The organism is Pseudomonas syringae, from assembly GCF_001698815.1.
GTDB lineage: Bacteria > Pseudomonadota > Gammaproteobacteria > Pseudomonadales > Pseudomonadaceae > Aquipseudomonas > Aquipseudomonas syringae_A.
In genome coordinates this window covers 115344-171807 of sequence record NZ_LGSI01000043.1, presented here as the reverse complement: position 1 = coordinate 171807, position 56464 = coordinate 115344, and the positions used below count along the sequence as shown (strand labels likewise).

Below are 56464 nucleotides of genomic sequence, written 5' to 3'. Positions count from 1 at the left end.
ATCCGCCTGGAGAATTTCCGCCGTGCCGTACGCCGCCAGCTGCTCATGTTGAGCTTCGGACCACAGGCGATAACACACGCCCGGTTCCAGCCGCCCCGCGCGACCGGCGCGCTGCGTGGCGCTGGCGCGGGAAATTCGCTGAGTGTCCAGACGGGTCATGCCGCTACCGGGATCGAAACGCGGCACCCGCGCCAATCCAGCATCGATCACCACCCGCACGCCATCAATGGTCAGGCTGGTTTCGGCGATGTTGGTCGCCAGCACCACCTTGCGGATGCCTTTGGGCGCAGGCTCGATGGCGGCGCGCTGGGCATTGAGGTCCAGCTCGCCGTGCAACGGGCAGAGCAGAATATCGGCCCGCGTGCCCAATGCTTCGGCCAGTTGCTGGTTGACCCGACGAATCTCGGCCTGCCCCGGCAAAAACACCAGCACGCTGCCGGTTTCGTCGTTAAGGGCATCCAGAACCGTCTGCACCACGCGCGGCTCGATGAATTCCCCCGACTGAAACGGCCGACTCCAGCGCATCTGCACGGGAAACATGCGCCCGTCGCTGCGCACCACCGGAGCATCGTCGAGCAGGCTGGACAAGCGCTCGCCCTCCAGCGTGGCCGACATCAGCAGGATCTTCAGCGGCTGATCGTCGCGAAACAGTTCGCGGCCATTGAGGCTCAAGGCCAAGGCCAGATCGGCATCGAGGCTGCGTTCGTGGAATTCATCGAAGATCAGCAGGCCAACGCCTTCCAGCGCCGGATCGTCCTGCAAGCGCCGGGTCAGAATGCCTTCAGTGACGACTTCGATACGTGTCTTGGGGCCGACCCGGCTTTCCAGGCGGATGCGATAGCCGACGGTTTCGCCGACCTTTTCGCCCAACTCACTGGCCAGCCGTTCAGCCGCCGCCCGCGCCGCCAGACGTCGTGGTTCGAGCATGAGAATGGTTTGCCCGGCGAGCCAGGTTTCTTCCAGCAGCGCCAACGGCACCCGCGTGGTTTTACCGGCACCCGGCGGCGCTTCGAGCACCGCTTCGTTACGCGCCGCCAAAGCCAGGCGCAAATCAGGTAAAACGGCATCGATGGGCAAGGAAATCATGGCAGCTCCAGAACAGGCGGCTGATTATACGTGCATTCACAACACTAACTTCCCGTTGGAGCGAGGCTTGCCCGCGAATCATTCACCTCGGCTTGCCAGACCCTCCGCGTTATCGTTCTTCGCGGGCAAGCCTCGCTCCAACGGATACCAGCCCCCCAAGATGAAGCAATAGTCATAGCCCTGTTGTCTTTGCCTTGTATAGTTGCCACTTCACTTCATGGAGATTGTCATGCGCATTCCTTCTCGTTTCATCGGCGGCGCTGTAGTCGCGGCTCTGCTTACTCAACTCACTGCGTGTGGCAGCATTTTCTATCCTGATCGGCGCGGCCAGATCGATGGCAAAATCGATCCGGCGATTGCCGTGCTCGATGCCGTCGGCCTGTTGTTCTACATCATTCCCGGCTTGATCGCCTTCGCCGTGGACTTCGCCAGCGGCGCGATTTACTACGCCCCAGGCGAGCACGCGCAGATCGACCCGCAGAAGCTGAAACCGGCGATCAACGCTGACGGCAGCGTCGACAACCTCAAGCTGCAAGCCATCATCGAAACCGAGCTGGGCCGCACCCTGCCGCTGAATGACCCGCGCCTGATCCAGCATCGCGGCAGCGTGCAGCAGTTGGCGACACTTGGCCTGGTGCCTTCGGCCTGAATATGATTTTGAAGGAAGCACCATGAGCACCAGCGTTGAACATGCCCGCCTGATGCGGCTGGCAACCCGTGCCTCGCTGGCCGTTGCCAGCATCCTGATTATTACCAAGGCGGTTGCCTGGTGGCTGAGTGGTTCGGTCAGTCTTCTGGCGGGCCTGACCGACTCAGCACTTGATGGCGCGGCGTCGTTTCTCAACTTGCTCGCGGTGCATTACGCCCTGCGTCCGGCCGACGATGATCACCGCTATGGTCACGGCAAGGCCGAGGCGCTGTCGGGCATGGCCCAGGCGCTGTTCATTGCCGTCAGCGCCTGCCTGATTGCCTACCAGGCCGTGGACCGCATTCAGCATCCGCAGGAACTCGGCGCGCCGGGGCTGGGCATCGCCGTCATGCTGCTGTCGATTGGCCTGACTCTGGCGCTGTTGATGGTGCAACACAAGGCCATCAAGGAAACCGGTTCGGCGGCGATTCGTGCTGACTCGCTGCACTACCGTTCCGACTTGTTCCTGAACTTCAGCATCCTCGTCGCGCTGGTGCTGGCGTGGTATGGCTGGGCGCAGCTGGATGCGTATTTCGGCCTGGGGATTGCGGTGTACATCCTCTGGAGCGCCTTTCAGATCGCGCGGGAAACCGTGGCGGTGCTGATGGACGAGGAATTGCCGGTGGATGTCAGCGCGCACATGCTCGAACTGGCCTGTGACGTACCGGGTGTATTGGGCGCTCATGATCTGCGCACGCGGATCTCCGGCAACCACTGGTTTGTGCAGCTGCATCTGGAATTGCCGGGAAGTTTGAGCCTGTCAGCGGCGCATACGATTTCCGATCAGGCCGCCGATGCTATCCATAACGAATACCCGAAGGCCGAAGTGCTGGTGCACGCCGACCCGCAGGAAGTGGTGCAGCCAGCACCCGTCTGATCAGTTGATGGCGTAGCCGCGATCCATGAGGCACGCCACCATCGAGCGGCGGTACACCTGAATCATCGCCGGTGCAGGCTGATAGCCCGGGTTGGCCGGATCGAAGCTGCTTTGCTCCACGGACCAGCGATAGCAATCGTAACGGTCCTGTTCGATCTGCTCGGGGCTCTGGCCATTGGCCGGATACGCAACTGGATCATAAGGGCTGCCCTGACCGATCGGCTGAGCATAACCGCCCGACTGAACCGGCTGCGGCGGCGTGGTCACAATGTATTCCTGAGTGTCGTTCTGATACATGTAGTAAGTGCCGGCCGCCAGGAAAAACAGCGAGCTGCCAATCACCACTTCCTGGGAATATGACGGCAGGCTGCGCACGCGAGCGCCATAAGGCGGCGTCACGACCACGTAGCGCGGGCCGTCCGGACGATACCAGTAGCCGCCAGAATAGAAATAATCCTGACCGCGGTACGGCACACGCGAGTAATCCGCAGGCACGCGATCAATCACGTGGCCCGGGCGATATTGCGGACCTGGACCCCAACCGTTGCCGTGGCCATCAGGTCGACCTTCCCAATGATCATTGGGCCGATAATTGCCGCCCGCCTGACGATTGCGGTTGTTGCCGTTGTCGTTGTAATAACCCTGGCGCGGTTGCTGGGTCTGGCGTGATTCGCCGGGACCGCTCTGGATCGGCAGATTGTTCTGGCGCTGCTGCAACTGCTGACGCTCGACCTGACGCTGCTGATTCTGCTGTTCCTGAATCTGCCGCTGCTGGTTTTGTTGTTGCTGGTTTTGCAGACGCTGGTTCTGCTGCTCTTGCTGACGCTGCTGGACCTGTTGCTGCTGAATCTGCTGTTGCTGCTGGCGCTCGACCTGCCGCTGCTGGCCCTGTTGCTGTTGAATCTGCTGTTGCTGCTGGCGCTCGACCTGACGCTGCTGGCCTTGCTGCTGTTGAATCTGCTGCTGTTGCTGACGCTGCTGCTGGTATTGCTGCCCGGCGTTATTCTGCTCGCGTCCCTGCCCACCGCCATTGTCGGAGTTGCCGCGGTTCTGCTCACGCGGACCCTGGCCCTGATCCTCAGCCAATACCTGAGCGCTGATGCTCAGACACAACAGGCTTACACCTGCCAACTGCCAGATGCCTGATTTCATGTTTTCCTCACTGGGACGCGGTTGTGCGCGATGTACATAAATAAGACTGCGTTGTAGGCGCGTCGTTCGGCGCACTCTATCAGTACGCCATCACTGTCGGACATAATCCGCACACAAGAAAAAGGGGACCTCGCGGTCCCCCTTGAAAATTTCGTCCCGGCTCAACGCTTGTGGCGTCGGCTCACCTCATGCCGCCTTCTGGACAGTATGTAGCCCGGGGCCTTGCCAACCCTTTGGGGCTGGAGGCCGCAGCTGGCCTGATTTGGCGAGCCGCGCTGGACGCTATGTCCGGGCAGTGATTCTGTTTAAAAGAATAGGCCTGAGGCACCAGCAGGGGATTGCTAAAATTGCTCAATAAAACATGACTTGCGCAATTTTTAACTTCAGATAGATAATTCAGCGCAATTCAACCTAGAAAGGTGATCTTAGTGAGCAAACTCGACAGGTACGACTTGAGTATTTTGGCTGAATTGCAGCGCGACGCGCGCATCTCCAATCAAGAACTGGCTGAACGCATCGGCCTGTCGCCTTCGCCTTGCTCGCGCCGGGTCAAGCAGCTTGAAGATGATGGCTATATCGTCCGTCAGGTCGCCTTGCTGGACCGCAAGAAACTGGGATTGAACCTGACCGCTTACGTCTTGATCGGCATGGATCGACACACGCCCGAGCGATTCGAGAACTTCGAGATGCACATTCGCAACCTGCCCCAGGTACTTGAGTGCAGCCTGGTAACGGGGATGGACGCCGATTATCAGCTCAAAGTCGTGGTGTCTGACATGGATCACTACCAGAAACTGCTGCTGGGCCACCTTACGCGCATTGAAGGCGTGACCAGCGTCCGGTCGAGCTTCGTGCTCAATCAGGTGCTGGCCAGTACCGAACTGCCGCTGATCCACCTGCGTAACTGATTGGGCGCGCCATCGAGCCGCATAGGAGGGATTCTGCGGTTCCCGTATAATCGCCGCCCACTGTCTTTGTGCTGGAGATGAATAATGGATCCTGCGGTTTTCGAAGAATGGATGATGACGATCCTGGTCACCATCCTGATCGGGTTCATGGGCTTCATCGTCTGGGACCTGGCGAAAAAATCCAAGGCCGGCAAATTTGGCACCTTCATCCTGTTCTTCGTGCTCGGACTCGGGATCATGGCGTTCGTGATCAAGAGTGTGGTTATTGCTTATATAGAAAGCTGAATGCCCGCCCGTTGGAGCGAGGCTTGCCCGCGAAGAGGACGGCGCATCCGATACATATCTGGCGCCTGAACAATTGCCTTCGCGGGCAAGCCTCGCTCCAACGGGCTTTTTTATAGTTTTGCCGGCACTTCCCGCCATTGCCCTTGATCCAGCCCTTCCAGCGTCCAGTCACCAATCCTGACCCGCACCAGACGCAGCGTCGGCAAGCCCACGGCAGCAGTCATGCGTCGTACCTGGCGGTTGCGGCCTTCCTTGATCACCAGTTCCAGCCAGCTGGTCGGTATGCTTTTACGAAAGCGCACCGGTGGGTTGCGTGGCCAGAGTTCGGGTTCATCCAGCTGACGTGCCTGGGCGGGCAGCGTCGGCCCGTCATTGAGCTGCACGCCGTCGCGCAATTGCTGCAACTGCTCGGCGCTTGGCTCACCTTCGACCTGCACCCAGTAGGTTTTCGCCAGTTTGTGCTTCGGGTCGGCGATACGCGCCTGTAGCTGCCCGTCATTGGTCAGCAGCAACAATCCCTCGCTGTCCCGGTCCAGCCGCCCGGCCGGGTAGATGCCGGGAATGGCAATAAAATCCTTGAGCGTCGCCCGCCCTTCCCCGTCACTGAACTGGGTCAGCACGTCGAAGGGTTTGTTGAACAGAATCAGCTTCGGTTCGGCGGGCGGAGCTTTGGCGATACGACGGCCAGCGCCAGGGTTGGCGGGCGCAGGACGGCGAGAAACGGGGCGTTGAATGCGGGGCATGACGGTTCAGGATTCGGCAAACAGAAAGGGCCACTTTAATGGCCCTTTCGTTAATTACCTAACCGATCAACGGAACGGCGGCTCATCGAAGCTGCGCAATTTGCGCGAGTGCAGCGAATTCAGCTCGGTGCGCAGCAGGTCCAGCGCGGCGATGCCGATCTTCAGATGCTGGCTGACCGCACGTTCGTAGAACGCATTGGCCGAGCCCGGCAGCTTGATTTCGCTGTGCAGCGGTTTGTCCGAAACGCACAGCAACGTGCCGTAAGGTACCCGCAGACGGTAGCCTTGGGCGGCGATGGTGCCGCTTTCCATGTCCACGGCAACCGCCCGCGACAGGTTGATCAACGGACGTTCCTGAGCCCAGCGCAATTCCCAGTTACGGTCGTCGTAGGTCAGGACCGTGCCGGTGCGCAGGCGTTTCTTCAGATCATCGCCACGTTCGCCGGTGATTTGCGCCGCCGACTCCTGCAAAGCGAGCTGCACTTCGGCCAGGGCCGGGATCGGAATATGCGGCGGCAGCACACGGTCCAGAATCCCGTCGCGACGCATGTAGGCGTGAGCCAGCACGTAATCGCCGATGGTCTGGGATTGGCGCAGCCCGCCACAGTGGCCGATCATCAGCCAGCAATGCGGACGCAGCACGGCCAGGTGATCAGTGATGTTCTTGGCGTTGGACGGGCCGACGCCGATATTGACCAGCGTCACGCCATGGCCGTCTTCGGCGATCAGGTGATAGGCCGGCATCTGGTAGCGATGCCAGACCACGCTGGCGACGATGGCCTGCGCCTCGCCGTGATCCATGCTCTTCTCGACCACGACATTGCCCGGCAAGACCATGCGCACGAAACGCGGGTCTTCGCGGAGTTTTTCCAGGCCGTGGACGATGAACTGGTCAACGTAACGGTGGTAGTTGGTCAGCAGAATCCAGGGCTGGACGTGGCGCCAGTCGCTGCCGGTGTAATGCACCAGGCGCCGCAACGAGAAGTCCACGCGCGCGGCATCGAACAACGCCAGCGGCAACGGATCAGTGTTGGCCCAGTCGTACAGGCCATCGGCGATGCCGTCGGTGGCGGCGGACAAGTCAGTGCTGGGGAAAACCCGCGCCAGCGCTGCAGCGGTCACGCCGGAACCGGCCAACTCGTCGCCCTGCTCGACCACATATGGATAAGGAATATTCTGCTCGCTGACGCCGACTTCCACCGTGATGGTGAAGTCATTCATCAGCGGCACCAGCTGTTCCAGCAGGTATTTGCGGAACGCGGCGGGATGGGTCACGGTAACGCTGTAAGTGCCCGGCAGCTGTACTTTGGCGTACGCCCGAGTGGTCAGCGGCACTTCGCCCTGACACAGATAAGTCAGACGAATCTCCGGATAACGGAACAGCGCACGCTGCTCGGCATCAGGTTCGACGCGGTCTTTCAGATAACGCTTGAGGGCCTGGCTCAGCGCTTCGGTAGCAGTCTTGTGCAGTTCAGCGAGCCGATCCACGGCTTGCTCGGCAGTTCCAACGACAATAAACGCTTGGGTCACGATTCGTATCCTTCTGATCTTGCAGGCCTCCATCTTGCCTGCATCGCCGAGGGAAGGCACTAGTGACGCGTCATTGAGCAAAACACCGATCCGTAGGACCGGCTTTAGCCGGGAACACGCCCTCCCGGCTAAAGCCGGTCCTACGACGTCAACTCGTCTGCGGCGCAGACCTCGCCACCAGCGCCTCGACATCCACGCCTCTGGGCAGCGCGCCATATACGCCGCTGCGCGACGCCAGACGGCTTGCGATGAAGCCGTCGCTGACCACGGAATTACCCGCCTCAAGCAATAACTTGGCCTGCAAGGCCAGGGCAATGTCTTCAGTCAGCTGGCGGGCGCGGTACTGGATATCGCTGGTATCGCGGAACGCTGCCTTGAGCCGGTCGATGTGCATCGCCAGGTCCTGATCGCCGTGGCCATCGCCCAATTCGGTGAACAACGCATCCAGCACGCCGGGCTCCTTGGACAGCGCACGCAGCACATCAAGGCATTGCACGTTGCCCGATCCTTCCCAGGTCGAGTTGACCGGCGCTTCGCGATACAGGCGCGGCAGGATGCTGTCTTCGACATAACCTGCGCCGCCCATGCATTCGGCAGCTTCGTTGATCATTGCCGGGGCGCGTTTGCAGATCCAGTATTTGCCCACCGCCGTGACCAGTCGGGCGAAGCGCGCCTCGTGGGGATCCTGCAAGTTATCCAGGGCGCGGCCCATGCGCAGGGTCAGCGCCAATGCCGCTTCGCTTTCCAGTGCCAGGTCGGCCAAGACGTTCTGCATCAGTGGCTGTTCACTGAGCACGCGGCCGCCCACGGTTCGGTGCGCGCAGTGATGGCTGGCCTGGGTCAAGGCCTGACGCATCAAGGCGCTGGAACCGACCATGCAATCGAAACGGGTCATGGCGACCATTTCGATAATGGTCGGCACACCGCGACCTTCTTCGCCCAGCATCCAGGCAAACGCGCCGCGAAACTCGACTTCGCTGGAGGCGTTGGACCAATTGCCCAGTTTGTTCTTCAGGCGCTGTATGTAGAACTCGTTGCGCGTGTCATCCGGGCGATGACGCGGCAGCAGGAAACACGTCAGACCCTTGTCAGTCTGCGCCAGGGTCAGGAAGGCATCGCACATCGGCGCCGAGCAAAACCATTTATGCCCGACCAGCTCATACGCCTGACCTGGCCCACCGGCGCCGACCGGATAAGCCCGAGTGGTGTTGGCCCGAACGTCGGTGCCGCCCTGTTTTTCGGTCATTGCCATGCCGATAGTCACGCCCGCCTTGTGCGCCATGCCGACGTTCCGTGGGTCGTACTCGGTGGCGAGAATCTTCGGCAGCCAGCTTTGCGCGAGATCCGCCTGCATGCGCAGCGCCGGAACGCTGGCAAAAGTCATGGTCAACGGGCAACCGCTGCCCGCCTCGGCCTGGCTGTGCAGGTAGCTCATGGCCGCCCGCGCCACGTGTGCGCCGGGTTGCGGATGAGTCCAGGGCAGGGACGGAATGCCATGTTCCACCGCCGTACGCATCAATTGATGGTAGGCCGGGTGAAATTCCACCAGATCGATGCGATGTCCGTAGCGGTCATGGCTGACGAACACCGGTTTGTTCTGATTGGCGAGAAAACCCGCCTCCATCAACGGCCCGCCCGCCAGCGCGCCGTAGGCATCCAGCCGTGCTTCGGCCCAACCCGCGCCGAACCGCTCGGACCAGTCTTGCAAAGGCAAGTCGATGCGATAGAGGTTACTGCCATCCAGCGACGGTGGCTGGTTGGTCACTTCGTGGGTTTCGGCGAACTGATGCAGGTTCATGACGGGGCTCCTGTTGACGGAACACGGCTGCGGGACCCAGTGCGGCAGGTCCATAAACCGCAGTGAACCACGCAGTCGAGTGTTTAAAAAGTGCCGTACATGACTAAATACCGGCGCTTTTGCCCTGCGAACCGGGCGCTAGAGGATTTCCCGACGTTCCTGCGAGTGCAGCTGCGTCTGACGGGAAAGCACCCGCAATGGCACGCTCAGCGCGAAACAACTGCCGCGTCCCGGCTCCGACTGGTGACTGAGTACGCCGCCCTGAAGCTCGATCAATTGGGCGCAGATTGCCAAGCCGATTCCCAGCCCGCCGTACTCGCGCGTCATGGAGCCATCAACCTGGAAAAAACGCTGATAAGGAACAGCTTCGTTCAATCGAGTAAAGCCAATGCCGCTGTCGATGACCTCGATCTTGACCTGAAAAGCCCCGGTGCCCGCCGGCACGCCCGTGACGCGCACCTGGATGAAACCGGTCCTGGTGAACTTGAGGGCGTTATCCAGCAGGCATTCCAGGCATTGGCGCAGTTTGCCGGGGTCGCCTTGCACGCTTTCCGGCAAGGCCTCGTTTAGCTCCAGCACGAATTCCAGGCCCTTCTCCTGGACCAATGGACTGAAATCAGCCGCCATCGACTGCAATAGTGCACGCAGATTGAACGACTCGGCAGCGACGCCAACCCGCCCGGCGCGCAACTCGGTAAGGGTCAGGATGCCGTTGACCAGGCGCATCATATTTTGCGCCGAACAGGCTGCGGTTTGCTGATAGGACTCAAGCTCCGAGTCCATTTTCACGGTCTGCATGAGCTCAAGAGAGCCGATCACGCCATTCATTGGCGTACGAAGTTCGTGGGTCAGCGTGGCGAGAAACTCATCCTTGAGGCGATTGCTGGTGGCCAGCTGCTCATTCAGACGTTCCAGCGTTTCACCGGTTTGCAGCAGCACCCGCGCCTGTTCGTCACGGGCATGGTTGATGCGCGCGGCCAGCGCCATCGACAACAGCGCGACTTCCAGTGCAGAGCCGATCTGATTGGCATACATCGTAAAAAAGGTGTTGGGCAGATAGCCCATCAACATGCAGGTGTGGATGGCACTGCCGACCAGAAAAGCCGACCAGGCGATGACAAAATAACGCGCGACGTACACGCCTTTGAAGATTGCGGCGAATCCAGCCACAAAAATCACCAACGTGCAGGCCAGCACCAGAATGTTGGCCAGGCGCAAGGCGAGGCTGTAATCAGGGTTGAGCGCCAGCACTGCCACCAGTCCGGCGAAACCCATCAGCAGCGCCAACGCTCGATCGACCCAGCGTCCGACGGCCGCGGTATGCAGAAATGAGCGGGCGAACTGGCAGGCGAAAAGCATCGAGGCACCGATCAAAAACGGCGGGGCCGCGTTGGCCCACCAGGTGTTATCCGGCCAGAGAAACTCGACGCCGGTGCCATGCACCGCCAATTGATAAAGCCCGAACGGCGCGATGTAGAGGATGTAGTACAAATAGCTGGCGTCGCGCATGCCTATATAGATGCACAGGTTGTAAACCAGCATGACCAGCAACACACCATACAACAAACCGAGAAAGTACAGCCGGGCCGGTTGGTCTTCCAGATACGCGCGAGCGGACCAAAGGGTCAACGGCACCTGGATTGAACCCAGACTGGCCACGCGCAGATAGACCGTCCTGCTCTGCTCGGGCAGGACACTGAACTCGAACAGGTAATTGTTCTGTTTAAGCTGGCGACTGGAAAACGGCAGCATGTCGCCGGTACTGTTAACCAGCCGTGCGGTGCCGGTGTCATCGGTGAGGAAAAGGTCGACGTGATCCAGCGCCGGGAAGGCCACTTCCAGCAACCAGTCCCGGTGCGCACCGGAATCGTGGGGCCGGTAGTGCAGCTCGACCTTGAGCCAGAAAGCCGAGCGCGAATAGCCAGCATTCATGGTCGCGCGCTTCAGCGGTTTGAAATGCGCGGCCATGGCCGGCGAACTGACACTCTCTATCGTCGCCTGGCCGCTAACGTCTTCAAATACTTGCGTCTTGGAACCCAATGCGAGGGTGCGGGTGTTTTCGTCGAATTCGACGGCTACGGCCCATAGAGGCAACAAGGCGACCAGCAATAACAGCAAATAGCGCATACGGCCCCGGCGAACAATTCAGATCGTGCGAACACTCCTTCCACTGGAGCTTCGATATCTGCGAATTCGTTTTATTGGAATAGGTCCGGATCGTCCTTGAAGCCTTCGTATCAGTGTGGTTATCGTTTGTTGTGACTCTCTTTACCGGCAGGTTGCTTACCCGACAACGACAAAGGGTCACGCGAAATCCATCCTGTGATCAGAGTGCTGACAGCATAGCTGGCAATGGGGATCGGACACCAACAGTTTACAATCCTTGAGAAGGCTCTATTCCGGCACTATCAGCTCCAATACGGAAATTTTACGTGAGGATTTTCATTACGTAGGTATCGAAACAGCGATTTGAGTTGCAGGAAAATTCCGAGGTCGGCAAGGGCTGCGGAAAACGTTTAGTGGTAAGCTCGCGCACCATGAATATCTATAGCTCCCGCCCCGTTGTCCTCTGTCTCTCCGGCCACGACCCTAGTGGCGGCGCCGGCTTGCAGGCAGATATCGAAGCCCTGCTCGCCCAGGGTTGCCATGCCGCTCCAGCGGTCACCGCCCTGACCGTTCAGGACACCGTGAATGTCAGCGATTTCCGCGTACTGGATCGCGAGTGGGTACTGGCGCAAGCCAATGCCGTGCTCAACGATTCCACTGTCGCGGCGGTCAAGCTTGGCATGCTCGGCTCCCTGGAAATGGTCGACACCATTGTCGAACTGCTGCAAGCCCATCCGCATTTGCCGATGGTCTGCGACCCGGTGCTGCGCGCGGGCGGCGGCGGTCGGCTCGGCAAGGATGAAGTCGGTTACGCGATGCGTGAACGACTGCTGCCACTGGCCACCATTGCCACGCCGAACCTGCCTGAAGCCCGGATTCTCGCGGAATTGCCCGAAGGCACCGCGGATGAATGCGCGGCCCGGCTGCTGCCGTATTGCGAGCACTTGCTGATTACCGGCGGTCATGGCGACGAGCAGGAAGTCCACAACCGTCTTTATATACGTAATGGCGAAACCCGGACCTTCACTTGCCAGCGTCTGCCTGGCAGTTATCACGGTTCCGGCTGCACGCTGGCCAGCGCTCTGGCTGGCCGTCTGGCGCATGGTGAAGAGCTGGTCAGCGCGGTGAAATCTGCACTCGACTACACTTGGCGCACGTTGCGCGACGCCGAACAGCTGGGCAAGGGACAGTTCGTTCCGCGCCGCCTGCCGCTGGATTTTTGTTCGTAACGCCACGTCATGAGGCTCAATCAATGAAACTACGTGGCCTGTATGCCATTACCGACAGCCAGCTGTTGGCGGGCAAGTTTTTGTCTTACGTCGAAGCCGCCCTTGAAGGCGGTGTCACGCTGTTGCAGTACCGCGACAAGGGCAGTGACGAGTCACGCCGACTGCGTGAAGCCACTGCCCTGCTCAAGCTGTGCGAGCAGTACAAGACCCGGCTGATCATCAACGACGACGCTGAACTGGCCTCGCGCCTGGGCGTCGGCGTTCATTTGGGCCAGACCGATGGCTCGTTGACGCTGGCGCGCACCATCCTCGGCCGCGCGGCCATTGTCGGCGCCACCTGCCATGGCAGCCTGGAGCTGGCAGAACAAGCCAAGGCTGATGGCGCCAGTTACGTGGCATTCGGGCGTTTCTTCACTTCCAATACCAAACCCGACGCCCCGGCCATCGCGCTGGAGATCCTGGAACAGGCCCGCGCACGTTTTCACTTGCCGATTGCAGTGATTGGCGGCGTCACCCTGGAGAATGCTCCGCAACTGGTCGCCCACGGCGCCGATTTGCTGGCGGTGGTGCACGGTTTGTTCGGCGCCGAAAGTACCCAGGAAGTCACCCGCCGGGCTCGCGCCTTCAACGCCTTGCTGAAACAGGCCTGAATCAAACCATCGATCAGGCCCTGAACCCAATTTCGTTTAAACGTAGAGACCTGCACATGTCCCGTTCTGAAACATTGTTCGCCAACGCTCAAGTCCATATTCCCGGTGGCGTGAACTCGCCGGTTCGCGCTTTCAAAAGCGTCGGCGGCACGCCGTTGTTCTTCAAGCATGCGGCCGGCGCCTACGTGACGGACGAAGACGACAAGCGTTACGTGGATTACGTGGGTTCCTGGGGGCCGATGATTCTGGGTCATGGCCACCCGGAAGTGCTCGACGCAGTGCGTAATCAGCTGCAACACGGTCTGTCGTACGGCGCGCCGACCGCCATGGAAACCGAGATGGCGGATCTGGTCTGCTCTATCGTGCCCTCCATGGAAATGGTGCGCATGGTCAGCTCCGGCACCGAAGCGACCATGAGCGCGATCCGTCTGGCGCGGGGTTATACCGGCCGCGACAGCATCATCAAGTTCGAAGGCTGCTACCACGGCCATTCCGACAGCCTGCTGGTCAAGGCCGGTTCCGGCGCGTTGACCCTGGGCGTTCCGAGTTCTCCCGGCGTTCCGGCGGCATTCGCCAAACACACCCTGACCGTGCCGTTCAACGATCTTGAAGCGGTTAAAGAGCTGTTGGCCGAAGTGGGTCCAGAAGTAGCGTGCATCATCGTCGAGCCGGTCGCCGGCAACATGAACTGCGTGCCGCCAGCGCCGGGTTATCTGCAAGGCTTGCGCGATCTGTGCGACGAACATGGAGTGGTGCTGATCTTCGACGAAGTGATGACCGGTTTCCGCGTCGCCCTTGGCGGAGCCCAGGCTTACTACAACGTGACGCCTGACCTGAGCACCTTCGGCAAAATCATCGGCGGCGGCATGCCGGTCGGCTGCTTCGGCGGCAAACGCGAAATCATGTCGCACATCGCCCCGCTCGGCCCGGTTTATCAGGCCGGTACGCTGTCCGGCAACCCGCTGGCCATGGCTGCCGGCCTGACCACGCTGCGTTTGATCAGCCGTCCGGGTTTCCACGACGAACTGAGCGACTTCACCCGTCGCCTGCTCGAAGGCCTGCAACAGCGTGCCGACGCGGCCGGTATCCCGTTCGTGACTACCCAGGCGGGCGGCATGTTCGGCCTGTATTTCAGCGATGTGAAAGAGATCGTCACCTTCAAGGATGTGATGACCAGCGACGCCGATCGCTTCAAGCGCTTCTTCCACCTGATGCTCGAAGGCGGCGTGTACCTGGCGCCAAGTGCCTTCGAAGCCGGCTTCACTTCCATCGCCCATGGCGACGAAGAGCTGAAGCTGACCCTGGATGCGGCCGAGAAGGCGTTTGCGGCGTTGAAGTAAGCCTGGAAAAACCTTCGTAGGACCGGCTTTAGCCGGGAGAGCGCTGGCATGATAGGTACATCTTCATCGCCTGCCCCATCGCCTTCGCGGCTAAAGCCGCTCCTACGGACGGTCAATCTTCAATTTGCGGCGTTGAAATAACGCTGGAAANGGCATGATAGGTACATCTTCATCGTCTGCCCCATCGCCTTCGCGGCTAAAGCCGCTCCTACGGACGGTCAATCTTCAATTTGCGGCGTTGAAATAACGCTGGAAAAACCTTCGTAGGACCGGCTTTAGCCGGGAGAGCGCCGGCATGATAGGTACATCTTCATCGTCTGCCCCATCGCCTTCGCGGCTAAAGCCGCTCCTACGGACGGTCAATCTTCANCTGGAAAAACCTTCGTAGGACCGGCTTTAGCCGGGAGAGCGCCGGCATGATAGGTACATCTTCATCGTCTGCCCCATCGCCTTCGCGGCTAAAGCCGCTCCTACGGACGGTCAATCTTCAGCAAAAACAGGTATTTCAAGCCCGTGCAGCAGAAAATCCGTAAAGACTTTGTAAGGTTGGCCTCGCTTATTTCATAATGCGCAGCCAGCACGTTTAGCTGGACGGGTACGCCCGCACCTTTTTCAGAGGTAAGTCGATTCCCATGAACCGCACCGGCCGCACCCTTGCATTGGGCTGCCTGTTGCTTATTCATCCCCTGCTGGCGGACGCAGGCGGCAACTCGTTGTTAATCCCAGCGGTGGGTCGTTGCACCCTTAATACCCAGCCAGACAACCTGCCTGCGGCGCTTTCGGCGTGCAAACAGGCTGCGCAATCCGGGGATGCACAAGCACAATACGAGTTGGGTGAGTTTTACCACGACGGTAAACACGCGCCACGTGACCTGCCTCAAGCGCTCAATTACTTCGAGCAGGCCTCGTTGCAGGGCCATCCTCAGGCGCAATATCAGCTGGGCCTGATGTTCTCCAAGGGCGAAGGCGTGCAGGCCAATAACATTCAGGCGTACATCGTGCTGAAAATGGCCGCGGTCAACGGCTCGGAAGATGCGCTGGACGCAGCCGATGAAGTCTCGGAGCGCATGCAGCGCGATGAGCTTGAAGTCGCTACCCAGGTGCTGGGCCAGATCTTCCGCAAATACCTGCTGGAACTGCAAACGGCTGAAGGTCGCACGCCGTTTGCGCCGCTGCCTTAAGCAAGCGGCAGTCCCTCAAATCGATTTCTGGCTGATCACTTGTCCGGCATCGGCATCGGAAACGGCATCACGTTGCTGGTGCCGCGCGCTTCGCTGATTTTCGGCGTGCCGACCCGCTCGACTTCGTCGATGCGCACAATGGAATGCATCGGCACGAAACTGCGCACCACACCCTCGAACTGCGCCTTGAGCTTCTCTTCGCTCGGATCGACCACGACGGTCGTACGCTCGCCGAAGACGAACTCTTCTACCTCCAGGAAACCCCACAGATCGCTTTGATAGATCTGCTTGGCATACATCTCGAATACCTGTCCCTGGTTAAGGAAAATCACCTTGTAGATTGGAGCTTCGCGTTTGGTCATAGAGGGCGGGCAAGAGTCGGCGATATAAAAGAGGGCGCGAACTATAGCATGCCCGCTGGACAGGGAATGGTAGGAACCGGCGTGCTTCATCACTATAATGCGCGGTTCTTTGAACCACCTGATGACGTACGCATGGCCAAGAAGCTTTATATCGAAACCCACGGTTGCCAGATGAACGAGTACGACAGCTCGCGCATGGTCGACCTGCTGGGCGAACATCAAGCCCTGGAAGTCACCGCCCGCGCGGAAGATGCCGACGTCATCCTGCTCAACACCTGCTCGATTCGTGAGCGCGCCCAGGATCGGGTGTATTCCCAACTGGGCCGCTGGCGTGAACTGAAACTGGCCAACCCGGAGATGGTCATCGCCGTTGGCGGTTGCGTGGCCAGCCAGGAAGGCGCGGCGATTCGTGACCGTGCGCCCTACGTCGACGTGGTTTTTGGCCCGCAAACCCTGCATCGCCTGCCAGAAATGATCGACGCCGCACGCCTCACGCGCTTGCCGCAGGTTGATGTCTCGTTCCCGGAAATCGAAAAATTCGACCATCTGCCCGAGCCGCGCGTCGATGGCCCAAGCGCGTATGTGTCAGTGATGGAAGGCTGCAGCAAGTACTGCACGTTCTGCGTGGTGCCTTATACGCGCGGCGAAGAAGTCAGCCGACCGTTCGACGACGTGGTCGCGGAAGTGTTTCACCTGGCCGAAAACGGTGTGCGTGAAGTCACGCTGCTGGGCCAGAACGTCAATGGCTATCGCGGCACCACCCATGACGGCCGCACCGCTGACCTCGCGGACCTGATTCGGGTCGTCGCGACCATCGACGGCATTGATCGCATCCGTTACACCACTTCGCACCCGCTGGAATTCTCCGACAGCCTGATCCTCGCTCACGCCGAAGTGCCGGAACTGGTAAAACACCTGCATTTGCCGGTGCAATCGGGCTCGGATCGGGTCCTGGCGGCGATGAAGCGCAATCACACGACGCTGGAATACAAGTCCAAGCTGCGCAAGCTCAAGGCTGCAGTTCCGGGCATCAGCATCAGCTCGGACTTCATCGTCGGTTTCCCCGGCGAGACCGAAAAAGATTTCGACAACACCATGAAACTGATCGAAGACGTCGGTTTCGACTTCTCGTTCTCGTTCATCTACAGCCCGCGTCCCGGCACACCGGCCGCCGACCTGAAGGACGAAACCCCGGAAGCGCTGAAAAAAGAGCGTCTGGCCGCGCTGCAACATCGCCTCAACCAGCAAGGGTTCGAGATCAGCCGACAAATGGTTGGCAGCACTCAGCGCATTCTGGTCACCGACTATTCGAAGAAAGATCCTGGCGAACTCCAGGGCCGCACCGAGAACAACCGGATCGTCAACTTCCGCTGCGACAACCCCAGGCTGATCGGCCAGTTCGCCGACGTGTATATCGATGACGCGCAACCGCACTCGTTGCGCGGCTCATTGTTGAATTGAGGGCGCAGCCAAATCCGTAGGACCGGCTTCAGCCGGGAAGGTTAGAGCTCTGACCAAAGAGCCGCGGTGAATGTACCGGCTTCCTCCCGGCTGAAGCCGGTCCTACGAGATGCGCTCCAATTCAAATGGTTGTGTGATGCTCGTTGGCGAGCCTGCGCACAACCTTTCTCAAGTCAAAGCTTTCGCAGTCGAAGCGCTGGGGTTATCCTTCGTTTCACCTTAATTGCCCCAGGGCGGCTAAAAACGACCTTGAACGCACCAGTCGAACCACATCGTTTTATCCTCGAACCCTTCGAGGCTCACCGCTTCGCAAATCTGTGCGGGCAACTCGACGAGCATTTGCGCTTGATCGAACAACGCCTGGACATCGAAATCCGCAATCGCGGAAACCAGTTCGAATTGATTGGCGAGCCTAAACACACCACTTCGGCCGAGAATCTACTGCGCCGCCTGTACCGGGAAACCAAAGGTACCGAGCTGTCGCCGGACATGGTTCACCTGTTCCTTCAGGAATCGGGCGTCGAGTCACTGGACAACCATCCTGCCGCCGAACCCGGCGTGGCCCTGCGTACCAAAAAAGGCATGGTTCGCCCGCGCGGGCTGAATCAGCAGCGGTACGTCAAGGAAATCCTCGGCAACGACATCAACTTCGGCATCGGCCCGGCAGGTACAGGCAAGACCTATCTTGCCGTGGCCTGTGCTGTCGACGCGCTGGAGCGGGAACAGATCCGACGCATCCTGTTGGTGCGCCCGGCGGTCGAAGCGGGTGAAAAACTCGGCTTCCTGCCCGGTGATCTGGCACAGAAGATCGACCCTTACCTGCGCCCACTGTACGACGCGCTCTACGAAATGCTCGGCTTCGAATACGTCGCCAAGCTGATCGAGAAGCAGGTCATCGAAGTCGCTCCGCTGGCCTACATGCGCGGCCGGACGCTGAACAACAGTTTCATCATCCTCGACGAGAGCCAGAACACCACCGTCGAGCAGATGAAGATGTTCCTGACCCGGATCGGCTTCGGCTCCACTGCCGTGATCACCGGTGACATCACTCAGGTCGACCTGCCCAAGGGCACGAAGTCGGGCCTGACCCATGTCATCGATGTGCTCAAGGACGTGCCGGGTATCAGCTTTACGCACTTCAAGCCCAAGGACGTCGTTCGCCATCCGCTGGTGCAGCGCATCGTCGAAGCCTACGAGCGCTTCGAAGACCGTTTCAGCGACGAGCCGCCGGCTGGCGCCAATTCCTCTCGGGAATACCGCCGCGATGCTTGAGCTGGACCTGCAACTGGCAAGTGAAGCAAGCGCCCCCAGTGAAGCCCAGTTCCGCCTTTGGTGCGAAATGGGCCTGCGCCAGCGCAGTGCCGATTCCGAGCTGACCATTCGGCTGGTGGATGAAACTGAAGGCCGCGAGCTTAATCACACATGGCGACACAAGGATTACGCAACCAACGTGCTGTCCTTCCCGGCAGATGTCCCCGACGAGATGCTGGATATCCCGCTGCTCGGCGATCTGGTCATCTGCGTGCCTGTTGTGGCGCGCGAAGCGCAGGAACAAGGCAAGGAACTGGATGCACACTGGGCGCACCTGGTGATTCATGGCTGCCTGCATCTGCTGGGTTTCGACCATATCGACGATGAAGAAGCCGAAGAAATGGAAGCACTGGAACGAACGTTGCTTGGGGAGTTGGGCTATCCCGACCCGTATGCCGACGACGAAAGCGCCGACCATCCACATTCAGCAACACCAAGCAAGGACCACGAGTAAGGGCTATGAGCGAAGACCGATCGAGCAACGGGCAAAAGTCATGGCTGGGTAAACTGACCCAGGCTTTTGCCCACGAGCCGAAAAACCGCCAGGAGCTGCTTGAGCTGCTGCGCGAAGCCCATCAAAACAAGCTGCTGGACAGCGAAGCGCTGGCCATCGTCGAAGGCGCCATTCAGGTGGCTGACCTGCAAGTACGCGACATCATGGTGCCGCGCTCGCAGATGATCAGCATCAAGGCGACCCAGACTCCACGCGAATTCCTGCCTGCTGTCATCGATGCCGCGCACTCGCGCTACCCGGTGATCGGCGAAAGCCACGACGACGTGCTCGGCGTGCTGCTGGCCAAGGATTTGCTGCCCCTGATCCTCAGCGAGAACGGCAGCGAAGGCGATATCAAGAAACTGCTGCGCCCCGCGACCTTCGTTCCAGAGTCCAAGCGGCTGAACGTGCTGCTGCGTGAATTTCGCGCCAATCACAATCACATGGCCATCGTCATCGACGAATACGGCGGTGTGGCGGGTCTGGTGACCATCGAAGACGTTCTGGAGCAGATCGTCGGCGATATCGAGGACGAGCATGACGTCGAGGAAGACAGCTACATCAAACCGCTGCCCAGCGGCGACTTCCTGGTCAAGGCGCTGACGCCTATCGAGAGCTTCAACGAGTTTTTCGACAGCGAGTTTTCCGATGACGAATTCGACACCGTCGGCGGTCTGGTAATGAGTGCGTTCGGGCATTTGCCCAAGCGTAACGAAATCACCGTAATCGGCGAGTATCGTTTCCGGATTCTGAACGCTGACAGCCGTCGAATTCACTTGCTGCGCCTGAGTCCGCTCTCGCGCTCGTAAAAAGTCCTACCCGCTTTAAGGAAAGTACATGCGTTGGATCACCCGCCCCGGCTGGCCCGGTAACTTGCTGGCCGTGGTGGCCGGCGCGCTCACCACGCTGGCCCTGGCGCCTTTCGACATCTGGCCGCTGGCGCTGGTGGCATTGGCGATGTTCTATCTGGGCTTGCGTGACCTGAGCCCTCGTCAGGCGCTGGGGCGAGGCTGGTGTTTCGGCTTTGGCCTGTTCGGCGCGGGCACCAGCTGGATCTACGTCAGCATTCACAATTTCGGCGGCGCCTCGATACTGCTGGCCGGTTTCCTGATGCTGCTGTTTATCGCCTGCATCGCCTGGTTCTTCGCCCTGCCCGCCTGGCTCTGGGCGCGCTGGATTCGCCGCAACGAAGCCCCCCTCGCGGACGCCCTCGCCTTCGCCGCCTTGTGGCTGGCGCAGGAAGCCTTTCGCGGCTGGTTCCTGACCGGCTTCCCGTGGCTGTATTCCGGTTATAGCCAACTCGACGGCCCGCTGGCAGGCCTCGCGCCGGTCGGCGGCATGTGGCTGGTGTCCTTCACCCTCGCCTTGACGGCAGCTCTGCTGTGCAACCTGTCCCGGTTGCGGGCGCGCAAGTCGTTTCTGGCCGCTGGCGTGGTGTTGCTGCTTGGCCCGTGGATCGTCGGCCTGGCGCTGAAGAATTACGCCTGGACCGAGCCGTCTGGCGCGCCGCTGAAGGTCGCCGCCCTGCAAGGCAATATCGAACAAAGCATGAAGTGGGACCCTGAGCAGCTGAACGCGCAACTGGCGCTGTATCGCGACATGACATTCCGCTCGCAGCAGGCTGATCTGATCATCTGGCCGGAAACCGCTGTGCCGGTGCTCAAGGAATCGGCGGAAGGTTATCTGACCATGATGGGCAAATTCGCCGCCGACCGGGGCGCAGCCCTGATTACCGGCGTGCCGATTCGGCAGATTGGTGGGCATGGCGAAAAACGCTTCTACAACGGCATCACAGTGGTTGGCGAAGGCGACGGCACTTACTTGAAGCAGAAACTCGTGCCGTTCGGCGAGTACGTTCCGCTGCAGGACATTTTGCGCGGTTTGATCGCCTTCTTTGACCTGCCGATGTCGGACTTCGCGCGCGGCCCGAGTGATCAGCCGATGCTGCAAGCCAAGGGCTATCAGATCGCACCCTTCATCTGTTACGAAGTGGTCTATCCCGAGTTCGCGGCCGGTCTTTCAGCGCAGAGCGATTTGCTGCTGACCGTGAGCAATGACACCTGGTTCGGCACGTCCATTGGGCCACTGCAACATCTGCAAATGGCTCAGATGCGCGCGCTGGAAGCCGGTCGCTGGATGATCCGCGCGACCAATAACGGCGTTACCGGGCTGATCAATCCATTTGGCAAGATCACCGTGAAGATTCCGCAATTCGAACGTGGCGTGCTGTACGGCGAGGTAGTGCCCATGCACAACCTCACGCCTTACCTGCGCTGGCGTTCCTGGCCGTTGACGATCCTGTGCATCGCGCTGATCGGCTGGGCGCTGGTGGCCAGCCGGATATCGAAGACGGTTTGAGGCATGCAAAGCTGCTGTAGGACCGGCTTCAGCCGGGAGTCCAATGGTGCAGACGATACAGATTTTTGTATGCACCGGCCTCCTCCCGGCTAAAGCCGGTCCTACAAAAAGTCGCGTTCTCAGCGATACAACACCCGATACGCCCACAACCCCACCGCTTCATTCAGCAACTGCCCGCTCTGCCACACCGCGCGGCTTTCCGGCAGCCAGCCGCCGAACGGCACGGCGTTGTCGCGGCCGAGGAAACCTACCGGCGCGCTGATCACGGTAAAACCGGCGTGCTCGAAACTCCAGCGTGAGCGCGGCATATGCCACGCATGCGTCACCAGAATGATGCGCTTTATGCCCAACGGCTGAAGAATCGCAGCGCTCATGGTGGCGTTTTCCCAGGTGGTGCGGCTCAAGCCTTCCTGCCAGCGCACCACGACGCCGAAGTCGCGCTCCAGAGATTGCGCCATGATCGCCGCTTCGCTCGGCGGCTCGCCATAGTGCAGCCCGCCGCTGGTCAAGACTGGCAAACCCGACGCTTTCGCCAGTTGCGCCGCGTAACGCATGCGCTCCAGAGCCACGCCGGTGGGGATATCCTCGCCCCAGGTCGGATCCTTGCGTTCGCGGCCGGAGCCCAGAATCACGATGGCATCTGCCTGTTGCGCCAGATTCGCCCATTGCTCACGGGGCAATGGCACGTCCTGCTCGATCCCGTGCGCGGCCCACTCGACAACAATCGGCAAACTCATCAGCCACAGGCCACCGACGCCGATAGCAAAACAGGCAGCGGCCAGACGCGGCCGGGAGCGACGCAACCACCAGGCGAGCACCAGCAACAGCAAAAGAACGCCGGGCGGCAGCAACAGGGTTTTAAGCAAATAGCGAATAGGCATCGAGCATCTCCAGAGATGCCCGAAGCCTAAGAGGATTGACGTTAAGCGACAATGCTTAAAGCAGCAGGCGCGCAGCCTGCATCAGGTTCTAGCGTTTAAAAAAATTGCTTGAACTGTAACGACTCAACTTTGCCGATGCCTTGGCGCGTTTCTGATCTTTCAGCCAGATGACCTTGGCTGAAGGTTGCGGCGTCAATACCGGCCCAGCGGTTTCCCGTGAAGCCATGAAGCTGCCCTTCAACTCGCCGGTCAACAACGTAACCGGCGCTGGTTTGCCTTTTCCAAGATACGCTTCAATAAGCTCGAATTCAGCATGACTAAGGCCGCGCAATTCCAGCTCCTGAGGGAGTTCGTTTCGCAGACGGACCGAAGTTTTCGCTATCTCCAAGGCAAGCCCCAGTCGATTAATCAAACGTTCATACAGCTCAGGGTTTGTTTCTATGTGCTGCAACTCTGTCATCCGCTCACCTCATCGAAGATAAAACATACCCTCGACATTCAGCTTAGCGCCGCTGTCAAAACCGGCCGGTTGCAGCGACCAACGGCGGCGGCGAGGCGCTGATCGGGGCTTCTCGACGCATCAGCCAAGCAAACAGCGTTTCCCTCGATAGTCGGCGCTCATGTATGCTACGGCGCTTCCTGTAATTCCACTTCCGCTCTCTTGAGCTGGAACGCACCGCGCAGGCAGTCCCTTTTGTCCGGCAGCGGTGCCGACCTGACTCGACGAAACAGCGAAGAGGTCAAGGGTCACCAATTCTTAGTAAAAAGTAGCCATGCACGAACTCTATCAGCCCCGCGAAATCGAAGCCGCCGCCCAAACCTTTTGGGACGAGCAAAAGTCTTTTGAAGTCAGTGAGCAGCCAGGCAAGGAAACGTTCTATTGCCTGTCGATGTTTCCTTACCCTAGCGGCAAGCTGCATATGGGTCACGTGCGCAACTACACCATCGGTGACGTGATCGCCCGCTACCAGCGCATGCAAGGCAAAAACGTCATGCAGCCCATGGGCTGGGACGCATTCGGTATGCCGGCAGAAAACGCCGCGATGAAAAACAACGTCGCGCCGGCCAAGTGGACCTACGAAAACATCGCCTACATGAAGACCCAGCTGCGCAGTCTGGGCCTGGGCGTCGACTGGTCCCGCGAGATCACCACCTGCAAGCCGGACTACTACCGCTGGGAACAATGGCTGTTCACGCGCCTGTTCGAAAAAGGCGTGATCTACCGCAAGAACGGCACCGTGAACTGGGACCCGGTCGACCAGACCGTCCTGGCCAACGAACAAGTCATCGACGGTCGCGGCTGGCGTTCAGGCGCGATCATCGAGAAACGCGAAATCCCGATGTATTACTTCAAGATCACCGCTTACGCGGAGGAGCTGCTGACGGGTCTCGACGAGTTGCCGGGCTGGCCTGAGCAGGTCAAGACCATGCAGCGCAACTGGATCGGCAAATCCCGAGGCATGGAAGTGCAGTTCCCGTACGACCAGGCCTCTATTGGCGAAGCCGGCGTACTGAAAGTCTTTACTACCCGCCCAGACACCCTGATGGGCGCGACCTACGTCGCCGTGGCTGCCGAGCATCCGCTGGCGACCTTGGCTTCCCAGGGCAATCCCGAGCTGCAAGCCTTCATTCACGAATGCAAGAGCGGCAGCGTCGCGGAAGCCGACGTCGCGACCCAGGAGAAAAAGGGCCTGCCGACTTCGCTGTTCGTCGAGCACCCACTGACCGGTGAGAAACTCCCGGTATGGGTCGCCAACTATGTCCTGATGCATTACGGCGACGGTGCGGTCATGGCGGTTCCTGCCCATGACGAGCGTGATTTCGAATTCGCCACCAAATACCACCTGGCGATCAAGCCAGTGGTGCGCACCAGTGCCGGCGATGAAACGCCAGCACCTTGGCAGGCTGCCTACAACGAGCATGGCCAGCTGATCAATTCCGGCGAGTTCGATGGCCTGGACTTCGCTGGCGCGTTCGACGCGATTGAAGTCGCACTGATCAAGAAAAACCTTGGCGAGTCCCGCACCCAGTTCCGCCTGCGCGACTGGGGCATCAGCCGTCAACGCTACTGGGGTTGCCCGATCCCGATCGTGCATTGCGACACCTGCGGCGACGTTCCGGTCCCTGAAGACCAACTGCCCGTCGTGCTGCCGGAAGACGTCGTACCCGACGGCGCCGGTTCGCCGTTGGCGCGCATGCCTGAATTCTACGAGTGCAGCTGCCCGAAATGCGGCGCACCGGCCAAACGCGAAACCGACACCATGGACACCTTCGTGGAGTCTTCGTGGTACTTCGCGCGTTACGCCTCGCCTCATTATGAGGGCGGCATGGTCGACCCGGCCGCAGCCAACCACTGGCTGCCGGTAGATCAGTACATCGGTGGCATCGAACACGCGATCCTGCACTTGCTGTATGCGCGCTTCTTCCACAAGTTGATGCGCGACGAAGGCCTGCTCAGCTCCAACGAGCCGTTCAAGAACCTGCTGACCCAGGGCATGGTCATCGCCGAAACCTATTACCGTCTTGAAGCCAATGGCAGCAAGACCTGGTTCAACCCGGCTGACGTCGAGCTGGAACGCGACAGCAAGGCCAAGATCATTGGCGCCAAGCTGATCAGCGACGGCCTGCCGGTCGAGATCGGCGGCACCGAGAAGATGGCCAAGTCGAAGAACAACGGCGTCGACCCGCAGTCGATGATCGATCAGTACGGCGCAGACACCTGCCGCCTGTTCATGATGTTCGCTTCGCCACCTGACATGAGCCTGGAATGGTCCGATTCCGGCGTCGAAGGTTCGCACCGCTTCCTGCGTCGCGTCTGGCGTCTGGCGCACGCCCATGTTGCGCAAGGCCTGCCGGGCGCACTGGACATCGCCACGCTGAATGACGAGCAGAAAGTCATCCGCCGCGCCATTCACCAGGCGATCAAACAAGCGAGCCAGGATGTCGGCCAGCATCACAAATTCAACACCGCCATCGCGCAAGTGATGACCCTGATGAACGTTCTGGAAAAAGCCCCGCAGGCTTCGCCACAGGACCGCGCCTTGCTTCAGGAAGGCCTGCAAACCGTTGCCCTGTTGCTGGCACCGATTACCCCGCACATCAGCCATAAGCTGTGGACCGAACTGGGTCACAACACGCCGATCATCGATGCGGGCTGGCCGATTCTGGACAAGACCGCACTGGTGCAGGACAGCCTGCAACTGGTGATTCAGGTCAACGGCAAGCTGCGCGGCCACATTGAAATGCCTGCCAGCGCGACTCGCGAAGAAGTCGAAGCGGCGGCCCGGATCAACGAAAACGTCTTGCGCTTCACCGATGGCCTGACCATCCGCAAAGTGATCGTGGTGCCCGGTAAACTGGTCAATATCGTCGCAAGCTGATGGGATCAAGCGCCCGATATCGATCGGGCGCTGAACATATTTCCAGGGACGCACTGTCGGCCCATACGGTTTCAAGGGGAGCATCAAGATGATCAAACGCAATTTGCTGGTTATGGGCCTCGCTGTGTTGCTGAGCGCCTGTGGCTTCCAGCTGCGTGGCACCGGCAGTAACGAGATCGCGATCAAGGAACTGGATCTCAGCGCGCGTAACGCTTACGGCGAAACCGTGAGCCAGCTGCGCCGCGTTCTGGAAGGCGGTGGCGTCAAGGTCTACACCGGCGCGCCATACAAACTGGTCCTGACCGACGAGCAGGAATCCCAGCGTACCGCGAGCTATTCGGGTTCCGCACGTTCGGCTGAATACTCGCTGACCACCGTGCTCAACTATGAAATCCACGGTGAGAAAGACCGCCTGCTGACCGGTGGCAAAGTCCAGACCGACAAGACTTACGTGCATGACGGCAACAACCTGATCGGCTCCGACCAGGAAGCTGCGCAGATCCGTAAGGAAATGCGTAACGAACAAGTGCAGAAGATGGTCGCTGCGCTGAGCCGTCTGTCCCCAGCGCGCCTGGACGAACTGCAGCAGAAAGCGGATGCCGTTGCCAAGGCTGAAGCCGACGCACTGGAAGCCGCACAGAAAGTCCGCGACGAAACACCGCAACAGTCGCCTATCGAAATCCCGTCGCGCTAAATGTTTGGGGCCAGCAGCTTGCTGGCCCCAACATCTTCTGACTTATGAAACTCACTCCAGCTCAGCTAACCAAACATCTGCAAGGCACACTCGCGCCGGTCTATATCGTCAGCGGCGACGATCCCTTGCTGTGTCAGGAAGCCGCCGATGCGATTCGTGCTGCGGCGCGTCAGCAAGGCTTCGATGAACGTCAGGTGTTCAGCGCCGATGCCAGTTTCGACTGGGGCACGCTGTTGCAGGCGGGTGCCAGCATGTCGCTGTTCGCCGAGCGTCGCCTGCTGGAACTGCGCCTGCCTTCCGGCAAGCCCGGCGACAAGGGCGCTGCGGCGCTGATGGAATATTGCGCACGCCCCGCCGAAGACACCTTGCTGCTGATCAGCCTGCCGAAGCTCGACGGCAGCGCGCAAAAGACCAAATGGGGTAAAGCCCTGGTCGACGGCGCGCAAACTCAATTCGTGCAGATCTGGCCGGTGGATATTGGCCAGTTGCCGCAATGGATTCGCCAGCGCCTGTCTCAGGCTGGGCTTGCCGCGACTCAGGACGCAGTGGAGCTGATCGCCGCGAGGGTTGAAGGCAATTTACTAGCTGCGGCTCAGGAAATCGAAAAGCTCAAGCTGATGGCCGAAGAAGGTCAGATCACCGTCGAAACCGTGCAGGCTGCGGTGGCTGACAGTGCCCGCTTCGATGTCTTCGGCCTGACCGACGCGGTGCTCAACGGCGAAGCCGCTCACGCCTTGCGCATGCTCGAAGGCCTGCGTGGCGAAGGCGTGGAACCACCGGTGATTCTCTGGGCCTTGTCCCGGGAACTGCGCGTGCTGGCAAACCTGGCGTTGCAATTCAGCCAGGGTGTGCCGCTGGACAAAGCCTTCAGCTCGGCCCGCCCGCCGATCTGGGACAAGCGCAAACCGCTGATGAGCAAAGCCCTGCAACGCCACTCGGCCAAGCGCTGGAGTGAGTTGCTGATGGATGCGCAACGCATCGACGCGCAAATCAAAGGCCAGGCGGCCGGCTCACCCTGGAGCAGTCTGACCCGGCTGGCGCTGCTGATGGCCGGGCAAAGGTTGGCGTTGCCTGCGGAGTAGTTGAAAGCCTCGCTCCAAAACAATGAGTGAAGCCCTGTAGGAGCCGAGCTTGCTCGCGATAGCGATGTATGTGATTCGAAACAATCGGCTGATGTACCGACCTCTTCGCGGGCAAGCCTCGCTCCAACGAATAATCGCCCGCCCTTCCATAGCACACATCTATTAGACACACGCCCTTCTCTGCCGGATGATTGCCCGCGTTCAATCCCACCCAAGCGAGCATCCGCCATGAAAAAACCAAAGCGGGCCAACAAGGCCAAATCCATCGTCGCCCAGCCACTGTTCCGCAGCCGTCAGGAACAACCCGGCAAAGGTAAGGGCAGCTACCGCCGCGAAGCCTTCCAGTCTAAAAGCTGGGAGGCTTCTTACCTTCTGGCGGCTTGAAACACTGCGACTTCCCCCCGACGCCCCTTAGATCGGGCTGGCGTGTTAAGGTCTGCACCTATCGGTAATACCTTGGACCCAAGCATGCCCTCTTGTTTTTCCCGACGTTGGCAGTTACGCCAACTGATCGCCGCCTCAAGCCTTATCCTGTTAGTTGCCTGCGCCGAGAAACCCACCGCAGCCGACGCCACGCCTCTCCCAGTTGCCAGCACGTTGCCTGTTGCACCTGTTGCGCCCGTCGCTCCGGTTATTGCCGTCGATGCGAACCTCGATATCCAGCCGACCATCAGTTTCAGTGACTGGCAGGCAGGTTTTCGAGCCCAGGCTTTGCAGGCGGGCATCAGGCCCGACATTTTCGACAACGCTTTCGCTGGCGTAACGCCAGACATGAGCGTGGTCAAGGCTGACCGCAGCCAACCCGAGTTCACCCGCCCGGTCTGGGAATACCTCGACGGCGCGATATCCGCAGCGCGGGTCCGCAAAGGTCAGGCATTGCTCAATCAATATGCCGACGTGTTGCAGAACATCGAGGCGCGTTATGGCGTAGATCGTCAGGCGCTGGTGGCGGTCTGGGGCATGGAGAGCAATTTCGGCCAGTTCCAGGGCACGCAATCGGTGATTCGCTCATTGGCAACCCTGGCGTATGAAGGCCGTCGTCGCGGCTTCGCCCAGGATCAATTGCTCGCGGCACTGCAGATTATTCAGCACGGCGACATCACCCCAGACCGGATGCTCGGCTCGTGGGGCGGCGCCATGGGGCAGACCCAATTCATTCCGACCACCTACAACACCCACGCGGTGGACTTCGATGGCGACGGTCGCCGCGATATTTGGAACACCCCGGCTGACGCCCTGGCCTCGACTGCGCATTACCTGCAAAGCTCCGGCTGGCAGCGCGGCCAGTCGTGGGGTTACGAAGTTGGCCTGGCGAAAGGTTTTGATTACGCGCTGGCCGATGCCTCGACGCGTAAAAGCCTCGCCCAATGGCAGCAACTGGGCGTGAGCCTGGCCAATGGTTCGCCTCTGCCGGCTGGCACCGATCAGCAACAGGCTGCGCTGCTGCTTCCCGCTGGTTATCGCGGCCCGGCGTTTCTGGTGATCGACAACTTCCGGGCGATCCTCAAGTACAACAATTCGTCGTCTTATGCGCTGGCTATCGGCCTGCTTTCCGAGCGTTTCAGAGGCGGTGGCTACGTTATAGGTGAATGGCCGCGCGATGACACGCCTCTGAGCCGATCTGAGCGCATCGAACTGCAAAGCCTGCTCTCGGCCAAGCAATACGACGCAGGCACGCCGGACGGGATTATCGGCGCCAACACGCGCAAAGCGATTCGCAGTGCTCAACAATCCTACGGCTGGCCTGCTGATGGCTACCCGACACATGAATTGCTGGAGACGTTGCGCAAGCCTTGAAGCAAGGCCACCCCTGTGGGAGGGAATTTATTCCCGAAAGGGCCGGTACATCCGATGCATATCTTGCATCGAGATACCGCCCTCCCGGATGAATCCGGTCCTACGGGAGTTGGGCATCAAGCAAAAAAAACGGGCCGGATAGTGATATCCGACCCGTTTTTGTTTTCAGCTCAGGCAATCATGCCGCCCGGCGTTACAGCATCGCTTTTACAGCGGTCTTGGCCTGTTCGTCGGCGTGGTACGAAGAACGTACCAACGGGCCGGACGCAACGTTCTTGAAGCCCATCTTGTAGCCTTCCTCGGCGAACCAGGCGAAGACGTCCGGATGCACGAAGCGTTCGACCGGCAAGTGGCTGCGCGATGGTTGCAGGTATTGACCCAAAGTCAGCATGTCGATGTCGTGTTCGCGCATACGCTTCATGACTTCGATGACTTCTTCGTCGGTCTCGCCCAGGCCCAGCATCAAGCCGGACTTGGTCGGTACGTGCGGCACCATTTGCTTGAAGCGTTGCAGCAGGGTCAACGACCACTGGTAATCGGAGCCAGGACGCGCGGCCTTGTACAGGCGCGGCACGGTTTCCAGGTTGTGGTTGAACACATCCGGCGGCTCGGCAGCGGTGATTTCCAGAGCGATGTCCATGCGCCCGCGATAGTCCGGAACCAGTGTTTCCAGCTGCACGTTTGGCGACAGCTTGCGGATTTCACGGATGCAGTCGGCAAAATGCTGGGCACCGCCGTCGCGTAGGTCGTCGCGATCCACGGAAGTGATCACCACGTACTTGAGGCGCAGGTCAGCGATGGCAACGGCGAGGTTAACTGGCTCGTTGACGTCCAGCGCCTTCGGACGGCCGTGGCCGACGTCGCAGAACGGACAACGACGGGTGCAGATGTCGCCCATGATCATGAAGGTCGCAGTACCGCCGGAGAAGCACTCACCCAGGTTCGGGCAGGACGCTTCTTCGCAGACGCTGTGCAGCTTGTGTTTGCGCAGCAGTTGCTTGACGCGATCAACCTCGGGGGAAACCGGGATGCGAACACGAATCCAGTCAGGTTTCTTCGGCAGGTCGACCGTTGGAATGATCTTTACCGGAATGCGTGCAACCTTTTCCGCGCCGCGCAGTTTCACGCCGGCTTCGACTTTCGGGCGGGCAACACGCTCGGAAACATCAAGCGTCGGGATCAGGTTTTGCACGGGGCTCTCAGCAATGTCGGTCGCAGTAGTCATATCAATCGATTCCGCCCGTGAGGGTCGTCTGCTCAGCATAGTCGAGGTGTTTGACGAGCTGCGCGCGCAGCCGGGCACTAACCTCGGCAAATTCAATCGGGCCTGCATGATCACGTAGCTGGGTCATCGCCAGCCCCGCATATCCGCAGGGATTTATCCGTCGAAACGGTTCAAGGTCCATGTCGACGTTCAACGCCAGACCATGAAATGAACAACCGTTGCGAATTCGCAGCCCCAGGGACGCGATTTTCGCTCCATCGACGTAAACACCCGGTGCGTCGGGTTTCGCGGCTGCCGTTACACCGTAACTGGCCAGCACTGCGATGAGGCTGCGTTCGATCCGGGAAACCAGATCACGCACGCCGAAGCCAAGGCGCCTGACGTCCAGCATCAGGTAAGCAACCAGTTGGCCGGGGCCATGATAGGTTACTTGGCCGCCACGATCGACCTGTATGACCGGAATATTGCCAGGTAGCAACAGATGCTCGGCTTTGCCGGCCTGCCCCTGGGTGAAGATTGGCGGGTGCTGGACCAGCCAGACTTCGTCGGTCACATCGCGCCCGCGCTCGCCGGTGAAACGCTGCATGGCGTGCCAGGTGGGCTCGTAATCGACCTGGCCCAGCTCACGAAAGCCCAGCGTGCCAGTCATCACAACACCATGTGCACGAATCCGGTAGCCCGCAACTCGCTGTTGATGTCGTACAACTGGTCTTGACCCGTGGCAATGATATGCAATTGGATAGTGGTGTACTTCCCGTTGCTGCTTTGGCGCTCGTCCACCCGCTCATCGTTGATCGTCGCGTGCTTTTTGACGATGTCGATGATCTTTTGCTTGATGTCCACGATGGTGTCGCCGATCACCTTAATAGGGTAATCATTGGCGGGGAATTCGATCTTTGGCGCCTTTACTTCAGTGTCTTTCATGGCGTAACGGCCTCGTAAGCCGTGGCAACGGACATGGCCCCGTTCCGGATTGGAGCGGGGCCATGCAGGTCCACACTAATTCAGTTGAACAAACCGTAGAAGAACAAGCGGATGCTATCCCACACGCGGCGGAAAATGCCACCTTCCTCGACCGGTTCCAGCGCGATCAGGTTGGCAGTGTGAACCACCTTGTCTTCCATTTTCACTTCAACTTTACCGATTACGTCGCCCTTGGCGATTGGCGCAACCAGTTGCGGGTTCATGGTCATGCTGGCGGTGAGCTTTTTCATCTCGCCTTTAGGCATGGTCATGCTCAGGTCTTCAGCCAGGCCAGCCTTGACCTGATGTTCTGCGCCTTTCCAGACCGGAGCCTGGGCCAGCTCGGTGCCCTTCTGATAGAAGTTCTGGGTTTCGAAGAAACGGAAACCGTAGGTCAGCAGCTTCTGGGTTTCAGCCGCACGGGCCTGTTCGCTGTTGGTGCCGAACACCACCGCGATCAAACGCATGCCGTCACGTACTGCCGAAGACACCATGCAGTAACCTGCTTCATCGGTGTGACCGGTTTTCAGGCCATCGACGGTCTTGTCGCGCCACAGCAGCAGGTTGCGGTTAGGCTGCTTGATGCCGTTCCAGAAGAACTCTTTCTGCGAGTAGATCGCGTAGTGAGCTGGATCTTCGTGGATGATCGCCCGAGCCAGAGTCGCCATGTCGTGCGCCGAAGAATAGTGCTCCGGGTTCGGCAGGCCAGTCGGGTTCATGAAGTGACTGTTGGTCATGCCCAGATCGGCGGCCGTCTTGTTCATCATGTCAGCGAATGCGTCTTCGCTACCGGCGATGTGCTCGGAAAGCGCAACACTGGCGTCGTTACCCGACTGAATGATGATGCCGTGCAGCAGATCGCTGACCGTAACCTGGGTACCGACCTTGATGAACATCCGCGAACCGCCGGTACGCCAGGCATTCTCGCTGACGGTAACCGGATCGTTCTCGCCGATCTGACCGCGACGGATTTCCAGGGTGGCGATATACGCCGTCATCAGTTTGGTCAGGCTCGCCGGCGCCAGACGCTGGTCGCCGTTGTTCTCGACCAGAACGTTGCCGCTGGTGGCGTCCATCAGCACATAGGCCTTGGCAGCCAGTTGCGGCGCGGCGGGTGTCATCTGTTCAACTGCCCAGGCGGCAGGAGTGATGATCAGCGGTACAAGCAGGCACAAGCGTTTTGCAAAGGTGGTGATGTTCATCCGTCTCTCGAAATTGCTAATGGGCAAACATGCCCTCACGGGCAAAGCTGATCAGGCGGTGAAAGCGAAAACACTTTTCACGACCTGCTACGCCAGGCTCTGATCCTGGCAAACAAGGTCGTCTGTTCGACAGACAAACTTGCATACAGTTGCCGGAAACGCATGCTCTGCCGGCAAATGCGCATCTCCGGAAACCGCCAATCGGTCAGCCTCGGATCACTCCGAAACCGCACCGACTATTGATCTGATGTCACGACGCTAGGTTGACCAAGGTTGGCTGACCTGACGCTGTTCTGTAATTGCTGGGCTTCACCCTGCGTGTCGATCGGCCCCATCCGCACGCGATACAGCGTTTGCTGATTGCGTGCGATCGAACTGACGAAAACCGGTGCCCGGACCATCCCGCTGAGCTTCGACCTCAGGAGTTCCGCAGCGTCCGGATTGGCGAACGCTCCCACCTGGAGAAATAGCCCAGACGCTTGTCCGGAAGCGTTTTTTTTTGGGTCGACCTGCAACGGCACCGCCGGTGCCGCGTGCTGCTGCGGCGGCGGTGTGTATTGTTCGATGGTGCCAGCGGAAACCGTCAACGCAGGCGGCGTGGCCTGGGCGATAACCTGTGGCTGATTCGGCAACAGCGGTGCAGGGCGGCCGTTCTGCGCCAGCCACTCTTGAGGATCGATACCTTCGACCTTGACCCGCGCCGTGCCGGTTTCGGCATAACCGAGCTTCTTGGCTGCGGCATAGGACAAGTCGATGATGCGGTCGGAATAGAACGGCCCACGATCATTGACCCGCAGGATTACCGTGCGGTTGTTGTCCAGGTTGGTCACCCGCACATAGCTCGGCAGCGGCAGGGTCTTGTGCGCGGCGCTCATCCCGTACAGGTCATACACTTCGCCGTTGGCGGTGTTCTGGCCGTGGAATTTGGTGCCGTACCAGGACGCCGTGCCCGAGGCAACGTAACGTCGGGAATCATTGAGCGGGAAATAGGTTTTGCCCAGCACGGTGTACGGGTTGGCTTTATAAGGGCCGTTGTGCAGGGTTGGCGTGGCGTCGGGAATGCGCGACACGTCGACATCCCACCACGGCGCGCCGTCTTTGTGCGCCCGGTTGATATCCAGGCCGGGCATGGCACGCACTGCTGCGCCGCCTTTTTGGGGCGAACGGCTGTTCGTTGAAGAACAACTCACCACCAGCAACGCGAGCGCAGCGTAGGACAGCAACTTCAGCGGTGTGCGAATCGGCATTGCCGGCATTACTTGACGCCCCGAGCTTGAACCAATAATTCAGACAGCTGATGTACGGTCATGGCGTACATCACGCTGCGGTTATAACGCGTGATTGCATAAAAATTCTTCAGACCCATCCAGTATTCCGGCCCTTTTTCTCCCTCAAGGCGAAAGGCGGTTACCGGCAGGTCATCGCGCAGCGCATCATGACTCGCCCAACCCAACGCTCGCAACTCCCCAACGGTCTTTACCGGATCAATGCCCGGACTCAAGCCTTCGTCAACCCGGTCGCCGCGCACACTTGCAAGGCTGACCACCGGTTCGCCAGCGACCCAGCCATGGCGCTTGAAGTAGCTGGCGACGCTGCCGATGGCGTCGTCCGGATCGGTCCAGATATTGATGTGGCCGTCGCCGTCGAAATCCACGGCGTACGCGCGGAAACTGCTCGGCATGAACTGCGGCAAACCCATGGCACCCGCATAGGAGCCTTTGAGGGTCAGCGGATCGACCTGTTGTTCGCGGGCCAGCAGCAGGAACTCACGCAGTTCCTTGCGGAAGAAATCAGCACGCGGCGGATAGTCAAAGCCTAGCGTAGACAGGGCGTCGATGACCCGATAATTGCCGGTATTGCGCCCGAAGAACGTCTCGACGCCAATAATCGACACGATGACCTGGGCCGGGACGCCATATTCCTGTTCGGCACGGGCCAGCGCGGCCTCGTGCTGACGCCAGAAGTCCACACCTCGCGCGATGCGCGCGTCAGTGATGAACATCGGACGATAGTCCTTCCATTGCTTGACGCGCTCGGCTGGCCGGGAAATAGCGTCGAGGATCGCCTGCTTGCGCTCCACTTCACGGAACACGTCAATCAACTGCTCGCCGGCGAAGCCGTAATCGCGAGTCATCTGTGCGACGAACTCGGCAACCTGCGGCGAGCCTTCGTAATCCCCTGCCAATGCCTCTTGAACAGATCCAAGGATACCAACCAGGCCGACCAACGGAGCATATCGAGCCCAGTTACGCACTACTTGCATGGAATTCTTCACCTTAATCAAACCTGTGCGATCCACTTACGATGTGTGTGAATCGACATCAAAACCCCAAACGCTGACAGTAGGGTTACCAGCGAAGTTCCGCCGTAACTAATGAAGGGCAGCGGCACCCCCACAACTGGCAACAGGCCACTGACCATACCGATGTTGACGAAAACGTAAACAAAAAATGTCATCGTCAGGCTACCCGCGAGCAATTTGCCGAACAAAGTCTGGGCCTGAGCGGTGATAACCAGGCCACGCCCGATCAACAGCAGATAAATCAGCAGCAGCGCGCAAATCCCCACCAGACCGAACTCTTCGCCCAACACCGCGATGATGAAGTCGGTGTGGCTTTCCGGCAGGAAGTCCAGGTGCGACTGGGTGCCCAGCAGCCAACCCTTGCCAAAAACGCCGCCCGAACCGATGGCCGCCTTGGACTGAATGATGTTCCATCCGGTGCCCAGCGGATCGCTCTCCGGATCGAGGAACGTCAGGATTCGCTGCTTCTGGTAGTCGTGCATGATGAAGAACCACATCGCCACCGCGACCGGCACGGCAGCAGCAACCACGCTGATGATCCAGCGCCAGCGCAGCCCGGCCATGAACAACACGAAAGTCCCCGAGGCCAGAATCAGCAGCGAGGTGCCTAGGTCCGGTTGGCGCACGATGAGAACGAATGGAATGCCGATCAGCGCCAGGCTGAGCGCCACATGTTTGAGATGGGGCGGCAGCGTGCGTTTCGACAAATACCAGGCGATGGTCGCCGGCATGATGATCTTGAGAAATTCCGAAGGCTGGAAGCGGATCACGCCGGGGATGTTGATCCAGCGGGTCGCGCCCATGGCGTTGTGGCCCATCACATCCACCACCACCAGCAGCAGAACGCCCAGCACATAGAGCACCGGCACCCAGCGCGCCATGAAGCGCGGCTCCAACTGAGCGATGATGACCATCGACACCAACCCGATGCCGAACGAACTGGCCTGCTTGATCAGCAGATCCCAGTTCTTGCCGCTGGCTGAATACAGGACGAACAGACTGCCGGCCGCCAACGTCAGCAACAGAATCAGCAAAGGCCCGTCGATATGAATGCGCTGCAGGAAGGTGGCGCGGCGGCGCATCACATCTTCGCTGGACAGAATGCGGTCGAAATTACTCTTCACGGGCACTGGCCGCAGTCTCCACAGGTGTTAGGCCGGCGTACTCGGGCTTGAGCGTGCCGTCGGGATTGAGCAGCCAGGCGTCCATGACCTGACGAACCACGGGAGCAGCGACGCCGGAACCGGACTCGCCATTCTCGACCATCACGGCGACGACGATCTTCGGGTTGTCGGCTGGCGCGAAGCCTACGAACAAGGCGTGGTCACGATGGCGTTCCTGAACCTTGGAGCGGTCATATTTTTCGCCTTGCTTGATCGCCACGACCTGCGCGGTACCGCTTTTCCCGGCAATCCGGTACTGCGCGCCAATGGCTGCCTTGCGGGCCGTGCCGCGCGCACCGTGCATGACCTGCTGCATGCCATGGTTGACCTTGGCCCAATCCGACGGATCGCGCAGGACAATGTCCGGCATCGGGTTTTCATCGACGGGCGGCTGGCCTTCGATGGTCTTGGCCAGGTGCGGCCGATTCCATTTGCCCTTGTTGGCCACCAGCGCAGTGGCCTGGGCCAGTTGCAACGGCGTGGCCTGCATGTAGCCTTGACCGATCCCGAGGATCAAGGTCTCGCCAGGGAACCAGGCCTGGCGGCGGGTCGCGCGCTTCCAGTCCCGGGACGGCATCAGGCCAGGGGATTCTTCGAACATGTCCAGCGACACTTTCTGGCCGATGCCGAACTTGTTCATGTAGCTGGCCAGCCGGTCGATGCCGATCTTGTGCGCCAGATCGTAAAAATAGGTGTCATTGGAACGCATGATCGCGGTGTCCAGATCGACCCAGCCATCGCCGGTGCGGTTCCAGTTGCGGTATTTGTGATCGTAATTGGGCAGCTGATAAAAACCGGGGTCGAAGACGCGCGTCGAAGCTGTCACCACACCGGAGTCCAGCCCGGCAATCGCCACTGCCGGCTTGATCGTCGACCCCGGAGGATACAAACCGCGCAGAATCCGGTTGAACAGCGGGCGATCAATCGAATCGCGCAGCTCGGCGTAGGCCTTGAAGCTGATGCCGGTAACGAACAAATTCGGGTCGAAACTCGGCGCGCTGACCATCGCCAGGACTTCGCCAGTAGCAGGGTCAAGCGCAACGATTGCGCCGCGACGCCCACCCAGCGCCGCTTCTGCGGCTTGCTGCAGTTTTATGTCGAGGCTGAGCACGATGTCCTTGCCCGGCACCGGATCGGTCCGCTTGAGGACACGCAACACGCGACCACGGGCATTGGTTTCGACTTCTTCGTAGCCGACCTGACCATGCAGCTCGGGTTCGTAGAAACGTTCGATGCCGGTCTTGCCAATGTGGTGGGTACCGCTATAGGCCACGGGATCGAGGCTTTTCAGCTCTTTCTCGTTGATCCGCCCCATGTAGCCCACCGAGTGCGCAAAATGCGGACCCTCCGGATAATGCCGTACCAGCTGCGCCACCACTTCCACCCCCGGAAGGCGGAACTGATTGACGGCCACTCTGGCAATTTGCTCTTCAGTGAGCTCGAACAGAATCGGCACCGGCTCAAACGGCCGTCGCCCTTGCTTCATGCGCTTTTCGAAGATGGACCGGTCGTCCGGCGTCAGCTCCAGCACTTCGATGATGGTATCGAGCACCTGAGACCAATCGCCGGAACGCTCGCGGGTCATGCTCAGGCTGAAACTGGGCCGGTTATCGGCCACCACCACGCCGTTGCGGTCAAAGATCAAACCCCGGCTGGGTGGAATCGGCTGTACATGAACCCGGTTGTTTTCCGACAGGGTCGAGTGATACTCGTACTGGATGACCTGCAGGAAATACAGCCGCGCCACCAATACGCAAATCAGCACGACGACAGCCACAGCTCCGACCACGACCCGGCCGCGCACCAGACGTGCGTCTTTCTCATGGTCTTTTAGGCGGATCGGCTGAGACATTAGGGCGCAGTGCTATTTGTGATAAGGGTGCCCGGACAGAACTGTCCAGGCGCGGTAGATCTGCTCGCCAATCAGGATGCGCACCAGCGGATGCGGCAGGGTCAGCGGTGACAATGACCAGCGCTGCTCACTGCGCGCACAGACCTCCGGCGACAGGCCTTCGGGGCCACCTACCATCAGGTTCACGGTGCGCGCGTCGAGCCGCCAGCGATCGAGTTCCACCGCCAGTTGCTCGGTGCTCCACGGTTTGCCCTGGACTTCGAGGGTCACGATCCGCTCACCCGGCTGCACTTTGGCCAGCATGGCCTCGCCTTCCTGACGGATGAAGCGAGCCACGTCGGCATTCTTGCCACGGGTATTGAGCGGAATCTCCACCAGATCGAGCGCCAGTTCGGATGGCAGACGCTTGGCATACTCGTGCCAACCCTCTTCCACCCACTTGGGCATGCGCGAACCGACCGCGATCAGACGCAGACGCACAACGACCTCTTACTGCTGGTCTTTGTTGAGCTTGTTGAAATGCTCATGGCCGACTTCAGGGCTGTGGTGTTTGGCATCCGCCGCACGGCTTTGCTCAGCACCCTGCCACAGACGCTCAAGGTCATAGAACTGACGGGCATTGGCGGTCATCACGTGAACGATGACGTCACCCAGGTCCAGCAGCACCCAGTCGCTGTCGCCCTTGCCTTCTTCGCTCAACGATTTCAGGCCGGCAGCCTTGACCTTGTCACGCACGCTATCAACCAGTGCGTTCAACTGACGGTTGGAAGTACCGGTGCAGATCAGCATGTAATCGGCGATGCTGGTTTTGTCGCGTACATCGATGGTTTGGATGTCGGTGCCTTTGACGTCTTCCAGTGCTGCGATAGCAATCTGGACGACTTCTTCACTGCTCATTTTTTGCTTTGTCATAAAAAACTCAATTTGCTCGTATGTGTGGAAACGCCAAAACGCTTATCGATCAAAGCAGTTGTGGGGCGTTCCCTCAGTTTTTCGGCGCATGGTACAGCCCGTGCGCTTCGATATAGGCCAGTACCGCGTCTGGCACCAGATAACGTACCGACTTCCCGCTGGCCAGCAGTTGGCGGATCTGGGTGGCAGACACGGATAACGGTGTCTGCCAGACGAATGTAATTTGTCCGCCCGGCCCTTTCAGGGCCTTCGGATCGCTGACTGCGCGTGCCGCCAGCAGATTGCGCATGGCATCCGGCGATTCGCTGTCCGCGTCCGGGCGCTGCAGCACCACGATATGGCAGTGCTCCAACAGTTCATCCCAACGATGCCAAGTCGGCAGCCCACAAAAGGCATCCCAACCCAGCAACAGGAATAACTGGTCCTGCGCGGCCAGTTCGGCTCGCGTCGACTCCAGTGTATCAATGGTGTAGGACGGCTTGTCCCGCTTCAGCTCACGGTCATCCACCGTCAAGGGCGGCACGCCGACAACCGCGCACTCGACCATCGCCAGACGGTCCTGCGCAGATACACTCGGCGTATCGCGATGGGGCGGCCGGGCGCTGGGCGTCAGGCGTAACTCATCCAGTTCAAGCAACGCGGCGACTTCCAGCGCCCCGCGCAAATGACCGATGTGCACTGGGTCAAAGGTGCCACCCAGAATCCCGATGCGTTTGGGCATAAGCGCAGCGGCGTGCCGTTCAGGCTCGCTCAAGTCAGGCTGGCTCCTGTCCACGTAACTGACCATCACCGATCACGATGTACTTCTCGCAGGTCAGACCTTCGAGACCGACCGGACCGCGGGCGTGCAGCTTATCAGTAGAAATGCCGATCTCGGCACCCAATCCGTATTCGAAGCCATCGGCGAAGCTGGTCGGCGCGTTGACCATCACCGAACTGGAGTCGACTTCGGCCATGAAGCGCCGCACTTGTCCCTGATGATCGGAGACGATGGCATCGCTGTGATGCGAGCCATAGTGATTGATGTGTTCAATGGCCTGATCCAGCCCCGTCACGATACGGATCGACAGAATCGGTGCCAGGTACTCGGTATTCCAGTCTTCCTCGGTCGCAACGTTCGCCTCGATCAACTCGCGGGTACGCTCGCAACCGCGCAGTTCAACGCCTTTTTCGCGGAACTGGGCAGCCATCTGCGGCAGGAACTCGGCTGCGATGGTCTGATCGACCAGCAGGGTTTCCATCGCGCCACATATCCCGTAACGATAAGTCTTGGCGTTGAAGGCAATGCGCTGAGCTTTCGGCAAATCCGCATGAGCACTGACATACACGTGACAAATACCGTCCAGATGCTTGATGACCGGCACCCGCGCATCTCGGCTGACGCGCTCGATCAAACCTTTGCCGCCACGAGGAACGATGACGTCGACAAACTCGGACATGGTGATCAACGCACCGACGGCGGCGCGGTCAGTAGTTTCCACCACCTGAACGACGGCAGCCGGCAAATCGGCTTCGGCCAGGCCGCGCTGGATGCAGGCGGCAATTGCCTTGTTGGAATGAATCGCCTCGGAACCACCGCGCAGGATGGTCGCGTTGCCGGACTTCAGGCACAGGCTCGCGGCATCGATGGTCACGTTGGGCCGCGACTCATAGATGATCCCGACCACGCCCAGTGGCACGCGCATCTTGCCCACCTGAATACCGGACGGACGAAAGCTCATGTCGCGGATCGCGCCGATCGGGTCCGGAAGGTTCGCTACCTGACGCAACCCGACGATCATGCTGTCGATCCGTGCGGGGGTCAGGGCCAGACGCTCGAGCATTGCCGGCTCTAGACCATTGGCGCGGCCGGCGGCCAGGTCCATGTCATTGGCAGCAGACAATTGAGCGCGGGCGTCATCCAGAGCGGCAGCGGTGGCCAATAGCGCGCGGTTTTTCTGCGCAGTGCTGGCACGGCCGATCACTCGCGAAGCTTCGCGGGCGGCTTGACCCAGGCGGGTCATGTAGTCAAGAACAGACTCAGTCATGGTCTCAGAGGTCTTGGCATAGAGGAAAGCGGCCGATTATAGCTGTCAAGCGCCGCTAACGACAGCGGTGACAGGCGGATGGTCGAGAACAGTGCAAAAACGGGCTTCGAGGGATCGTTTTGTGGGCAGATTGTCCTGAAAGGCGATCCGTTGGGGCGAGGCTTGCCCGCGAAGAACGATAACGCGTTAGGTCTGGTGTACCGAGGCGCCAGGTTCGCGGGCAAGCCTCGCTCCAACGCGGTGCCTGACTCAAGCCGACACTATTCAGCTCCAATTAAGATTGAGGTTGCTATCATCACGGCCCACCCGCCGCCACTTCATGTGCCCCCATGCCTGACGCCCTTCCCGACAGTTTTTTCCATCGCGATGCACAAGTGCTGGCCCGAGCGCTGCTGGGCAAGGTGATTCGACACAAGGTAGGCGAGCTCTGGCTGGCGGCGCGGATTATCGAGACCGAAGCGTATTACTTCGTCGAGAAAGGCAGTCACGCTTCGCTGGGCTACACCGAGAAGCGCAAAGCGCTGTTTCTCGACGGTGGCCACATCTATATGTATTACGCCCGGGGCGGCGACTCGCTGAACTTCAGTGCCGAGGGTCCGGGCAATGCGGTGCTGATCAAATCCGCCTTCCCGTGGGTCGACGACGTGTCGGACGCCAACAGTCTTGCGCAAATGCAATTGAATAACCCGGACGCCAGCGGCGCGATCCGCCTACCCGAACAACTGTGTGCCGGTCAGACCCTGCTGTGCAAGGCGCTGGGCCTGAAAGTGCCAATGTGGGACGCCAAGCGCTTCGACCCTGACTTGCTGCTGGTTGAAGATGTGGGCCAAACCCCCGAACAGATCATCCAGACCACACGACTGGGCATCCCGACCGGCCGTGACGAACATCTCCTGTACCGCTTCGTCGATGCCCATTACGCGCGCTTCTGTACGCGGAACCCGCTGCGGCGCGGTCAGGTCGAAGGCCGCGACTACTTTTTAATCGATCAAGGAAACTGACCCATGGGGCCATGGCTCGATAGCATCACCGGTTGGCTGGCGGCAAACCCTTCGTGGCTGAGCGTGGCCATTTTCGTGGTGGCATTTATCGAGTGCCTGGCCATCGCCGGGATCATCGTGCCCGGCACGGTTTTGCTGTTTGCCGTCGCCGCGCTGGCGGGTAGCGGCGTGCTGCCGCTGGGGGAAGTCTTGCTGCTCGGGTTTGTCGGCGGATTGCTGGGCGATGCGATTTCTTATTTCCTGGGCCGCAAGTTTCACCAAAACATCCGCCGCCTGCCGGGCCTGCGCCATCATCCCGAATGGATCGGCGGCGCCGAGACTTACTTTCAGCGCTATGGCATAGCCAGCTTGCTGGTCGGGCGCTTCATTGGTCCGCTGCGGCCCATGCTGCCGATGGTGGCTGGCATGTTCGACATGCCATTCCCGCGCTTCGCTGCAGTCAGCGTCATAGCTGCGGCGGGATGGTCGATTGTCTACCTGCTGCCGGGTTGGGCCGCAGGTGCGGCGGTTCGTCTACCGTTACCGGAAGGTTTCTGGCCGCAGGCGGCGGTGGTCGGTGGCGGCATGGCCGTGCTGCTCGCCGTGGCTGTGCAAAGCAGCCTGCGCGCCAAGCGTTACGCGACCAAGGCCATTGCGCTGGTCGCCGGGATCATGTTGGGCGGCCTGTTTCTGGGCTGGCCGTACCTGACCCAGTTCGATAACGGGTTGATGACTCTTGTGCAGGAACATCGCAGTGCTGCAGCCGATGACTTTGTGATCGTCGTGACCGGGCTGGGAGATTTCCGCACGCAATTTTTCGCCGCAGCCCTGTTGCTGGCCCTGCTGCTGATTACCAAACAATGGCGTCATGCACTGTTTGCCGGGGCCACGACTCTGGGTTGCGCCATCGTCAATGGCAGCATGAAATACATCTTCGCCCGCTCCCGCCCGGAAGTGCTGCTCGAACCCCTCACCACTTACAGCATGCCCAGTGGCCATAGCTCAGCCGCGTTCGGCTTGTTCATGACCCTGGCGGTGCTGGCCGGTCGCGGGCAGCCGGTGCGTTTGCGCCTGACGTGGCTACTGTTGGGCGGCATACCAGCGCTGTCGATTGCCATGTCTCGGGTGTATCTGGGCGTTCACTGGCCGACAGACGTGCTGGCTGGAATGATGCTGGCGTTCTGCGTATGCGCCGCCAGTCTGGCCTTCGTCCAGCGTGACACTTCGCTGAATGCCCTGCCGGTGCGGGTCTGGTGGCTGATCCTGCCGGCGCTGGTCGCGCTGTTCAGCGCCTTTGCCTTGCATTCGCTACCCCATGCGATCCTGCGCTATCAGTATTGATGCTCAACGCAGGCCGGCAGCTCAGGCCTGCAGATCGCCTTGCATTTCATCGAGCAGATCCTGGATCGCATCGAGACGCTGTTCCGCGTCATCGATTTCCAGTAGCTCGATCTTGTCTGCTTCGGTGAACGGCAGCAGATACGCCAACTGATTGGCCAGCGATTGTTGACCATTGGCGGTCAGGCCCATGTTCAGCGCGGCCACCATGGGATGCTCGGCCAGGGCGGCGAGCAAGGCGACCAGATCGGCATCTTCTTCCTGTAATGGCCGTTCCTGAGGTTCGTCCAGCCATTGCACTTGGGCGATCAGCAATTGGTCGCGCTGGGTCTCGGTGCTGAGCACGCGAAAACGCCGTCCGCCCTCCACGCGGATACCAAGCAGGCCATTGTCCTGCTGCTGAAAATCACGCACCAAGGCCTCGCAGCCGATCAGCGAATAACCCACCGGCGCATCGCCGACCTCCTTACCTTCGGTAATGCACACCACGCCAAAGCTTTCGCCTTGTTTCATGCAGCGGCTGATCATGTCCAGATAGCGCGCCTCGAACAATTGCAGATCAAGCACGCAACCCGGAAACAGCACAGCGTTAAGTGGAAAAAGCGGCAACGTCATACCAGAGCACCTTTAAACGACCAAAGACACCGCGATTGGCAAAAACAATGCGGTCGCGACACCCATCAGACTCATTGCCAGCGCAGCAAACGCGCCGCACTCCTCACCTTCCTGCAACGCCGCTGACGTGCCCACCGCGTGGGCCGTAAGGCCCAGCGCCATACCTCGGGCAGCGGGGCTTTTCACACCCGCCAAAGTCAGCAGACCTGGACCGAATATTGCCCCAATCACGCCAGTAATCAACACGAACACCGCCGCCAGCGCCGCCACACCGCCGATCTGCTCGGCGACCAGCATGGCAATGGGCGAAGTTACCGACTTGGGCGCCATGGTCATCAGAATCATGTGATCGGCGCCAAACAGCCAGCCCAACAGCACGCACAGCCCGGTGGCGAAGACGCCGCCCACTACCAGCGTAGTTAAAGTCGGCCACAACAACTGTCGAATCCTGCGCAAATTCAGAAAAAGCGGCACCGCCAGCGCCACCGTCGCAGGCCCGAGAAGAATGCTGAGAATTTCCGTGCTCTTGCGGTATTCGGCGTAGCTCACGCCGCAGCTAAGCAACACCACAATGAGCAGCAGCATCGACACCAGCACCGGCTGCAAAAACACCCAGCGGGTTTTTTCGTAGCCGGCCAGCACCAGCTGATAAGCGCCAAGGGTGATCGCGATGCCGAACAACGGATGATGAATCACCGACATCCAGGCACCGTGCCAGTCGAGACTCATGACGGCTCCTGGCGGCGCGCCTGACGGTCGATAAGTTTTTGCATCAGCCATCCGGCGAACGTCAGGGCAATCAACAGCGACAACACCAGCGAACCCACGATGGCCCAGAAATCCTCGGCAATGGCCGCGGCGTAGACCATCACGCCCACGGCGGGCGGCACCAGCAGCAACGGCAGATAGCGCAGCAGACTGCTGGCCGCCAGGCTGATCGGCTCGCTGACCTCGCCGCGAACCATGAGATACACCAGCATCAGCACCAGCCCGATAATCGGCCCGGGCAGTATCGACAAAAACAAATGATTGAGCGCAGTGCCGAGCAATTGGAACAGCACCAGCCAGGTCAAACCCCGTAACAACATAAAAAGCTCCAGCAAATCGGCGGCGACATTATAGGCACGCAGCCATGATGGCTATGGATCGGCATTCGCAAAGCTGCACTTGGCTAACCATCCCTTGACCAATCCTCAACCCTCTGCTGATCTTGGATTTCACTTGCGAAGGCAAAATCCTACGCAAAAAGATGAAAAAGCAGTAATACAAAAAAGAAAACGAACAAGACAAGGAGAGTGCCTATGCCGTTTGTACCTGTTACTGAGCTCAAGAATTATGTCGGCAAGGAGCTGGGATATTCCGAATGGCTGACCATTGATCAGGAGCGCATCAACCTGTTCGCCGAAGCTACAGGTGATTTTCAGTTCATTCACGTGGACCCGGTCAAAGCCGCCCAGACGCCGTTCGGCGGGACCATCGCCCATGGGTTTCTGTCACTGTCGCTGATTCCCAAGCTGATGGAAAACCTGCTGGTGATGCCCGAAGGCTTGAAGATGGCCATTAACTACGGCCTGGACAGCGTGCGCTTTATCCAGCCAGTCAAAGTCGACTCGCGCGTTCGTCTAAAAGTCGACCTCGTCGAAGTGACCGAGAAAAAACCCGGTCAATGGCTGCTCAAAGCCACGGCCACACTGGAGATCGAGGGCCAGGAGAAGCCAGCGTTCATCGCTGAACCCTTGTCCATGTGCTTCGTGTAACACTGTTAAATCACGAAACAGTCGTTACAGACTGTTTCGCCTCTCTTCCTGGCTGCGGCATACTCCCACCGGCTGTGCGATGGCGCCCGCTCGGGCACATTCGAAACTCGCCTGGCTTTAAATTTTTCGGGATCTACCATGCGCGCGCTTGTTCCACTGGCTCTGTCACTCCTAATCGCTGCCTGCGGTGACGGCGAACCGCTGCCCCCTCCCGACGCACGCCTGCCCGACGGCGGACGTTATCGCGGCGACGTGGTCAATGGCTTGCTGCAAGGCCAGGGCCGGATCGATTACCCCAATGGCAGCTGGTACGCCGGGCAATTCCAGAATGGCCAGTGGCATGGCCAGGGTGAATGGCACGCGAGCAATGGCGACGTCTACAAAGGCGGCTTCGCCAATGGCCTGTTCGATGGACACGGCACGCTGACCACCAGCGGCGGCAGTTACGTCGGCGGCTTCAAGCTGGGCCGCCGCGAAGGCGAAGGCACGCTCAAAGAGAAAGGCCTGACCTATCGCGGCGCATTCAAGGCTGACCAATACGACGGCCTGGGTCGCCTCGAACTCGATGACGGCAGCCAGTATCAGGGCCAGTTCTCCCGCGGCAAGCCGAACGGCGAAGGCCAGCGCAGCGACGCCAGCGGCAATCAATTCAGCGGCAACTTCGTCAATGGTCAGCTGCAAGGCATCGGCAGCTTCAACAGCGCCGATGGCGATCAATACGTTGGCGGATTCATCAACAACCAGCTCAACGGTCACGGCCGCTATGAAAACAGCGACGGCGACGTGTGGGTCGGGATGTTCAAGGATGGTGCGCTCAACGGCCGGGGTGAATTGATCGGCACCGATGGCAGCCACTATGTCGGCGAATTCAGCGGTTGGAAATTCTCCGGACAAGGCCGTCTGCGACTGGCCGATGGCAGTACTTACGTGGGCGAGTTTGCTGATGACACTTATCAGGGCCAAGGCGTCCTGACCTCTGCGCAAGGCACGGTGCAGAGCGGTTTCTGGGTCAACAGCCAGCGCGTGCGTGACGCCCAGGGCAAACTTCTGCCTGACGCACTGGAAGTCGGCATGCTCGCCCAAGGCCCGCTGCTGGAAAAAGCCCTGGCCGCGGTGCCCGTTTCAACCCCTGCTGTAGAGCTGTTCACGTTGGTGGTGGGCGGCGACGGCAAGCAAAGCGTATTTCTGCGCGAGGCGGACTTTGTCAGCAACCTGCTGGCCTCGCGATTCGGCGCTTACGGCCAGATCAGCCTGGTCAACCATCGCGACCACATGATTGATCGGCCATTGGCGACCCGGGAAAACATCAGCCGCGCCATGCGCACCCTCGCGCAACGCAGCGGCCCGGAAGACCTGGTATTCATTTACCTGACCAGCCACGGCACCCAGGATCACGAGCTGGTTCTGGATCAGCCGCGCATCGAACTCGCGGATTTGCCCGCCGATGAGTTGGCAGCGGTCATGGCGCCCCTGAAAAACCGCGACAAGGTCGTGGTAATTTCGGCGTGCTACTCGGGCGGCTTCATTCCGTCACTCAAAGACGAGCGCACGTTGGTGATGACCGCGTCGCGAGAAGACCGGGTTTCCTTTGGCTGCTCGGAAGAAGCCGACTTCACTTATTTCGGTGACGCGCTGTTCGCCAAGGCACTGGTTGAAACCGACGACTTGCAACAAGCGTTCAATGCGGCCAAAGATACCGTGGCCGAGCGTGAAATCGCTGACAATTTCGACGCTTCCGAGCCTCAGATCTGGGCGCCCAAAGGCGTCATCGCGCATTGGAATCTGCTGCGCAAGAGTCAGGCGGAACGTGCACTCAATACGGTATCGACTCGCAAGGAAGCGAAGACCGTCGGCAGCCACTAAGCTGTCGTCTATCAAGGGAGGACTTTATGTACTTGACGCCGCAACACATCCTGCTCGCCGGTGCCACCGGCCTGACTGGCGAACACTTGCTGGATCGCCTGCTCAATGAACCCACGGTCAGCCGCGTGCTGGCCCCGACCCGACGGCCGTTGGCCGAGCATCCGCGACTGGAAAATCCCGTGGGTGAGTTGACGAGCCTGCTGCCGACCCTGAGTGGCCAGGTCGATATCGCTTTCTGCTGCCTGGGCAGCACCATCAAACAGGCCGGTTCGCAGGAAGCTTTCCGCGCGATCGATCTGGATATGGTGGTGGCTTTTGGCAAACGCGCCCGGGAAATGGGCGCGCGGCATTTGGTGGTGATCAGTGCCATCAATGCAGATCCAGGCTCCAGCGTGTTCTACACCCGTACCAAGGGTGAAATGGAGCAGGCGCTCAAGGCGCAGGACTGGCCGCAGCTGACCATCGCCCGCCCTTCGCTGCTGGTGGGCAATCGCAATGAAACGCGCCTGGCCGAACAACTCGCCGCGCCCATCGCCAAGCTGATCCCCGGTAAATACGGCGCCATCGAGGCTTGCAGCCTGGCCCGAGCGCTGTGGCGTCTGGCCCTGGAAGAACAACCCGGCGAACGGGTTGTGGAGTCGGATGAGTTGAGGAAGTTGGGGAAGTAGCGCGGAACGCTGAATTGAGCCCTTGTGGGAGCGAGCTTGCTCGCGAAGACGTCGGTGAGCTCAACCCCTATGTCTGGGCCTTGAATGCCTTCGCAAGCAAGCTTGCTCCCACCTCGCCTACAACCCACCCGTCGCCTGAAACCCAACCCCCAACGCGGTCAGCAGCGACAACGGCAGCAGCAAGGTATCGAGCACCGCGCTGCCGGGCAGATCGAGCCCCGGATAGCTCGGCGCTTCGGCACCAAAACGATCCATCGCGCAACAACCACCCCGCATCGCATACAAATCCAGCCGCGTCCCGGCATACACCACTGGCGCGCCGGGTTGCGCCGCGTTGAGCGTGCGGGCGGTGGCGCAGCCGGTCAGGGTCAGCGCCAGGGCAATCAGCAGCAGCTTATTCATCAGCGCTCAAATGATGTTCGCCCCAACGCGGCAGCATGTCTTGCGGGATGTTCAGCAGGTTGAGGATTCTGGCGACCACGAAGTCAATCAAGTCGTCGATGGTTTGCGGCTGATGATAAAAGCCGGGCGATGCCGGAAGAATCACCGCGCCCATGTTCGACAACTTGAGCATGTTCTCCAGATGAATGCTGGAAAACGGCGCCTCACGCGGCACCAGAATCAGCTGCCGACGCTCCTTGAGAGTCACATCCGCAGCGCGCTCGATCAGGTTATTGCATGCGCCGGTGGCAATCGCCGACAGGGTCCCGGTCGAGCATGGCACGACGACCATGGCGCTGGGCGAGCCTGAGCCCGAGGCCACGGGCGACATCCAGTCTTCCTTGCCATACACGCGAATCTGCCCCGCTGCCGCGCCGGTGTATTCGGTAAGGAACGCCTGCATCATGGTCGGTTTAGGTGGCAGCAAGACATCCGTCTCGGTCGCCATCACTAGCTGCGCGGCCTTGGAAATCAGGAAATGCACTTCGCGATCTTCACGCACCAGACAATCAAGCAGGCGCAGGCCATATTGCGCGCCCGACGCGCCGGTCATGGCAACGGTGACGCGTTCCGGGCCGTTCATTGCAGTGCCTCGGCCAGTTTGCCGTGCAGGCCGCCGAAGCCGCCGTTGCTCATGATCACGATGTGCGTGCCCGGCTGTGCCTGGCTTTTCACCCGGGCAATAATCCCTTCCAGCGAATCGCACACCACGGCGGGCACTGAACACAACGCGGCGGTTCCGGCCAGATCCCAGCCCAGATTGGCCGGGGCATACCACACCACTTGATCAGCCTGCTGCACGCTTTCCGGCAGGCCGTCGCGGTGGGCGCCAAGCTTCATGGAGTTGGAACGCGGCTCGATGATCGCGATCAGTGGCGCATCGCCGATTTTCTTGCGCAGGCCATCGAGGGTGGTGGCGATAGCGGTCGGGTGGTGGGCGAAGTCGTCATAGATGGTGATGCCGCGCACTTCGGCCACCTTCTCCATGCGCCGCTTGACGCTTTTGAACGCGCTCAAGGCTTCAACGCCCATGGCTGGCACGACGCCAACATGGCGCGCGGCAGCCAGAGTTGCCAAAGCGTTGGCCACGTTGTGCTGGCCGGTCATGTCCCACTCGACCACACCTTGCAACTGGCCTTCGAAAATCACTTCAAAACGTGAACCGTCTTCGCTGAGCAAGCGCGCCTGCCACTGGCCGTTCTGACCGGTGGTTTGTACCGGCGTCCAGCAACCCATTTGAATGACCCGCGTCAGCGCCGGTTCAGTGGTGGGATGAATCACCAGGCCTTCACTTGGAATAGTGCGCACCAGGTGATGGAACTGCCGCTCGATAGCGGGCAGATCAGGGAAGATGTCCGCATGATCGAACTCAAGATTATTGAGGATCGCGGTGCGCGGGCGGTAATGAACGAACTTGGAACGCTTGTCGAAAAACGCGCTGTCGTATTCGTCCGCTTCCACCACGAAAAACGGCGTGTCACCCAAACGGGCCGACACCGCAAAATTCTGCGGCACGCCGCCGATCAGGAAACCAGGGCTCATGCCCGCATGTTCCAGCACCCAGGCCAGCATGCTGCTGGTCGTGGTTTTGCCATGCGTGCCGGCCACCGCCAGCACCCAGCGACCTTGCAACACGTGATCGGCGAGCCATTGCGGGCCGGAAACGTAAGGCAGGCCTTTATTCAGCACGTACTCGACCGCCGGATTGCCCCGCGACAACGCGTTGCCAATCACCACCAGATCAGGTGCGGGGTCGAGCTGCTCCGGGCCGTAACCCTGAGTCAATTCGATGCCTTGAGCCTGCAATTGCGTGCTCATCGGCGGATAAACATTGGCGTCGGAGCCGGTGACCCGATGGCCCAACTCTTTGGCGAGCACCGCCAGCGACCCCATGAAAGTGCCGCAAATACCAAGGATATGAATATGCATGACCACCTCTTAAAACATCCGCGCAGGTTAGCTCAGGGGCGGTGAAATGGCACTTAGTGTTTGTGGGGGCGGATTACGGTCCTCAAATGAAATATCTTCCGTTGGAGCGAGGCTTGCCCGCGAATCGGAGTCCCAATCGATACATCTATCGCCTGAAACAATGCCTTCGCGGGCAAGCCGCGCTCCAACGGCTTGGGTTATCTCGCAATCCCATGCTTGCGCAATTTTCGATACAACGTATTACGGCTGATCCCCAGCTGCCGGGCGCTGTGGGTCATGTGCCAGCGATGGGACTCAAGTGTCGAGATCAACGCGCTGCGCTCGGCGTCCTCCAGCGGATGATCAACCACCGACGTCGCCGCGACTGGCGCAGCGCCAAGACGAATGGCTGCCGGAAGATCGTCAAAACAAATCCGATTCTCTTCACATAACGCAGCCAAAGTGCGCAACACCGTGCGCAGTTGCCTGACGTTACCCGGCCAGGCAAAACCCAATAACGCCTGGCGCGCCTTGCCGTCTATGGTCAGGCGTTGCCCGGCAGATTCCTGTGTCAGCAAAAAGTCCAGCAGCTGCGACTTGTCGCTACGCTCACGCAAGGCGGGCAACGCCACTTCCAGCCCATTGAGCCGGTAATACAAATCCTCACGGAAGCTGCCATCGGACACGCGTTCCAGCAGATTCCGGTGGGTTGCGCTGATAATTCGTACATCCACCGCTTGGGGTTCTCCACCAATCGGCACTACCAGACGATCTTCCAGCACCCGCAGCAAGCGGGTTTGCAGGGCCAGCGGCATGTCGCCGATTTCATCCAGGAACAACGTGCCGCCGTCAGCCTGCTGCAGTTTGCCGCGCATGCCTTCCTTGCGCGCGCCGGTAAAACTGCCGCCGCGATAGCCGAACAGTTCGCTTTCGATGAGGCTTTCCGGGATCGCCGCGCAATTCAGCGCGACGAACGCCTTGCTCGAACGCAGGCTGGCCTGATGCACGGCCTTGGCAAAAGCTTCCTTGCCGGAGCCGGTTTCGCCATTGATCAATAAAGGTACGTCGCGCTCGAAGACCCGTAGCGCTCGGCGAAAATCGTTCTGCAATGCCTCATCGCCCAGACAAATACCGCTCGGCGGGACAGTTTGGGTCGCAGCCTGGACTACCCGCGCCGTCGGGCCTTTCGCAGTGCGCGGCAGTTGCCCACGCAAGGCGGCGAAGAATCCGCGACCGTCGCGGGTGCGCATGGGCCAGCTGGTATGCGCCTCAGGACTGGCGCGCCCCAGCAGTTCGCTGAGTGAACAGTCAAAAAACATGTCCACCGGCTGACCCAGCAGCTGACTGCGCCCAAGGCCCAGCAGGTTCAGAGCACTCTGATTCAGCGCGCTGATTCGGCCTTCGCCATCGAACGCCAGCAGCCCCTCGCTGAAAAGCCCGACCGATTCGGATTGCACGTGAAAACGCAGCAACCACTGGTCTTCAAAATGATGGCGGAAATAGCTGCTCTCGATGAGTTTCGCCGAAAGGTTGACCAGCGCCATGGTGTGAAACTGGCTTTGCCGCGACACATCATCGCGCGCCGAGGACACGTCGAGAACAGCGAGCAAATCGCCATGAGGATCGAAAACCGGACTGGCCGAACACGTCAGGCCGGTATGACGGCCACGAAAATGTTCGTCGCGATGAATGGTCAGCGGCTGGCGTTCTACCAGGCAGGTGCCGATGCCGTTGGTGCCTTCGCACGCCTCGCTCCAGTCAGCGCCCAGCCACAACCCGGCGCGTTCGAAAACCGTACGCTCGGCAGGCGCGGTGACGCAGTTGAGGATCACGCCACGCGCATCGGTCAGCAATACGGCATGGCCGTCTGCCAACTGTTGATGCAGGCTGCTCATTTCCTGACCGGCGACGCTCAGGACTTGCTGCAAACGCTGGCGGCTTTCCAGCACGCGATCATGTTCGAGCACCACTGGCGCAGTGGCGTGCGCGGGGTCGAGATGGTAATCGTCCAGGCAACGCAGCCAGGAACGGACGATGGACGGGTCGCTGCCAGGGCCGCGCAATTGCGCCTCGCCTTTGGCGACCGTCAGGACTTGTTGTGCGTGCCGGGTCAGATGATTGCTGTGCACTTTTTATTATTCTCCACTTTATCGTTTTCCACGGGAGTTACCGCCCAGCATCCTCCAGCCGGTCGGCCTTTGCAATCGCACCACCATTGGCTTTGGCCAGCCGTATCGAAACTGGCACAAAGTGTCACGCAACCTTGCTCCACTGGTGGCACAGCGCGATCCCAACAACTGCCGTTCATCCATGCGCAAGCCCCTAAATCGGCGCTTTGGACGCAGTGGCCCGCCCTTTGCTCTACGCTTTAACAAGTGCAACCGCGCGTTGTCACCCCCGCTTCGTCGCAGCTCCCCCAACAACAAGAATCAGGAGATAACACCATGCGTTACGCACATCCCGGTACCGAAGGCGCTCTGGTCAACTTCAAGGAGCGCTACGGTAACTACATCGGCGGCGAGTTCGTGGCCCCGGTCAAGGGTCAATATTTCACCAATACTTCGCCGGTCACCGGCAAGCCGATTGCTGAATTCCCGCGCTCCACTGCCGAAGACATCGAAAAAGCCCTGGACGCCGCTCATGCCGCATCCGAAGCCTGGGGCTCGACCTCCGTGCAGGCCCGCTCCCTGGCACTGCTGAAAATCGCCGACCGTATCGAGCAGAACCTCGAAGTCCTGGCCATCACCGAAACCTGGGACAACGGCAAGGCCGTCCGCGAAACCCTGAACGCCGATATCCCGCTGGCCGTTGACCACTTCCGCTACTTCGCTGGCGTACTGCGGGCCCAGGAAGGCAGCGCAGCAGAAATCGACGGCAACACCGTCGCCTATCACATCCATGAACCGCTGGGCGTGGTCGGTCAGATCATCCCGTGGAACTTCCCGATCCTGATGGCCGCCTGGAAACTCGCTCCGGCCCTGGCTGCGGGTAACTGCGTCGTGCTCAAGCCCGCCGAACAGACGCCGCTGGGCATCACCGTGCTGATGGAACTGATCGGCGATCTGCTGCCGCCCGGTGTGCTGAACGTGGTTCAAGGCTATGGTCGCGAAGCCGGCGAAGCACTGGCCAGCAGCAAGCGTATTGCCAAGATCGCGTTCACCGGCTCGACGCCGGTGGGCTCGCACATCATGAAACTGGCAGCCGACAACATCATCCCGTCCACCGTGGAGCTGGGCGGCAAGTCGCCGAACATCTTCTTCGAAGACATCATGAGCGCCGAGCCTGAGTTCATCGACAAGGCCGCTGAAGGCATCGTGCTGGCATTCTTCAACCAGGGCGAAGTCTGCACCTGCCCGTCCCGCGCGTTGATTCAGGAATCCATCTATCCGCAGTTCATGGAAGTCGTGATGCAGAAGGTGCTGAAAATCAAGCGTGGCGACCCGCTGGACACCGAAACCATGGTCGGCGCCCAGGCTTCGCAGCAGCAATTCGACAAGATTCTTTCGTACCTGGAAATCGCTCAGGGCGAAGGCGCCGAGCTGCTGACGGGCGGCAAGGTAGAAAAACTGGAAGGCGACATGGCGACTGGTTACTACATCCAGCCGACCCTGCTCAAAGGCAACAACAAGATGCGTGTGTTCCAGGAAGAAATCTTCGGCCCGGTGGTCAGCGTCACGACCTTCAAGGACGAAGCCGAAGCCCTGGCCATCGCCAACGATACCGAGTTCGGCTTGGGTGCTGGCCTGTGGACTCGCGACATCAACCGCGCCTACCGCGTCGGCCGCGCAATCAAAGCCGGTCGCGTGTGGACCAACTGCTATCACCTGTACCCGGCGCACGCCGCGTTCGGTGGCTACAAAAAATCCGGCGTCGGCCGCGAAACCCACAAAATCGCGCTTGAGCACTACCAGCAAACCAAAAACCTGCTGGTCAGCTACGACATCAACCCGCTGGGCTTCTTCTAAACCCGGCTGTTTGACCGCCAATGGCCTCTTCGGAGGCCATTGGTGTTTTTGGGGCTTCTCGTGATCTGCTTTAATTCAAATCATTAGATTGCGCTTTCTAAAGGCGTTAGGCAGCATCGGCTCAACAACCTGATCGAACCGTTCTTCAAAGTCCCGGCATTAGCCCTTAGTGAAGTTGAGGCCACCATGCGGATTATCAAAGCCACGCTGGATCATCTGGACCTGCTCTGCCCGTTGTTCGTCAAATACCGTGAATTTTACGGCGAACATCCTTTCCCGGACTCCTCACGCAGCTTCCTGGAAAAACGCCTGCGCCGTGACGAGTCAGTGATCTATCTTGCGCTGCCGGACGACGATGACACGAAGCTGCTGGGCTTCTGCCAGCTTTACCCGAGTTACTCTTCGCTATCCCTCAAACGCGTCTGGATCCTCAACGACATCTACGTCGCCGAGGACGCCCGTCGCCAACTGGTTGCCGACCACTTGATGCGCAGCGCAAAAAAAATGGCCAAGGAATCCCAGGCCATCCGCATGCGGGTTTCCACCAGCAGCAACAATGAGGTCGCGCAGAAAGTCTACGAATCCATCGGTTTTCGCGAAGACAAGGAATTCAAGAACTACGTGCTGCCGATCAATGGGGATTGAGTGCCGCGCCGCATCTGTAGGAGGGGATTTGTCCCCGAAGGCGGCCCTGGCGGCGTAAACGTCTGGATAATGTCGGTGACCATTCAATCGCATTCGGGGACAAGTCCCCTCCTACATTGGGGGCTGTGTTTGCTGCGCGACCGTCCGGTGCCTCGCCAACAAGTTGGCTCCTACAGAACTCGGACAAATCCAGTCATACAAATCCGCCACGCCGCCCGACAAGATCGACGCTCCTCGCCCCGTCACGCGTTTCTCCCTCTATAATCGCGCCCTGACTACTCTCAGCAGTTTCTTCCGCACGTGACCCGGCCGTGGGTCAGCTACACAGGCGCCTTACATGGACTTCAACCCGCTCGACCTCATTCTTCACCTGGATGTCTATCTGGACCTCTTGGTCACCAACTACGGCACTTGGGTTTACGCGATTCTATTCCTGGTGATTTTCTGCGAAACCGGCCTGGTGGTAATGCCATTCCTGCCTGGTGACTCGCTGCTGTTTATCGCCGGCGCCGTGGCTGCCGGTGGTGGCATGGACCCGGTGCTGCTGGGCGGGCTGCTGATGTTCGCCGCAATCCTCGGCGACAGCACCAACTACATCATCGGCCGCACCGCCGGGGAACGTCTGTTCAGCAATCCGAAGTCGAAGATCTTCCGCCGGGACTATCTGGAGCGCACCCACGAGTTCTACGAGCGCCATGGCGGCAAGACCGTGACGCTGGCGCGCTTCCTGCCGATCATTCGCACCTTCGCGCCGTTCGTTGCCGGCGTTGGCAAAATGCATTACCCGCGCTTCCTGGGCTTCAGCGTGTTGGGCTCGGTGCTGTGGGTTGGCGGCCTGGTGACTCTCGGCTACTTCTTCGGCAACGTACCGTTCATCAAGAAAAACCTGTCGGTGCTGGTGCTGGCGATCATCCTGCTGTCGCTGCTGCCGATGATTGTGGGTGTGGTCCGAAGCCGCATGGCCCGCTCAGCCGACGCCCGTTAGACGATGTGGTCGTTCAGCCAATGGCGTCGCCGCCGCACGCTGGCAAAAAATCCGGTCGCACCCGAGCTGTGGCAGCGGGTACGACAGCATTTGCCGATTCTCGACGGCCTGACCGCTGCACAGGAAGATCTGTTGCGTGAGAACAGCGTGCTGTTTTTACAGGACAAGCACATCACCACCTTGCCCGGCGTCGAGCTGAATGACGAACAGCGCCTGTTCCTTGCCGCGCAAGCCCAACTGCCGCTGCTCAATCTGGGCGAT

At 59.9% G+C, this 56464-nt stretch carries 56 protein-coding genes (2 of these 56 only partly in view); 28 read left to right on the top strand and 28 right to left on the bottom strand.

The genetic code is table 11. The features are described 5' to 3' along the window. Window positions 1–1086, bottom strand: partial view of an ATP-dependent helicase HrpB gene (gene hrpB / locus AFK24_RS13845; RefSeq protein WP_065833737.1) — the beginning only. It extends 1446 nt beyond the left edge of the window; only the first 1086 of its 2532 coding nucleotides appear in the window; the start codon lies at window positions 1084–1086; the stop codon falls past the left edge of the window. A 229-nt stretch (window positions 1087–1315) separates the two neighbouring features. Here hrpB and AFK24_RS13840 point away from each other — a divergent pair, with 229 nt between their 5' ends. Together AFK24_RS13840 and AFK24_RS13835 are read left to right on the top strand one after the other, a co-directional pair. Beyond that, the gene (locus AFK24_RS13840) at window positions 1316–1735 is read left to right on the top strand and encodes a polyribonucleotide nucleotidyltransferase (RefSeq protein ID WP_065833736.1); all 420 of its coding nucleotides are present in this window, start codon (window positions 1316–1318) and stop codon (window positions 1733–1735) included. A gap of 22 nt (window positions 1736–1757) precedes the next feature. Next, entirely contained in the window at window positions 1758–2651 is an 894-nt protein-coding gene (locus tag AFK24_RS13835) for a cation diffusion facilitator family transporter (RefSeq protein ID WP_065833735.1), read from the top strand. Here the strand turns inward: AFK24_RS13835 and AFK24_RS31890 are convergent, their stop codons facing one another. Further along, complete coding sequence (locus AFK24_RS31890) at window positions 2652–3125, bottom strand: DUF6515 family protein (protein WP_331153154.1); 474 nt, start codon at window positions 3123–3125, stop codon at window positions 2652–2654. It abuts the gene before it with no gap. A gap of 246 nt (window positions 3126–3371) precedes the next feature. Between AFK24_RS31890 and AFK24_RS31885 the strand changes: the two genes are divergently transcribed. The 3 genes from AFK24_RS31885 (at window position 3372) to AFK24_RS13815 (ending at window position 4996) form a co-directional block, all read left to right on the top strand. Beyond that, entirely contained in the window at window positions 3372–3797 is a 426-nt protein-coding gene (locus AFK24_RS31885; protein WP_139110504.1) for a hypothetical protein, read from the top strand. A 434-nt stretch (window positions 3798–4231) separates the two neighbouring features. Beyond that, entirely contained in the window at window positions 4232–4711 is a 480-nt protein-coding gene (locus AFK24_RS13820; protein WP_065833732.1) for an Lrp/AsnC family transcriptional regulator, read from the top strand. Window positions 4712–4795: 84 nt separating this feature from the next. After that, window positions 4796–4996, top strand: a complete 201-nt coding sequence (locus tag AFK24_RS13815) for a DUF2788 domain-containing protein (protein WP_065833731.1) — start codon at window positions 4796–4798, stop codon at window positions 4994–4996. A gap of 110 nt (window positions 4997–5106) precedes the next feature. Here AFK24_RS13815 and AFK24_RS13810 read toward each other — a convergent pair whose 3' ends face one another. The 4 genes from AFK24_RS13810 to AFK24_RS13795 form a co-directional block, all read right to left on the bottom strand. Next, window positions 5107–5673 carry a pseudouridine synthase gene (locus AFK24_RS13810; RefSeq protein WP_170826329.1) on the bottom strand — a complete coding sequence of 189 codons (567 nt, stop codon included), beginning with the start codon at window positions 5671–5673 and terminating at the stop codon, window positions 5107–5109. A gap of 132 nt (window positions 5674–5805) precedes the next feature. Continuing rightward, window positions 5806–7302 (bottom strand): AMP nucleosidase, encoded by a 1497-nt coding sequence (gene amn, locus AFK24_RS13805; RefSeq protein WP_170826328.1) that lies wholly within the window; start codon window positions 7300–7302, stop codon window positions 5806–5808. Window positions 7303–7417: 115 nt separating this feature from the next. Continuing rightward, entirely contained in the window at window positions 7418–9067 is a 1650-nt protein-coding gene (locus AFK24_RS13800) for an acyl-CoA dehydrogenase family protein (RefSeq protein WP_065833728.1), read from the bottom strand. Window positions 9068–9205: 138 nt separating this feature from the next. After that, the gene (locus AFK24_RS13795; RefSeq protein ID WP_065833727.1) at window positions 9206–11194 is read right to left on the bottom strand and encodes a sensor histidine kinase; all 1989 of its coding nucleotides are present in this window, start codon (window positions 11192–11194) and stop codon (window positions 9206–9208) included. A gap of 410 nt (window positions 11195–11604) precedes the next feature. On the opposite strand from AFK24_RS13795, the gene AFK24_RS13790 reads away from it, so the two are divergent. From AFK24_RS13790 to AFK24_RS13775, 4 genes are all read left to right on the top strand, one after another. Then, entirely contained in the window at window positions 11605–12402 is a 798-nt protein-coding gene (locus AFK24_RS13790; protein WP_065833753.1) for a hydroxymethylpyrimidine/phosphomethylpyrimidine kinase, read from the top strand. A 23-nt stretch (window positions 12403–12425) separates the two neighbouring features. Next, complete coding sequence (thiE, locus tag AFK24_RS13785; RefSeq protein WP_065833726.1) at window positions 12426–13052, top strand: thiamine phosphate synthase; 627 nt, start codon at window positions 12426–12428, stop codon at window positions 13050–13052. A gap of 56 nt (window positions 13053–13108) precedes the next feature. Continuing rightward, window positions 13109–14392 carry a glutamate-1-semialdehyde 2,1-aminomutase gene (gene hemL, locus AFK24_RS13780; RefSeq protein ID WP_065833725.1) on the top strand — a complete coding sequence of 428 codons (1284 nt, stop codon included), beginning with the start codon at window positions 13109–13111 and terminating at the stop codon, window positions 14390–14392. A gap of 632 nt (window positions 14393–15024) precedes the next feature. Beyond that, window positions 15025–15573: a tetratricopeptide repeat protein gene (locus AFK24_RS13775; RefSeq protein WP_065833724.1), complete on the top strand. Its 549-nt coding sequence runs from the start codon at window positions 15025–15027 to the stop codon at window positions 15571–15573. Window positions 15574–15608: 35 nt separating this feature from the next. Here the strand turns inward: AFK24_RS13775 and AFK24_RS13770 are convergent, their stop codons facing one another. Next, window positions 15609–15935: a DUF1820 family protein gene (locus AFK24_RS13770; RefSeq protein ID WP_065833723.1), complete on the bottom strand. Its 327-nt coding sequence runs from the start codon at window positions 15933–15935 to the stop codon at window positions 15609–15611. A 132-nt stretch (window positions 15936–16067) separates the two neighbouring features. Between AFK24_RS13770 and miaB the strand changes: the two genes are divergently transcribed. The 5 genes from miaB to lnt all read left to right on the top strand — a co-directional run bounded on the left by miaB (window position 16068) and on the right by lnt (window position 21558). Further along, window positions 16068–17396, top strand: coding sequence for a tRNA (N6-isopentenyl adenosine(37)-C2)-methylthiotransferase MiaB (gene miaB / locus AFK24_RS13765; RefSeq protein WP_065833752.1), 1329 nt, complete (start codon window positions 16068–16070; stop codon window positions 17394–17396). 249 nt (window positions 17397–17645) lie between these two features. After that, the gene (locus AFK24_RS13760) at window positions 17646–18668 is read left to right on the top strand and encodes a PhoH family protein (RefSeq protein WP_065833722.1); all 1023 of its coding nucleotides are present in this window, start codon (window positions 17646–17648) and stop codon (window positions 18666–18668) included. Beyond that, window positions 18661–19161 (top strand): rRNA maturation RNase YbeY, encoded by a 501-nt coding sequence (gene ybeY, locus AFK24_RS13755; RefSeq protein WP_065833721.1) that lies wholly within the window; start codon window positions 18661–18663, stop codon window positions 19159–19161. The genes AFK24_RS13760 and ybeY overlap by 8 nt, the downstream gene beginning before the upstream one ends. 5 nt (window positions 19162–19166) lie before the next feature. Further along, entirely contained in the window at window positions 19167–20009 is an 843-nt protein-coding gene (locus AFK24_RS13750; RefSeq protein WP_020289585.1) for an HlyC/CorC family transporter, read from the top strand. Window positions 20010–20037: 28 nt separating this feature from the next. Continuing rightward, a complete protein-coding gene (gene lnt, locus AFK24_RS13745; RefSeq protein ID WP_065833720.1) occupies window positions 20038–21558 on the top strand; it encodes an apolipoprotein N-acyltransferase in 1521 nt (506 codons plus the stop codon). A 119-nt stretch (window positions 21559–21677) separates the two neighbouring features. Here lnt and AFK24_RS13740 read toward each other — a convergent pair whose 3' ends face one another. Next, the gene (locus tag AFK24_RS13740) at window positions 21678–22439 is read right to left on the bottom strand and encodes a YdcF family protein (protein WP_065833719.1); all 762 of its coding nucleotides are present in this window, start codon (window positions 22437–22439) and stop codon (window positions 21678–21680) included. Window positions 22440–22527: 88 nt separating this feature from the next. Then, a complete protein-coding gene (locus AFK24_RS13735) occupies window positions 22528–22899 on the bottom strand; it encodes a hypothetical protein (protein WP_065833718.1) in 372 nt (123 codons plus the stop codon). 313 nt (window positions 22900–23212) lie between these two features. On the opposite strand from AFK24_RS13735, the gene leuS reads away from it, so the two are divergent. The 5 genes from leuS to AFK24_RS13710 all read left to right on the top strand — a co-directional run bounded on the left by leuS (window position 23213) and on the right by AFK24_RS13710 (window position 29392). Continuing rightward, entirely contained in the window at window positions 23213–25819 is a 2607-nt protein-coding gene (gene leuS / locus AFK24_RS13730) for a leucine--tRNA ligase (RefSeq protein ID WP_065833717.1), read from the top strand. An 88-nt stretch (window positions 25820–25907) separates the two neighbouring features. Beyond that, window positions 25908–26513, top strand: coding sequence for an LPS assembly lipoprotein LptE (gene lptE, locus AFK24_RS13725; RefSeq protein WP_065833716.1), 606 nt, complete (start codon window positions 25908–25910; stop codon window positions 26511–26513). A gap of 44 nt (window positions 26514–26557) precedes the next feature. Beyond that, a complete protein-coding gene (gene holA / locus AFK24_RS13720) occupies window positions 26558–27595 on the top strand; it encodes a DNA polymerase III subunit delta (RefSeq protein ID WP_065833715.1) in 1038 nt (345 codons plus the stop codon). A 228-nt stretch (window positions 27596–27823) separates the two neighbouring features. Then, the gene (gene arfA / locus AFK24_RS13715; RefSeq protein ID WP_020289592.1) at window positions 27824–27979 is read left to right on the top strand and encodes an alternative ribosome rescue factor ArfA; all 156 of its coding nucleotides are present in this window, start codon (window positions 27824–27826) and stop codon (window positions 27977–27979) included. A gap of 84 nt (window positions 27980–28063) precedes the next feature. Beyond that, on the top strand, window positions 28064–29392 hold the full coding sequence (locus AFK24_RS13710; protein WP_065833714.1) for a lytic murein transglycosylase: 1329 nt from the start codon (window positions 28064–28066) through the stop codon (window positions 29390–29392). 193 nt (window positions 29393–29585) lie between these two features. On the opposite strand, the gene lipA is transcribed toward AFK24_RS13710, so the two are convergent. The 12 genes from lipA to AFK24_RS13650 form a co-directional block, all read right to left on the bottom strand. Next, on the bottom strand, window positions 29586–30617 hold the full coding sequence (gene lipA / locus AFK24_RS13705) for a lipoyl synthase (protein WP_065833713.1): 1032 nt from the start codon (window positions 30615–30617) through the stop codon (window positions 29586–29588). A gap of 1 nt (window position 30618) precedes the next feature. Next, window positions 30619–31266, bottom strand: coding sequence for a lipoyl(octanoyl) transferase LipB (gene lipB, locus AFK24_RS13700; RefSeq protein ID WP_065833712.1), 648 nt, complete (start codon window positions 31264–31266; stop codon window positions 30619–30621). Further along, window positions 31266–31541, bottom strand: coding sequence for a DUF493 domain-containing protein (locus AFK24_RS13695; RefSeq protein ID WP_065833711.1), 276 nt, complete (start codon window positions 31539–31541; stop codon window positions 31266–31268). Before AFK24_RS13695 ends, lipB begins: the two co-directional genes overlap by 1 nt. A gap of 80 nt (window positions 31542–31621) precedes the next feature. Further along, entirely contained in the window at window positions 31622–32782 is a 1161-nt protein-coding gene (locus tag AFK24_RS13690) for a D-alanyl-D-alanine carboxypeptidase family protein (RefSeq protein ID WP_065833710.1), read from the bottom strand. Between the two features lie 236 nt (window positions 32783–33018). Continuing rightward, the gene (locus tag AFK24_RS13685) at window positions 33019–34038 is read right to left on the bottom strand and encodes a septal ring lytic transglycosylase RlpA family protein (RefSeq protein WP_065833709.1); all 1020 of its coding nucleotides are present in this window, start codon (window positions 34036–34038) and stop codon (window positions 33019–33021) included. Continuing rightward, entirely contained in the window at window positions 34038–35045 is a 1008-nt protein-coding gene (mltB, locus tag AFK24_RS13680) for a lytic murein transglycosylase B (protein WP_065833708.1), read from the bottom strand. The genes AFK24_RS13685 and mltB overlap by 1 nt, the downstream gene beginning before the upstream one ends. A 17-nt stretch (window positions 35046–35062) precedes the next feature. After that, on the bottom strand, window positions 35063–36166 hold the full coding sequence (gene rodA, locus AFK24_RS13675) for a rod shape-determining protein RodA (RefSeq protein WP_065833751.1): 1104 nt from the start codon (window positions 36164–36166) through the stop codon (window positions 35063–35065). A 31-nt stretch (window positions 36167–36197) separates the two neighbouring features. Beyond that, a complete protein-coding gene (gene mrdA, locus AFK24_RS13670) occupies window positions 36198–38099 on the bottom strand; it encodes a penicillin-binding protein 2 (RefSeq protein WP_065833707.1) in 1902 nt (633 codons plus the stop codon). A 12-nt stretch (window positions 38100–38111) separates the two neighbouring features. Continuing rightward, complete coding sequence (rlmH, locus tag AFK24_RS13665) at window positions 38112–38579, bottom strand: 23S rRNA (pseudouridine(1915)-N(3))-methyltransferase RlmH (protein ID WP_065833706.1); 468 nt, start codon at window positions 38577–38579, stop codon at window positions 38112–38114. Window positions 38580–38588: 9 nt separating this feature from the next. Next, window positions 38589–39011, bottom strand: coding sequence for a ribosome silencing factor (gene rsfS / locus AFK24_RS13660; RefSeq protein ID WP_020289603.1), 423 nt, complete (start codon window positions 39009–39011; stop codon window positions 38589–38591). A gap of 73 nt (window positions 39012–39084) precedes the next feature. Further along, on the bottom strand, window positions 39085–39732 hold the full coding sequence (gene nadD / locus AFK24_RS13655; RefSeq protein ID WP_020289604.1) for a nicotinate-nucleotide adenylyltransferase: 648 nt from the start codon (window positions 39730–39732) through the stop codon (window positions 39085–39087). Between the two features lie 34 nt (window positions 39733–39766). Beyond that, entirely contained in the window at window positions 39767–41038 is a 1272-nt protein-coding gene (locus AFK24_RS13650) for a glutamate-5-semialdehyde dehydrogenase (protein WP_065833704.1), read from the bottom strand. A gap of 329 nt (window positions 41039–41367) precedes the next feature. Here AFK24_RS13650 and AFK24_RS13645 point away from each other — a divergent pair, with 329 nt between their 5' ends. Beyond that, window positions 41368–42039: a DNA-3-methyladenine glycosylase gene (locus AFK24_RS13645; protein ID WP_065833703.1), complete on the top strand. Its 672-nt coding sequence runs from the start codon at window positions 41368–41370 to the stop codon at window positions 42037–42039. Window positions 42040–42042: 3 nt separating this feature from the next. Beyond that, window positions 42043–43359 (top strand): bifunctional DedA family/phosphatase PAP2 family protein, encoded by a 1317-nt coding sequence (locus AFK24_RS13640; RefSeq protein ID WP_065833702.1) that lies wholly within the window; start codon window positions 42043–42045, stop codon window positions 43357–43359. A gap of 21 nt (window positions 43360–43380) precedes the next feature. Here the strand turns inward: AFK24_RS13640 and AFK24_RS13635 are convergent, their stop codons facing one another. The 3 genes from AFK24_RS13635 to AFK24_RS13625 are packed head-to-tail and all read right to left on the bottom strand — an operon-like array spanning window position 43381 to window position 45059. After that, window positions 43381–43971: an LON peptidase substrate-binding domain-containing protein gene (locus tag AFK24_RS13635; protein WP_065833701.1), complete on the bottom strand. Its 591-nt coding sequence runs from the start codon at window positions 43969–43971 to the stop codon at window positions 43381–43383. A gap of 12 nt (window positions 43972–43983) precedes the next feature. Continuing rightward, complete coding sequence (locus AFK24_RS13630; RefSeq protein WP_065833700.1) at window positions 43984–44700, bottom strand: LrgB family protein; 717 nt, start codon at window positions 44698–44700, stop codon at window positions 43984–43986. Beyond that, window positions 44697–45059, bottom strand: coding sequence for a CidA/LrgA family protein (locus AFK24_RS13625; RefSeq protein WP_065833699.1), 363 nt, complete (start codon window positions 45057–45059; stop codon window positions 44697–44699). Before AFK24_RS13625 ends, AFK24_RS13630 begins: the two co-directional genes overlap by 4 nt. Before the next feature lie 213 nt (window positions 45060–45272). On the opposite strand from AFK24_RS13625, the gene AFK24_RS13620 reads away from it, so the two are divergent. The 3 genes from AFK24_RS13620 to AFK24_RS13610 all read left to right on the top strand — a co-directional run bounded on the left by AFK24_RS13620 (window position 45273) and on the right by AFK24_RS13610 (window position 48259). Beyond that, window positions 45273–45728, top strand: a complete 456-nt coding sequence (locus tag AFK24_RS13620) for a MaoC family dehydratase (RefSeq protein ID WP_065833698.1) — start codon at window positions 45273–45275, stop codon at window positions 45726–45728. A gap of 138 nt (window positions 45729–45866) precedes the next feature. Continuing rightward, window positions 45867–47591, top strand: coding sequence for a C13 family peptidase (locus tag AFK24_RS13615; protein ID WP_065833697.1), 1725 nt, complete (start codon window positions 45867–45869; stop codon window positions 47589–47591). A 26-nt stretch (window positions 47592–47617) separates the two neighbouring features. Then, entirely contained in the window at window positions 47618–48259 is a 642-nt protein-coding gene (locus AFK24_RS13610) for an oxidoreductase (RefSeq protein ID WP_065833696.1), read from the top strand. Between the two features lie 117 nt (window positions 48260–48376). On the opposite strand, the gene AFK24_RS13605 is transcribed toward AFK24_RS13610, so the two are convergent. The 4 genes from AFK24_RS13605 to AFK24_RS13590 form a co-directional block, all read right to left on the bottom strand. Continuing rightward, window positions 48377–48661, bottom strand: coding sequence for a YceK/YidQ family lipoprotein (locus AFK24_RS13605; protein ID WP_065833695.1), 285 nt, complete (start codon window positions 48659–48661; stop codon window positions 48377–48379). Beyond that, the gene (gene ubiX / locus AFK24_RS13600; protein WP_065833694.1) at window positions 48654–49283 is read right to left on the bottom strand and encodes a flavin prenyltransferase UbiX; all 630 of its coding nucleotides are present in this window, start codon (window positions 49281–49283) and stop codon (window positions 48654–48656) included. Before ubiX ends, AFK24_RS13605 begins: the two co-directional genes overlap by 8 nt. Continuing rightward, window positions 49280–50629 carry a UDP-N-acetylmuramate:L-alanyl-gamma-D-glutamyl-meso-diaminopimelate ligase gene (gene mpl / locus AFK24_RS13595; RefSeq protein ID WP_065833693.1) on the bottom strand — a complete coding sequence of 450 codons (1350 nt, stop codon included), beginning with the start codon at window positions 50627–50629 and terminating at the stop codon, window positions 49280–49282. The genes ubiX and mpl overlap by 4 nt, the downstream gene beginning before the upstream one ends. Window positions 50630–50826: 197 nt before the next feature. Further along, window positions 50827–52737 carry a sigma-54-dependent Fis family transcriptional regulator gene (locus tag AFK24_RS13590; protein ID WP_065833692.1) on the bottom strand — a complete coding sequence of 637 codons (1911 nt, stop codon included), beginning with the start codon at window positions 52735–52737 and terminating at the stop codon, window positions 50827–50829. Window positions 52738–53052: 315 nt separating this feature from the next. On the opposite strand from AFK24_RS13590, the gene exaC reads away from it, so the two are divergent. The 4 genes from exaC to AFK24_RS13570 form a co-directional block, all read left to right on the top strand. Continuing rightward, complete coding sequence (exaC, locus tag AFK24_RS13585) at window positions 53053–54573, top strand: acetaldehyde dehydrogenase ExaC (protein ID WP_065833691.1); 1521 nt, start codon at window positions 53053–53055, stop codon at window positions 54571–54573. Between the two features lie 186 nt (window positions 54574–54759). Then, window positions 54760–55218 carry a GNAT family N-acetyltransferase gene (locus AFK24_RS13580; RefSeq protein WP_065833690.1) on the top strand — a complete coding sequence of 153 codons (459 nt, stop codon included), beginning with the start codon at window positions 54760–54762 and terminating at the stop codon, window positions 55216–55218. 337 nt (window positions 55219–55555) lie between these two features. Then, window positions 55556–56203, top strand: coding sequence for a DedA family protein (locus AFK24_RS13575; protein ID WP_065833689.1), 648 nt, complete (start codon window positions 55556–55558; stop codon window positions 56201–56203). A 3-nt stretch (window positions 56204–56206) separates the two neighbouring features. Next, window positions 56207–56464, top strand: partial view of a zinc-dependent peptidase gene (locus AFK24_RS13570; protein WP_065833688.1) — the beginning only. 555 nt of this gene lie beyond the right edge of the window; only the first 258 of its 813 coding nucleotides appear in the window; the start codon lies at window positions 56207–56209; its stop codon lies off the right edge, out of view.

What these genes read in the sequence shown, in the direction of transcription:
- AFK24_RS13750 (WP_020289585.1), top strand. Translation starts at nt 19,167, where the DNA reads ATGAGCGAAGACCGATCGAGCAACGGGCAAAAGTCATGGCTGGGTAAA.
- AFK24_RS13630 (WP_065833700.1), bottom strand. Translation starts at nt 44,700, where the DNA reads ATGAGTCTCGACTGGCACGGTGCCTGGATGTCGGTGATTCATCATCCG.
- arfA (WP_020289592.1), top strand. Translation starts at nt 27,824, where the DNA reads ATGAAAAAACCAAAGCGGGCCAACAAGGCCAAATCCATCGTCGCCCAG.
- AFK24_RS13615 (WP_065833697.1), top strand. Translation starts at nt 45,867, where the DNA reads ATGCGCGCGCTTGTTCCACTGGCTCTGTCACTCCTAATCGCTGCCTGC.
- holA (WP_065833715.1), top strand. Translation starts at nt 26,558, where the DNA reads ATGAAACTCACTCCAGCTCAGCTAACCAAACATCTGCAAGGCACACTC.
- AFK24_RS13795 (WP_065833727.1), bottom strand. Translation starts at nt 11,194, where the DNA reads ATGCGCTATTTGCTGTTATTGCTGGTCGCCTTGTTGCCTCTATGGGCC.
- AFK24_RS13610 (WP_065833696.1), top strand. Translation starts at nt 47,618, where the DNA reads ATGTACTTGACGCCGCAACACATCCTGCTCGCCGGTGCCACCGGCCTG.
- AFK24_RS13735 (WP_065833718.1), bottom strand. Translation starts at nt 22,899, where the DNA reads ATGACAGAGTTGCAGCACATAGAAACAAACCCTGAGCTGTATGAACGT.
- AFK24_RS13605 (WP_065833695.1), bottom strand. Translation starts at nt 48,661, where the DNA reads ATGAATAAGCTGCTGCTGATTGCCCTGGCGCTGACCCTGACCGGCTGC.
- AFK24_RS13690 (WP_065833710.1), bottom strand. Translation starts at nt 32,782, where the DNA reads ATGAACATCACCACCTTTGCAAAACGCTTGTGCCTGCTTGTACCGCTG.
- mltB (WP_065833708.1), bottom strand. Translation starts at nt 35,045, where the DNA reads ATGCAAGTAGTGCGTAACTGGGCTCGATATGCTCCGTTGGTCGGCCTG.
- leuS (WP_065833717.1), top strand. Translation starts at nt 23,213, where the DNA reads ATGCACGAACTCTATCAGCCCCGCGAAATCGAAGCCGCCGCCCAAACC.
- AFK24_RS13685 (WP_065833709.1), bottom strand. Translation starts at nt 34,038, where the DNA reads ATGCCGGCAATGCCGATTCGCACACCGCTGAAGTTGCTGTCCTACGCT.
- rodA (WP_065833751.1), bottom strand. Translation starts at nt 36,166, where the DNA reads ATGCGCCGCCGCGCCACCTTCCTGCAGCGCATTCATATCGACGGGCCT.
- AFK24_RS13575 (WP_065833689.1), top strand. Translation starts at nt 55,556, where the DNA reads ATGGACTTCAACCCGCTCGACCTCATTCTTCACCTGGATGTCTATCTG.
- AFK24_RS13775 (WP_065833724.1), top strand. Translation starts at nt 15,025, where the DNA reads ATGAACCGCACCGGCCGCACCCTTGCATTGGGCTGCCTGTTGCTTATT.
- lipA (WP_065833713.1), bottom strand. Translation starts at nt 30,617, where the DNA reads ATGACTACTGCGACCGACATTGCTGAGAGCCCCGTGCAAAACCTGATC.
- AFK24_RS13695 (WP_065833711.1), bottom strand. Translation starts at nt 31,541, where the DNA reads ATGAAAGACACTGAAGTAAAGGCGCCAAAGATCGAATTCCCCGCCAAT.
- AFK24_RS13625 (WP_065833699.1), bottom strand. Translation starts at nt 45,059, where the DNA reads ATGTTGTTACGGGGTTTGACCTGGCTGGTGCTGTTCCAATTGCTCGGC.
- AFK24_RS13790 (WP_065833753.1), top strand. Translation starts at nt 11,605, where the DNA reads ATGAATATCTATAGCTCCCGCCCCGTTGTCCTCTGTCTCTCCGGCCAC.
- AFK24_RS13710 (WP_065833714.1), top strand. Translation starts at nt 28,064, where the DNA reads ATGCCCTCTTGTTTTTCCCGACGTTGGCAGTTACGCCAACTGATCGCC.
- ubiX (WP_065833694.1), bottom strand. Translation starts at nt 49,283, where the DNA reads ATGAACGGCCCGGAACGCGTCACCGTTGCCATGACCGGCGCGTCGGGC.
- lipB (WP_065833712.1), bottom strand. Translation starts at nt 31,266, where the DNA reads ATGACTGGCACGCTGGGCTTTCGTGAGCTGGGCCAGGTCGATTACGAG.
- AFK24_RS13840 (WP_065833736.1), top strand. Translation starts at nt 1,316, where the DNA reads ATGCGCATTCCTTCTCGTTTCATCGGCGGCGCTGTAGTCGCGGCTCTG.
- amn (WP_170826328.1), bottom strand. Translation starts at nt 7,302, where the DNA reads ATGGAGGCCTGCAAGATCAGAAGGATACGAATCGTGACCCAAGCGTTT.
- AFK24_RS13650 (WP_065833704.1), bottom strand. Translation starts at nt 41,038, where the DNA reads ATGACTGAGTCTGTTCTTGACTACATGACCCGCCTGGGTCAAGCCGCC.
- AFK24_RS13640 (WP_065833702.1), top strand. Translation starts at nt 42,043, where the DNA reads ATGGGGCCATGGCTCGATAGCATCACCGGTTGGCTGGCGGCAAACCCT.
- lnt (WP_065833720.1), top strand. Translation starts at nt 20,038, where the DNA reads ATGCGTTGGATCACCCGCCCCGGCTGGCCCGGTAACTTGCTGGCCGTG.
- mpl (WP_065833693.1), bottom strand. Translation starts at nt 50,629, where the DNA reads ATGCATATTCATATCCTTGGTATTTGCGGCACTTTCATGGGGTCGCTG.
- AFK24_RS13815 (WP_065833731.1), top strand. Translation starts at nt 4,796, where the DNA reads ATGGATCCTGCGGTTTTCGAAGAATGGATGATGACGATCCTGGTCACC.
- nadD (WP_020289604.1), bottom strand. Translation starts at nt 39,732, where the DNA reads ATGCCCAAACGCATCGGGATTCTGGGTGGCACCTTTGACCCAGTGCAC.
- AFK24_RS13800 (WP_065833728.1), bottom strand. Translation starts at nt 9,067, where the DNA reads ATGAACCTGCATCAGTTCGCCGAAACCCACGAAGTGACCAACCAGCCA.
- AFK24_RS13580 (WP_065833690.1), top strand. Translation starts at nt 54,760, where the DNA reads ATGCGGATTATCAAAGCCACGCTGGATCATCTGGACCTGCTCTGCCCG.
- thiE (WP_065833726.1), top strand. Translation starts at nt 12,426, where the DNA reads ATGAAACTACGTGGCCTGTATGCCATTACCGACAGCCAGCTGTTGGCG.
- hemL (WP_065833725.1), top strand. Translation starts at nt 13,109, where the DNA reads ATGTCCCGTTCTGAAACATTGTTCGCCAACGCTCAAGTCCATATTCCC.
- rsfS (WP_020289603.1), bottom strand. Translation starts at nt 39,011, where the DNA reads ATGACAAAGCAAAAAATGAGCAGTGAAGAAGTCGTCCAGATTGCTATC.
- ybeY (WP_065833721.1), top strand. Translation starts at nt 18,661, where the DNA reads ATGCTTGAGCTGGACCTGCAACTGGCAAGTGAAGCAAGCGCCCCCAGT.
- AFK24_RS13645 (WP_065833703.1), top strand. Translation starts at nt 41,368, where the DNA reads ATGCCTGACGCCCTTCCCGACAGTTTTTTCCATCGCGATGCACAAGTG.
- mrdA (WP_065833707.1), bottom strand. Translation starts at nt 38,099, where the DNA reads ATGTCTCAGCCGATCCGCCTAAAAGACCATGAGAAAGACGCACGTCTG.
- miaB (WP_065833752.1), top strand. Translation starts at nt 16,068, where the DNA reads ATGGCCAAGAAGCTTTATATCGAAACCCACGGTTGCCAGATGAACGAG.
- exaC (WP_065833691.1), top strand. Translation starts at nt 53,053, where the DNA reads ATGCGTTACGCACATCCCGGTACCGAAGGCGCTCTGGTCAACTTCAAG.
- AFK24_RS13770 (WP_065833723.1), bottom strand. Translation starts at nt 15,935, where the DNA reads ATGACCAAACGCGAAGCTCCAATCTACAAGGTGATTTTCCTTAACCAG.
- AFK24_RS13740 (WP_065833719.1), bottom strand. Translation starts at nt 22,439, where the DNA reads ATGCCTATTCGCTATTTGCTTAAAACCCTGTTGCTGCCGCCCGGCGTT.
- lptE (WP_065833716.1), top strand. Translation starts at nt 25,908, where the DNA reads ATGATCAAACGCAATTTGCTGGTTATGGGCCTCGCTGTGTTGCTGAGC.
- AFK24_RS13620 (WP_065833698.1), top strand. Translation starts at nt 45,273, where the DNA reads ATGCCGTTTGTACCTGTTACTGAGCTCAAGAATTATGTCGGCAAGGAG.
- AFK24_RS13835 (WP_065833735.1), top strand. Translation starts at nt 1,758, where the DNA reads ATGAGCACCAGCGTTGAACATGCCCGCCTGATGCGGCTGGCAACCCGT.
- AFK24_RS13635 (WP_065833701.1), bottom strand. Translation starts at nt 43,971, where the DNA reads ATGACGTTGCCGCTTTTTCCACTTAACGCTGTGCTGTTTCCGGGTTGC.